Below are 57,671 nucleotides of genomic sequence, written 5' to 3' on the forward strand. Positions count from 1 at the left end.
TCAGTCATAGTGGCGTATCTCCTTTCAGAGTTACACCGTTGTTCTTACAGTCCCCCGCTTCTTGAGTGCCGCTTCTAGTTCAAGTGAATGCTCCGTATACGGGGCCGGGTTTGGCCGCCCGAAGCCCTATCGCGCTGGCCAATCGGCTGCATATTGGTCCGAGACCTCGTTGTGGTCGCGATAGAGCTGTTTGCGTTTGCGCGTCGGAAGTCGGTCGCCGAAGACAATGCCGTTGATGTGGTCAGTCTCGTGTTGGAAGCATCGCCCAAGGGTGCCCCCAGCAGTGATCTCAATCGAGTTCCCGAACTGATCGAGCCCGCGACAGGTAGAGAAATCGGGGCGCGCGAGGTCTGTAAAGGCGCCGGGAAGGGAAAGACAGCCTTCGCCGTACTCGACTAGCTGTCTATCTATCCCTTCAGGAAGGTCGACAACCGGATTGCAGACGACGCCCGTGCGCTGCGCCCCTACCTCGTCGGTGCAGTCGTAGATGAACACCGCGAGGTCGGCGCCGATCTGCTGAGCTGCGAGTCCTGCGCCGTGTGCGGCGGTGTTGGTAGCGAACATGTCCGCCAACAGTTCTTGGAGATCGCTGCCGAAATCCGTCACTGGCCGAGCCGGCGCATGAAGGACAGGGGTGCCCCAGCGAATGATCGGTCGCGTGGTACCCAGGCGGAGAAGTTCAGAGACAGGCATGACAGCCACATTCCACTCAACTTGTGCGGGATACCAACGTGAAAGCGGAACTGCCTGATCGACGATGCGGGGCTGCAACGTCCCAAAATGATGTGACGGGCGACACGTCGGCGCGCCGAATGATATGTGCGCTGAACTGGGGCTACCTGGGAATTTCAACGATGTGACTCACAACATCTCGCGTTATGTGTTTCTGTCGGCCACTAGCGGTAGTGTCTTGAGCACTGAGAGACAACAATGCGGAAGGTTTTCGAACCAACTACTGAGAGGTCAATCAGCACTGAGAAAAGGGGAGAGTCGCTTTCGCGCCCTTTCCGCCCGTGGATAGCGATCCACCCAGAACTGAGCCGACCCCATCCTGGGGAACGGTGAAGGGAAGGGAGGTGAATGACCTTGAACCCGGACTCAGAAAGAGACTCAGATGAGTCTCGAGCCGACAGTAGTCTGATCAGAGTTTTGACTCAGATCATTGTCTTGCTCAACGCAGTATCTATGTACTGCGAAGCTACAAACAGCAATGCCACCTTGATGCTCTGCACCAAGATGGCCGCTGGAATGCTTCAGATGATCGTTATCGTTTCTAGGCGACCGATCACCAGAAGGTGAAGACGCAGGCGGTTCCTCAGGTGTTGGCCCACCGTGGAGCCGCCTGTTTTCAGTTGTACAACGAACGAACCTGCTCAAAAGTGCCTAACAAGCCCGTCCGCAGACTCTAACCCCATCACGGCCGGTGACGGAAGCTCCGACACACAATCGGCCCTGCAAATCAGCAACAACCGCCGCCTCGAAGCATGCGGATTTCGCACAAAATGAGCTGGACCAGCACAAAGGCAATATCCCGAACCGCGCGGCTGCATTACATCTCACAATCTGCCACAGGCCACCGACAAAGAACATCAGCGCTGCCGCGACACCAAGTTGGTCGGTCTCCGTCGCTCCCGCACAATCACCCCGCGAGCCACCGGAGCGGGAGGTGCGAACGCCTGGCTGTTGCCGGCGGTGTGTTGGCGCCTGCCCGGCGGCCGACCACCTTCGGTGTCCTCCGAAATGAGCTCCGCTGCGCTCCGCACCAGCGAAAAGCGTTGATTTGTTTGTCCTTCTGGCCTTCCGATTCTCGTCGGCGGTGACCTGCGCGCAACCCCTGGCGGCGATGCCGGCCCGAGGGCTCCGAGAAATTTTCTCAACCCGCACTCGCACGCTCGCAGAGAAATTTTCCCGGCCCAGGGGTGGCACTCCGGCCCCCTCATGCCGACGCGATTCTCCTTTGCCAGCAGGGCAAAAAAATTGGCGGCCACCGAGCAGGGGGACGCCACCGGATCAGCGGAGGCCGAAAAGTTATGGGCGCACCAGCGAAGACCACGGCAGACAAGAGCGCAGCGCGACGCGAGCAGGCCGCCGCACTGCACGAGAGCATCACCGCGAAAGTCGCCCAGCTCACCGACACCGACGCATGGGCCGCCTACCTGACCGCCGCAGCAGCGTTCCACTCCTACAGCTTCAACAACGTCATGTTGATTTTCTCGCAGGCCCCCGACGCCAGCCAGGTCGCCGGATTCCGCAAGTGGCAAGAACTCGGACGACAGGTCCGCAAGGGCGAAAAGTCGATCAAGATTTTCGGCTACTCGACCAAGAAGATCACCGAAACCGACACCGAGACCGGCGAGGAAACCACCCGCCGCGCAGCACGGTTCCCGATCCTGTCCGTGTTCGACATCGCCCAAACCGACCCGATCGAAGGCCACCCCGCCCAAGCAGCAGAAACCATCGCCACCCGACTACAAGGCGACGACCCCGCCGCGATCTACACCCGCATCGCGCAGGTGATGACCGAACAGGGATGGACCGTCACCCGCGAGCACATCGCCGGAGAAACGAACGGCCGAACCAGCCTCGACGGATCACGCCGCATCATCGTCGAGGACACGATCAGCGACGCCCAAGCCGCGAAAACGATGATTCACGAAGCCGCCCACGCGCTCATGCACGCCAGCGGAGACATCGACCCCGCCGATCTGCACCGAGGCCGCGCCGAAGTCGAAGCCGAATCCGTCGCCTACGTCCTGGCCGGACTGCTCGGACTCGACACCACCGATTACAGCATCGGCTACATCGCCGGATGGGGAAACGGAGACCTCGAGGTCATCACCGACACCGCCCGCGCAGTCCTGGCGACTGTCCACACCCTCGCCGAGGCACTCGAACCCGACGCCGCCGACGCCGAGGACACCGCAGCCGCATAGACGGCAGCACCCCACAAACACAGGTGCGATACCGGGTGGAGGCAGCCCGCCCGGTGTCGCACCCGAAAGTCTACGAAAGGGCAACGACATGAGCACCACGACCGACGAGATGCGTGCCGACACGATGTACAGCAACACCATCGACACACTGCGTATCCCGCGATCACACCCTCAGGACTGGCGGCCGCCGAGATCCTCGAGACACTGACCGGGAAGATCACCGCCGCTACGAGCGCGTTGGGGACGCAAGCGGAAATCGGGTGGCTCACCCTCGCGCACGGAGTGACCGCCCGCGAAGCCGTCGCCCTGCTCGCCGTCGCGACCCGCCGCGCCTACGACGCCGGACAGATCGCACCCTCACGCGTGAATCGGGTTTACGGCCGAGTCGAGCGCGCCGCCGCACCACACGGAATCCGATTCCGGTGGTGAACGCCCGGAGGGCAGGAGTGACGGAAGTGGATCCGCAGATGTTCACCGGATGCGTTCTCGCGGGATGCTCGAACATCGTGGCCGAGGACGGAGAAATCTGCTCGCAGTGCCGCCGCATCTTCGGCGACATGATCAGGCCCGTATCCGAGCGCGAGCGCGCCGAGACCACCGAGCACCAACGGCCCGCCGCGACCGCAGCGCAGTTGTTGACCCGACGCAATCAACGGTGCTGGCTGTGCGAGCAACGCCGCACCTGTACCCGCGTCGGTGGTCAGTGGGAGTGCCGTGACTGCACGCTCCCGGCACCAGCGTGACACCCAGGACATTCGCCGCTACTAGCGGCGAGCCTGCACCTTCAAATCCGCGAAACCGGACGCACCGAGTGCAAGGCCCACCGTCACCCATAAAGCGGCAGAACCGAGTCCCGAACTGAAATAGGACAACACAGCCGCCACCAGAAAGATTGCGACAGTCGTAGCCCAGAGCAGCTTTCGTGCCTTCAAGCTCACGCGATCCCCCTAAAACAGTGTTCTCGACTCCGACCCTGCGAGCGTATCGCCGCAGTTACGTTGTCGCCTGCCCGGCGGCCGGCCACCTTCGGTGTCCCCCGAAATGAACTCCGCTTCGCTGCGTCCTGATGAAGAGCATCTTTTTGTTCTCCTTCTGGCCTTCCGATTCTCGTCGGCGGTGACCTGCGCGCAACCCCTGGCGGCGCAAGCGCCGGCCGATGGCTCCGAGAAATTTTCGTCACTCGCAAGCTCCCGCCGAAATTTTCTCGGCCCAGGGGTGGCACTCCGGCCCCCTCATGCCGACGCGATTCTCCTTTGCCAGCAGGCGAAAAAAATTGGCGGGGCACCCGGCCCGGTCACTTTCATCAGCGAGGGGAACGACATGCAGCGCATCCGTTTGAACACCGCCACCGAGGTACTTGCCTCCATCCCCACCATGCTCGGATTCATCCCGACCGCATCGGTCATCGTGATCATGCTCAAAGACGAAATCGTCGACGGCCGAACCACCAAACAGATTGCCCTTGTCGCGCGGACCGACGCCGCCGCAGGCGAGGGCGCCGAATTCGATCCGGCCCCGTACCTCGAAGCTGCCGCACGCGCCGACACCACCGCCACGATCTGCGTTGCCGTCGCCGAAGACGCCGCCGCAGTCATCGCGCTCGACCAGATCGCGATCCTGCGCCAGGGATTCCGTGACGCCGGAATCCACGACATGCTCGCCCTGCACGTCACCGCGCTCGAAGCCGGAGCGTTGTGGACCGACCTCGACACTTACGCGACCGGACTCACCGAAGACCCGAACGCCTCAACGCTGAGCATTCACAACGCCGTCGAACAAGGTCGCACCACCGCAGCCTCACGCGAGGACATCGCCGCCCGCTACGCCGTCACCGTCGAAGCGGACACCGCACCCGCACACGCAGCGCTGCACGCGCAGGGACCGGACTTCGTTCGCCACGCCGTCACCGAACTCGCGACACTCATCCGCACACGCGGTAACCCGGACGCCGAGCTGGCCGCCCGTGTCGGACTGTGCGCCACCATCAGCCCCACCGCACGCGATGCCCTGATGTTCACCGCCAACGGAAACGAGCACGCCGCCGCCCACGCGTTCGCGACAATCGCCCGCCAGGTACGCGGCAACGCTCGCATCCAGATTCTCACCGTCGCGGCGTACTGCTCATACATCAGCGGCGACGGACCCAGCACCGGCATCGCACTCGAGGCCGCCCAAGCCGCCGTCATCGACGGCAACGGCGAACATGACACCCCACTGCGCAACCTGCTCGACTTCGCACTCGAGCACGCAGTCTCGCCCGCCGCAGTCACCACACAACTGCACGCGATCAGCGCCGAGGCAGCGCGATCCTTCGGCGTCGACAGCCTCGACAGCTGAAAAACGGCAGCGGCCCCGACTTCGCGAAGAAGTCGGGGCCGCTCCCGTATGCGGTGGCAGTTGTTCGGGCATCGAGCCCGAACAACCGCTGCGCCAGCTCCCCAGCGCGCCACCCGTGCAATGCGGCGCGCCGAAGATCAATCGAACAAGTGATCCGTGGTTCCCGGCGGGGGAAAAGCGAAATCGATCCGATCGCGATCAACGACTTCGCCAGTCAAACCTTCGACAACCGCGGCAAGATCCGCATCGGTGATTACGCGTAGATGCTTCGTGCTCTGATACAGCTCCGACTCCACAGCAGAGCGGGGATCGGCGTTCGAGTTCTGATCGGTCACAACTGACATCCTTTTTCGTGGGTCCGTCTACATCAGACGGACAGCGCCATATCGACCATGATGATTGCGTCGTACACCCCGTGTACGACAATCGCCGGCCACAGCGAACGTGTGTACAGCGCTATCGCTGTGCACACGACACCCATGACCAAAGCGGTGACGAGGTTGCCCTGTCCGAATTCGAGATGGCTGAGTACGAACGCAGTCAAGGCGAGAGCAGCAACCACCGACACCGAGATCCAAGTGCTCGATGCGCGGCGTTGCTCGGCAAGCACGACCGAACGGAAAACAACTTCCTCCGCAAGCCCGGCGGTGAGAAACGCGGCGGTTAGTGCCGTGTAAACGCCGCCGCGAACGATGCTCGCTCTCCGAGCTTCATTGGCCGCAACTTCATCCGGAGATGTGACCGGCCACCGTGCATCGGTGTGGATGCCGTAGGCGAGGAAGAGATAAACGAAAATGCCGAGGAGCGTTGGGACAACGAGCACCCACACCACGATCCGAAATGCGACCGAGCGCGAGGAGTTCGGACGAGGAACAACGAACCCCAGCCACAAAACCGAACGGCGCAGGGTCGCCGATATCCATCGACCAATTCGAACGAACTCGGCACGATTGACACGTTTTTTGCCGTGTCTGTAGCTGCGGTCCAGCACAGCAAAAATGATCGTGAAGAGAACGAACGCCACGGCCGCCGTGATCGAACTGACATTGGGTACATCGACAGCGAATGCAATCGCGGCGATCGTGATCGCGAACACGGCAGTCGTGGAAAAGCGGAAGATCGTCGCTTTGCGTGGCAAATATCGCCGCCGTCGCGGCGACCAAGTGCGGGCGGTCGTGCTCTGGTTCGAGACCAGTGCCGGGTTACGCACTCTGTTCCGATGCCGATTCCTTCGCCGGAATGGAGTCCTTCACTTTGTTCGCAGGCTTGGTCGTCGTGTTCCTTCTCGTTGCCGACCGGCGAGCCGGCCCCTTCTTGGAAGGAGCGTCGACGCGCCACTGCTTGATCGAGCCTTCTGTGAACCCGACGCGCAACGCTTCGGTCAATGCTGCGTCGAGATTGCCGACGTTGGCGGCATCCTTGCGGGCGAACTCCTCACGCGTGTCGAGCAGCTCCTTGTGTGCAGTCGCCACCACACGGATGATCTTCATCTTCTCCTCGGCTTCCGCCTTGATAGCTGCGTCGAGTGCGTCGAAATCCGGTGTGTTCGGTGTCGTGTTCATGCGCTACATCGTAGGAGAAATCTCGCCCGTCCGTGCACCACTGAACGTGCGCTAAGCGCATCTCGCGGACACCCGGCCCGTTGTCCACGGGTGGGTGTCCGGGGCGGCGTTGTGTGCACACCAGACGCGGAGCGAAGGAATCTGGTGTGTGCCCAATGCCGAGGACCCCGGTGCCCACCTGTGGGCAACATCAACCACCCGAACTGCGTATCGACGCGCTCCGCGCGGCGCATCTTCTCTTCTGCGAGATTCGCCCACAGCTCGGGACTGCTCCGATCCTCATGTGGATGCCCGAGATTTCTCCCTCCGCTCCGCTATGTCTCAGGCACCCACAATCGGGACCAGCCCCCAAATGGGGACGAATTCGTGACCGGAGGAACTCGCAGGCTCGTCCTGGCGCTTTTGAGATTTCGGGGACGAGACTCAGGACGGAAGTGACCCCGAAATCTAGGCCCCGGCAGAGCAAGATAGTAACTTAGGTGCCCTAAGTTGAGTCAGGTCTTGCCGCTGCGCTCTGGACCTGAGACACTGGCGTGTAGCCCCACGTGGTGGGGGCGCTGCGCTGGGCCGAAGAGAGGCACGACGGACATGAGTGAAGACGAGGTCGGTCGACCCCGCCGGTTCCGTCGTGAACGCCGGGAGAATGTGCCGGGCGGTCGAGCTGGCCGGCACGTGGTGAAGGTGACTCCAGAGGAGGAGTCCGAATTGCTGCGCCGTGCGCAGGAAGCGCGCATCACCGTGGCGCGGCTGATGGTCGAGTCCGCCCTGTCCGACTCCGGTGAAACTGCTACTGATCGGCGCGATCTGGCTGCGGAGTTGTTCTCCGCGTTCCGGTTGTTGTCGGCAATTTCTATCAACATCAACCAGATGGCGAAAGCCACCAACGCAACCGGAGACATCCCCGCCGAACTGAACGGCGCACTGGTCAGCGTGCGGCGTTTGGCGGACCGGATTCACGGCACCCTCGACGAGATGTCCGCGCCGTGATCGTCAAGATTTCCCGCGGCGCCAAAGTCACCGGACTGATGTCGTACCTCGCCGGTCCGGGCAAGAGCAACGAGCACACCGACCCCCATCTGGTGGCCGGCGACTACGCGATCATGGCGTGGCACGACGACAATGAACTCAGCGGCGTCGACGCTCTCGCGATCGGCAAGCAGATCGACCAGCCCCGCAAAGTGTTCGGCACCGAAATCAAGATCCCGAACTACCTTCGTGATGAATCCGGCCAAGACGTTCGCGACAGTCACGGCAAGAAGGTCCGCGATCCGATCGACCCCTACCGCGACGGAAATGTCTGGCATTGCTCGCTCTCGCTCAAAGCCGACGAAGGCGAGCTGACAGACGAGCAGTGGAACAAGATCGCCACCGAGTTCATGGACGAAATGGGTTTCACCGACACCTCCGGCCGCAGCCCCGCCAGATGGGTCGCCGTCCGCCACGGAGTGTCCGCGAAAGGCAACGACCACATCCACATCGCCGCATCCGCCGTGCGCGAAGACGGCACCAAAGTCAACCTCTACCGCGACTGGAAACGAGCCAGCGTCGCGGCTGCTCGCATCGAACGCGAACACGGCCTCGCTGTCATCAAGTCCCGCCAGAGCAAGACCGGCGAACGCGGATACCACCGAGCCGAAAATGCGCGCGCAGTACGCAACGGGAAGACCGAACTCGACCGCGATCTCCTCGCACGACGTGTCCGCGCCTGCGCGACATCGTCGAAGTCCGAAGCGGAATTCGTACGCCGACTTCGCGGGCAAGGGCTGATCGTCCGGCCCCGTTTCGCCTCCGGGCGTGATGACGTCGTAGTCGGCTACAAGGTCGCCGTCAGGCCCGACCGCGAAGCAACCGGAACCGATTCAAAGCCGATCTTCTACGGCGGCGGTCATCTCGCCAAAGACTTGACCCTCCCCCGCCTCCGCAAAGAATGGGAAGACACCCCCACGGCGTCTTCGGAGGCCGTCGACGAATGGCGCAGCGCACAGCGCGAGCGTCCTGCTGCACGACCCGGGCGTGAAGCGAAAATGCTCGACCCGAAACTGCTGGACCGAGCTGCCCGAGACATCGCGGCCTGGAACAAATACCTTACTTCGATTCCCGCCACCGACCGAGCGCAATGGGCACGCGCAGCCGGACGAACCTCCGGTGTCTTCGCCGCGTGGTCCTCCCAAGTCGAGGCCACACCCGGACCCCTCGCCCATGCTGCAAAACAACTCGCGCGATCCTCACAAATCCCCGCACATCAGCACGCACCGAAAACGGCGGGCGTCGTCTCCGCCGGCGGTGCGGCCCTGATCTTGATGCAAACAAGCCCACAGCTCGGCAAGGCAGCGGCGTACGCGCTGCTGATGCGCCAACTGATCAAGACGGTGGAGGCGATCGCCGCCGCACATCGCGCTGCCGGCGATCTGACCCGGGCGCGTGACCTCGAGATGACCGCCCGCGGGGAACTCGAAGTGATTCACCGTCGGATGCCGCAGCCTCGTACCGCGGTCGAGCAGGTCGAATCCGAGGGCAGCGTCGCAGTGCTCGAACGGCCGGTTTCGGAAGAAAGGACAACGACGGAAGAGACGTCGTCGTCGGAATCAACCGCAGACAACGCAGCAACGATCGCAGCCGGTGACTTCCCTGTCTCTGCGCGGGAAGCAGTAAAACGAGGCCCTACACCAATCCCTCCTCGGCTCGATCCTCAACGAGAACAAACCCGAGCGGGAAAGAACCAGGACCACGGCCCCGAGCGCTAATGCTCCGGCAGAAAACCCGAAATCATCGTGAGTGCGGCGACTTCTTTGCTTACGGCCGCTGAATACCACGGTCCCATTTGGCTCGGCCAGGGCGAAAACTGCCTCACCGACTCAGACGCACTCGCTCGTTTCTCAGCGTGAGATGATTCGGCCATTCTGTACAGGGCGGTCATACCGTACTTGTACCTCGAACTCTTCGAGGACTTCATCGCCAGATGCTCGGCGGATGGAGACGAGTAGGCATGAGCCCTGAATCGCGACCCTCGATTCAGTACGTCCGCACCGGGCGATTGGGACAGTGGCGGTGCCGCTTACCAATTGGAGGCGAACGTGGTTCCCGGCCTGTTCCCGGGCCCAGCGAATTTCTCGGTTCTCTGAGATTGCCGTTTGTAGGTCACCGCGTTGGCCGATGGGAGACTGTCAGTGGGCTCCGGCGAGAAGGAGACGACGACGACGAAAGAAGCACTCACCTGTGACGATCACCGAGCTAGAGCTTGAGTCCCGGCTCAAGGCGGCAGCGAACGCGCTGCGCGGGCCAGTCGACCCCGCGGACTTCAAGACCTACGTTTTCCCGATGCTGTTCTGGAAGTGGATCTCCGACACCTGGGTCTACGAACACAATCAGGCGCTCGAGAAGCTCGGTGCCGACCTGGACGACGAGGTTGAGGCGGATTACCACCGGTTCGATATGCCAGCAGGCACCCTGTGGTCCGAGGCCACAGGGAAGGTCAAGAACCTCGGAGCAGAGATAGCCAAGGCGTTCCAGCGGATCGAGAAGGCCAATCCCCGCTCGCTCGCCGGCGTGTTCGGCGACGCCTCCTGGGGCAATAAGGAGCGGCTTCCGGAGTCGGCGCTCGTCGGGCTGATCAAGGCGTTCAACGAGCTGCCACTTGACCCGACGACTGTCTCCCATGACTTGCTCGGCGCTGGTTACGAATACCTGCTGAAAGACTTTGCCGACGAGTCAGGGAAGAAGGCAGGAGAGTTCTTCACACCACGATCAGTCGTCAACTTGCTCGTGGGCATCCTTCAGCCCGAGCCCGGCGAACTCGTCTATGACCCGACCTGTGGATCGGGCGGAATGCTCGTCGCAACGATCAATCAGCTGCGCGAATCGGGCAAAGATCACCGATCGCTGCGACTATACGGGCAGGAGATTAACCTGACCACCGCTTCGATCGCTCGAATGAACCTCTTCCTGCACGAGATCGAGGACTTCGACATCAAGCGCGGCGACACGCTCCGCGCCCCAGCATTCAAGGACACCAGGGGATCAGTCCGAACCTTCGACGTGGTCATCGCTAATCCGCCGTTCTCACTGTCGAACTGGGGTGCGGATCGGTGGCCGGCGGACCCACGTGCCTTCTGCGGTGTGCCACCTGCGAAGAGCGGCGACTACGCGTTCGTTCAGCACATGATCTCGTCGATGAACATCGGCACGGGCCGCGTCGGTGTCGTCATGCCCCACGGAGTCCTGTTCCGGGGCGGCGCTGAGGCGCGGATCCGCCAATGCCTCATCGAGCAGGACAACCTCGAGGCCGTTATCGGATTGCCGCCTAACCTCTTCTACTCCACGACGATTCCTGCCTGCTTGATGATTTTTCGCGATCAGAAGCCCGCTGATCGAAAGAACCACGTCCTCTTCGTTGATGGATCGGCAAGGTTTGACAAGGCTTCGAATCAGAACCACATGAGCGAGAGGGATGTCGAGATCCTCATTGACGCGTACCGGTCCGGTGTAGATCCTGACGGCGGCGGTGCGAACGTCCGCCTCGTACCGTTCGATGAGATCAAGGGCAACGGCTTCGATCTGAACATCGGTCGTTACATCAAGGTCGCGGCCGAGGAGATCGCCGATTTTGGCTCGGCGCTCGTTGCGTACGCGGACGCTCGGCAGCAGCGTATCGAGACCGAGCACACCATGTTCGAGCGCCTTGCGGCGGTCGGGATCGACCTGAGCATGTTCGAGGCAATCGATGAATGAGTGGAAACAGGTGCGGCTCGATGAGGTCGTGACGCTCGATGTGGAGACAGTTCCAGTCGTGGGAGCGTCTTCATATGACATCGTCGGGGTCCTGAACCGTGGTCGAGGCCTGCTGTTTCGGGAAGCGATCGTCGGCGTTGAGACCTCGTACAAGGCCCTGAACAGTATCCGGCCAAGTCAGATCGTCTACAGCCGTTTGAAGGCGTTCGAGGGAGCCATCACAGTTGCTCCGAATGATCTGGGCAAAGCGTACGCGTCACCTGAGTTCCCAACATTTACTTGTTCCGAGCGTGTGCTGCCCGAGTACTTCCGACTTCTCACCACAACGAGGCGGCTTTGGGAACAGTTGCGAGCCTTATCGACTGGTATGGGTGGTCGCCGTGAGCGTGTGAAGCCATCCGACTTCCTGACGATCGAGGTCGCTCTCCCACCCCTATCTACGCAGCGCCGCATCGTTGACGCCATGGCTGCGGTGGATTCACAGATTGAGGCTCTGAGACAAGAGCATGAGCGCGGACGTGCAGCACTGGGACCAATGATCGGCGGCCTCATTATCGCTAGCGGCGATTGGGATGCGTTGCCGCTGAGCTCAGTCGGAAAGTTCACGCGAGGCCGGCGCTTCACTAAAGCGGACTATGTGAGCTCGGGCCTTGGATGCATCCACTATGGGCAGCTCCATACAGACTTCGGCCTATTCACGTCCAGCCCACGGACTTATCTCCCGGAGACTTTCCGTAACCGCATGCGGCTGGCAAGCACGGGAGACGTCGTCATCGCAGGCACAAGCGAAAACACTGAAGATCTCGCGAACGCCACCGTCTGGTTGGGGGATAACGAGGTGGCAGTGCATGACGACGCCTACATCTTCAAGCACGATCTTGACCCGATTTTTGCTTCTTGCATCTTCGTCTCTCCGGAGTTCCAAGCGCAAAAGGTGCAGTACGCCGCCGGAACCAAAGTCTCACGGATCTCAGGAGAGAATCTTGCAAAGATTCTGGTTTCTATTCCGCCGAAAGACGTGCAAACCAGGATCGGCGGGGTAGTGAAGGCATTCGACGAGAAGCTTGAGAGTCTCCACTCCGAACTCGTCACCTCCAGGGCCTTCCGCTCCTCGTTTCTGGCATCACTTCTCAACCGGGAGATCGAGATCCCGCAGTCTTATGATCGATTTCTGCAGGAGGTCGTCTGATATGGCATGGACTGAGTCGTCCACGATCCAGCGCTCTCTGCTCGAATGGGCCGAAGAAGCTGGCTGGGATCGTCTGCCTGGCGACGAGTTGCCTCGAGACGAACATGACGTCGTCATCGACGACTGGGCGCGCGATGCTCTGCTTGCGCTGAATTCGGAACTCGCAGACGATCCTGAGTCGGTGGAACTCGTCCTTCACGAGATCAATCGAGCGGTTCTCGACGCCCACAACGGACTCGTCGCGGCGAATGAGCGGCTTACCGTGATGCTCCGTGGTGATCATGCGTTCACGACGATCACCGGTGAACACGTCCCGCGAAGACTGATCGACTTCGAAATTCTCGAGAACAACCGGTACACGGTGGCAGACGAAGTGAGGATCTCCGGCGCGGTAAAACCGCGGCGCTTGGATGTCGTCTACTACGTGAACGGCTTCCCGCTGGTAGTGGCCGAGACCAAGACGCCGGTCAAGCAGCAAGTCTCGTGGGTGAACGCCGCAAAGGACATCTACGACGTCTACGAAGAGGAATATCCAAACTTCTTCGCGACCAACGTCTTCAATGTTGCTACCGAGGGTCTCGAGTTCCGCACAGCCCCGATCCGCGCTATCCCGGATCCAGACTCGGAGATCTGGGCTCCGTGGGGCTCGACCGAAGATGATCCGAAGACGATCACCGGGCCTGCCCGCGTCGAACGCGCAGCACACCTGCTGCTCCGACCAGAAACTGTCCTCCCGATCCTCAAGGATCTCGTGATGTTCCGGCACGCGCGCGACGCCTCCGAGACCGACATCAAATTCCTCCCGCGCTACCCGCAGTTCGAAGCAGCGCTGGCCATCCACGCAAAGGTTCTTGCTGACGGTCCCGGTGGCCTGATCTGGCATCACCAAGGTTCAGGCAAGACAGAGCTGATGGCGTTCGCCGCGGCACGGCTCCTACGTGATGACGTCGTCATAGAACGTTTCGGTGGCGCGCCGACGGTCATCGTCATCGCCGACCGCAAGGATCTGGTTCGTCAGACGGCGGAGATGTTCGAGACCGCCGGGATGCCGCGCATGAGCGTTCCCAAGAACCGGCGCGAGCTGTTCGCACTGCTGCGCAGTGGTGAACCCGGTGTCATCATCACCACGGTCCACAAGTTCGCCGAGGCCGGGCACCTCAACGACCGGTCGAACATCGTGGTCCTCGTCGATGAGGCGCACCGTTCCCAGGATGGGAAGTTCGGCGACGCGTGGCGCGCGGCGGTGCCGAACGCGAAATTCTTCGGTGCGACGGGCACCGCGATCAAGAACAAAGACCGCTCAACCTTCAAGCTATTCGGCGACCCATCCGACCCGGACTTCGTGATGTCGCGGTATACGCCGGAGCAGTCCATCGCCGATGGGTTCACGAAGCCCGTCATCATCGAGGGCCGGTCGATCGGCTTCACCCTGGACAAGGAAGCGCTCGACGAGGCATTCGATGAGCTGGCGGAGGAGGAGAACCTCGACGAAGATGAGAAGGTTTACCTGTCCGGCAAGGCCTCGCACATCGAGACGATCCTGTCGAACCCCGATCGTGTCGCCGCAGTGTGCGCGGACATCGTCGACCACTTCCTCTCGTACGTCGCTCCGCTGGGACAGAAGGCGCAGGTCGTCGCGTTCAATCAGAAGCTGGTCATCGCCTACGCCCGGGCCATCGAGGCGGAACTGGAACGCCGCGGCGCAGCGATGCCTGACGGGCGGCTCCGTGAAGTTGGCGTGGTGATGCACGTGGCCGATAGCAAGGACACCCCGAAGGAATACCGCCAGTATCTCCTCACATCCGAGCAAGAGGAGGCGCTGAAGCGCCGCTTCAAGAAGGTCGACGATCCCATGTCGTTCGTCGTGGTCACGGCGAAGTGGATGACCGGTTTCAATGCACCCATCGAGGGCGTGCTCTACCTCGACAAGCCGGCCAAGGAGGCCAATCTTTTCCAGACGATCACACGCCCGAACCGGCCTTGGAAGAACCCGGTCACGGGTCAACGTAAGGACTACGGCCGCGTCGTCGACTACATCGGTCTCGCGAAGGCCATCGGTACGGCGATCGCCGGCCCCACGGCGGGCAGAGACGAAGACGACGACCTGAACGTGGTGGACGCATCGAAGCTCGCGGGTAAGTTCGTGACTGACCTGACGAAGCTCCTCCACCTGTTCGCGGGGGTCGACACCACCGATTCCTCGTTCGGCTCTCTCGCCGAGGCCCACGAGCGGATTCCTGACGGTGGCGCGCAGCGCACGGAGTTCGTGGAGGGATACATGGCGCTCCAGACCGTGTGGGAGTTCCTTGATCCGCACCCCATGCTGCTGCCGTTTAAGCAGCAGTACCTTTGGCTCGCGAAGGTGTACGAGTCGATCCGCCCGAAGGATGTCTCCAAGGCGTTCTTGTGGGCTCGCCTCGGGGCGAAGACGACCGAACTCATCCATGGCCACATGAACGAGGTCTCTGTGAAGTCGATGGGGTCCAGGACCGTGACCCTCGACGCGGCCGGTCTTGCACTGGTGAAGCGGATCGCCGAGCAGCTGCGTCTGCCAGCGACTGACCCGGCGGGTGAGGACAAGGTCGACGTTTATCAGCAGGTGCTCGACTCGATCGAGGCGCGGCTCAAGCGTCGACTCGTAGAGAACGAGAGCCCGGTGTACAAGTCGCTGGCCGAGCGGATCGAGCGGCTTCGGACCAGGGCGATCGAGAACGTCGAGGACTCTTTGACGTTCCTCGAGGAGGCCCTAAAGATTGCCCAGGACGTCGTAGCTGCCGACCGGGCAGCCAAAGTCGGCGACGACGAGGCGCTCGAACGAATCGCTGACCCGAAACGCGGCGTTCTGACTCAGATCGTCGAGGAGAACACGCCGCCCGGGCTACATCAGATCGTTCCCGAGATCGTGGACCGCATCGATGGGATCGTCCACGAGGTTGCCTACACCGGGTGGACCACGAGCGACTCGGGCGACAAGTCCGTCCGCCGGGAGCTGCGCGCAGTGCTGAAGAACTACGGCCTTCCTATCAAGGGCGACCTGTTCGACCGGATCTATCAGTACGTCAGAGAGAACTACTGATGGCCCATGGAAGGGGTGCAGTTGACCTATCTGTCTCATCGGATGATCAACGATCTTAGGGGGAACTATTGATCAAATTCACGGCTTCCTTCCCGTGCAGAAACTTGGACTCACAAAGGTGGGTTCAACATGTGCGCTCGAATGGCAGCGGCAAAGGCTTGAGACCACCTCATGGATGGCCCACGAGGAGTCTCACGTCGTGATGCCGCGGGCCATATCGGCGCAACCAGCAGTGCGCGTAAACCCTTGCCAATCACTACCCTTCGACAGAACGAGACAGAGTGACCGCATACGAAGACGTACTCGATTGGATTGCCACCCGACCCTGGTGGCAGCAACGCGCACTGGCTCGCATCGCGAGCGGTGAGGAGATCGGTGAGAACGAGTACGAGGAGATCGCTAGGAGTTTGTTCGAGAAGCCACCCGCTGCTCCGGAAGGGGGCTGGCTGGCATCTGTCACCGCCCCGCAGGGCGCCGATGAAGAGCCGGTGCGGATCGCCTCCGTCAAAGGTGTGGCAAACGTTAATCGACTCGCAGACAACCAGGAGCTCACGTTCGCACCTGAGGGACTGACTGTCGTGTACGGGAACAACGGCAGCGGGAAGTCCGGGTACGCCCGTATTCTGCAATCCATGGTGCGCGCCCGCCACCGGGCGGACATCCTCCCTGATGTCTTCGCTGAGTCTCCAGGTGCGCAGTCGGGCGAGGTGACATTCCTCATCGGGGAGACTGAACACACCTCATCACTCGGGGCCACCGCCGATCCCGCTCTCGGGCGCGTCGCCCTCTATGACGAGCACTGCGGAGACACGTACCTCAATTCGGAAGCTGAGATCTCCTACCGGCCTTCGGCGGTTCAGCTTCTTGACGACCTATCCACAATGACCGCAGGCGTGCGTCGTGTTATCGATGGGTGGAAGACTGAGAAGAGCACGCCTGGAAATCTCCCCGTCGTCGCCGATTCGGGCTCGGCTGCGGCGTTTCTCCGCGCTCTCACGGCCAAGACGAGCGACGAAGAGATCACTACGGCTACATCTTGCCCTCACGACATTGATCAGAAGCTGAACGATCAGGTCGAGGAAGTGGCTCGGCTTCGGACTGCTGATCCCGTGCAGGAGAAGCAAAAGCTGAACCGCACTGCCGATGCGTTCGCTCTGGTCTCCGAACACCTGTCCGGTCTCAACCGCTCGTTCGGTCCCGCGGTGCACCAAAAGCTAAGTGAACTGCGTAAGAGTGCGAAGGTGGCCCAGGAAGCGGCGGACGCTGCGTCTGTGACCACTTTCGGAGATGAGCCGCTCGCTGGCATCGGGTCGCCGGTGTGGAAAGTGCTGTGGCAAGCAGCGGAGAAGTATTCCCTCGTCGTGTACCCGGGGCATGACTTCCCTCACGCCGAGGACGGAGCAGTCTGCGTCTTGTGTCAGCAGTCCCTCGACGGCGCAGGAGCGGGGCGGCTCAAGCGTTTTCATGCGTTCGTCTCAGATACGACCGCCAAGGATGCCGAGACGGCCAAAAAAGACCTCGAAATGTTCCTCGCGGCTTTCACCCGTCAGCCGGTCGAGAGCCAGCCGATGGCGGTCGCGATCGCGACGATTGAGCAGTCAGAACCGGGCTTCGCCGCGCGCGTTCAGTCGCTGCTCGATGCTTTCCGCGCACGCCAAGCAGCAATGATCGCCAATGAACAGCCGGCTGACTTAAGTGTCACCGCGGAGATCACCGCGCATGCTGCCCGAGCGAACGGTCTCCGCGACCACGCCAGCTCGATCGATGCCGCAGATTTCGCCGGACGTCTCGCCCAAGCCCAGACCGAAGAGAGCCGCCTGCGCGACCACATTTCGATGCGCGATGGGAGGACCCAGATCGAGTCGGAGCGCGCCCGACTGCGCACGTTGACGGTACTTATTGACAAGTTCTCCGAGACCAACACGCGCTCCATCACCGACAAGGTGGGCGAGTTGACGAAAAAGTACGTGACCGAAGAAGCCCGAGACCGATTCACCCGCGAAACGGACCGACTCGGACTGGAGCGGGTCACTTTCAAGGCAACCAGGTCGCGCCAAGGGATGGGGCTGCTCCACAAGGCTGACTTTTTGAACGCACGGGCAGGCGCGCGCCTCGGCGACGTCCTCTCCGAAGGCGAGCAGACGGCACTCGGCTTCGCCGGATTCCTGACCGAAGTGCACTTCGATACGAGCAAGTCAGCGTTGGTGTTCGACGACCCTGTCTCCTCGCTCGACCATATGCGACGCGAGGCCGTCGCTAACCGAATCATCGATCTGGCAGGGGAGCGGCAGGTCATCGTCTTTACGCACGACATCGCTTTCACGATGGTCCTTCGCAAGACTGCGGAAGCGGCGGACGTCCCCTTTGCGACTCGCGGCATCGAACGTAAGCGCAAGATCGGCCCGGGATTCACCACCCTCAAGCACCCCTGGACGGCGCAGGATGCCGCGCAACGCGTGAACACTCTGCGGCAAGAGGTCGCTTCGCTGCGACGCGCCGAGGCCGGCATGTCCGACCAGGAGTACCAGCGAGCCACCGAGGAGATCGCGGGCCATATGTCCCAGACCTGGGAACGCATCATCAGCCAGGTGCTGGCCGAACCGCTTGTGGATTATCGAGCCCTAGAAGTTCGTGTCGGAAAGCTCAGGGTCATAGGTCGAGTCACTCCTGACGACGTTAAAACATACGACGATTCGTACACCAAGATCTCTGGGTGGGCTTCTCGGCACGATCCCCACCCGGAGTTGAACTACACGCCGCCATCCGTCGACACGCTCACCGAGGAGATCGAGGTGCTCGATACATGGCTGAAGAGCGTGAAGAAGTACCAATCGAGCTGACCCAGCGTCTACTCAGGCCGCTCATCTGGCTTTTGTGCCGATAACACAGCGATCGAAGAGACGTGTGATCGACGAACGGTCAGCTCAGGATTCCGCCCGAACCTCTGGTAGCTGTCGAGAATCTGACTGGGCCGATGGCATCGCCGCACCCCGGAACCGGAACGCTCCGGGCCACCACCATGTTCAGGAATCGGCAATGCGGGCCACGCTGCGGGGGCGTGCATTGCGGTCCCACAACTCACCTCTCGAAACGGTTACACCGTTCGATTCCTTTCGTAAATAGCAGCATGTGCGGTTATCGGCCGGAGTGTTGACGTTCCGGGCTGCGGCCCTTGGTCGGGCGTCCTTTCCTGGCGACCGGTGGTTTGCCTGTCCCGGTCTGCACCGCTCCTCGGGGATGCTTGGCCTGGTCGAGGTCGGCTGTCATCCGGGCCCCGATCGTTTCCTTGTCCACTCCTCCGGCGTTCATGTCGGCGGCGAGGGCATCGCGCCGTTCAGCTGAGTCGTACTCGGCTTCCGCGGCCACCCGATGAGTGTCTCCGTCTTCGGCGATTTCAGTTTCGGCTGGCGTGCCTTCGCTCTCTGTCGCCGTCTTGTCGAGGTGATCGGCCTCAGCCATCAACTCGGAGGCCTTCACGTTCTCGCGTTCGGAGAGGTCCTGTTCGGCGGTAGCGGCCCGCTTGGCATCTTCGGCTGCCTGGAGCATGTTCTCGATTTCTCGCGGATCGACTCCGGGGGCGCCCGCATCTATTCCGTACCGTGTCTGGACTTCCTTGCGGATGCGATCTGCGGCGTCGGCTGCGGGCTGCGAGTGGTCTTGCCAGCCGCGGGCCTGCTGCCAGCTGTCGGCGATCTGCGCGTGGGTAGCGTCCTCCCACCAGCGGTCCGTCATGACCGGACGTAGCTGTGCCTCGATCGCGCTGCGCTCGGCGACGAGCCGTTCGCGCAGTTCGCGGGCCGCCTGCACGCTTTTGGCTTCGGCGTCGCGGATCTGCCTCTCACGTGCGCGGCCCATCTGCTCTGCGAGACGGGACGCAGACTGCAAACCGACCCGGAACATGCGCGTGAGCTCTTGGTTGACCTCACCGATTTCGTCGTGCTCTGACATTAGTTGTTGCCTTCCTTGTGGGGTGATGCCTCTGTGGGCGTGGGTTCTGGGGAAAGTCGCATGTCGGGGAACATCGACGACGGTGCGGGTTCGATCGGCAAGGGCACGATCGCGAAGTCGCCGCCGGCATGACCGCTGCGGACCGAGCACGCTTTGAACGTGCCCTCTGGATCGAAAAGCTGTGCCATGTGGTGGTCGGCGTGATCGCGCCACCACACACTCATTCCGGTCGAGGGATCCAGGCGCAGCCGCTCCCATGCTCGCCACAGAGCTTCCAATCGGGAGATAGCTTCGGCATGTTTCCACCACTGCGTGCACCAGTTCCTTGACGTCCCCTCGATCACTTCACGTCGATAGACAGGGGCGATGCGTTCGCGCACGAACTCCTCCACCGATCCGAACACCAGTTCCGGTTCTGCCGGCTGCTCCGGCTCCGGTTCCGGATCGGCGAGTGAAATCTCGAGCTGCGCCAGCAACCGGGCCGCCGCCGCGGCTTCGAGTCGCGCGTACAGCTCCGGAGTGAGGATTTCCGCCCACTTCGCTTCGGCGATCGCGTCGGCTTCCTTCTGGATGCGTTTGAGAACTGCCTGGCCGACCATCGCCTCGAGGTTCTTGCTCAGAGGCGCTTCGACGCTCGGTTCATCTCCCCCGCTGAGGGGCGTGTACGCGGATGGGGGTGGATAGTCCGTATCTTCGGGCGGCAGATAGTCAGCCTCGCCCGGATCGAAATCGTCCTCCGGTGGTGGCTCGAACGGCGCGTTCACAGCGACACCGCCTCACGCGCAGCTCCCGCGTGGTCTGGCTTGAGCCATTCGGACAGGCCTTCTTCTGCTTCCGCCAACGTCGCCGGGGCTGCCGGGTCGTGGGCTTCGATTGACGCTCTGATCCGGTCGGCGTGCGGGCCGGCCATCCACGGCGCCGTCCGTACGATCACAGGCCGGTTACCGGAGGAACGTACGATCGCCCGGCCACGTGGCAGTGCTTCGAGTTCGGATTCGGTGAACGTACGAACTTTGGTGCGCTGCTTGGAAGTGGATCGGCCTTGCGAGGAGGCTGTGACCGACCCGGTGATCTCCCAATGGTCACCGATCGCGGTGGACATGTCCCGAAGGAACACCCCGTCATCGACGGCGACACCACCGCCGTAGACCTTGACGTTCGCCGCCGACCACAGTTTCTTCATCCCGCGTTCGCCCCACACCTCCACACCCTGTGACCAGGACTGCAAGATCGCCATGATGATGATTCCGCGTGAACCGTAGTGGCTGTAGAGGCTAGGCAGCTTGGACCAGCGCACGACGTTGGCCACCTCGTCGAGAGGAGCGACGAGAGGAACAGGCAGACGTCCCTTCGGCGAGGTGGTCGCGATTTCTTCGGCTGCGTCGATCACGGCGACGGTCAACGCCGTAACCAGTGGGCCGGCCGAACCGTTGCCCTCGCGGGAAAGGCTGTAGAGCGTGCCTCCGGAACGAACGAATTCACGAGGATCGAAATGCGGCCGCGGATCGGACAAACCGTCCGACGTCACCCAGGGATGAATCGTCCTGATCTTGAGCGAGCGGATCATCTTCTTGGCAGTACCGAACACACCGCCGCGTTGTTTGTCGGGTGCGTTGTACTGCCCGGCCAGGCCGTCCGCCTGCAATCCGTACCCATGTTGGCGAAGGATCTTCACCGCTTCCTGGTTCTGCACGTCCGTGACCCACGTATATGCCTGTGTGATCGGGCGGCGATCGAGTGCCGCAGCCAGGAAGAGTGCCGCCAACAGATCCTTTCCTTCCGGATCGAAGAATGCGTCCGTCTTCGCTTCGAGTCCGTCGTCACCGGAGGCGAAATGATCGGCCAGGTCGGCAGCCCTGACTTCGTCGGTCACCCACGTGAGCGGATTCCACCACCAGCTCGGTTCCTCATTGGCGACCCTCTGCGGATCGAACACCCAGACTTGCGAGCCCATTGCCGCTCGAACGTCGCGGGTCGCGTCGACGACATCGCGCTTGTTCGAGGTGGTCAGGACTGCGCCGGGAGCATCGAGAACTGCGGGGATGACGCGACTGGTCGACTTACCGGTGCGAGGACCCCAAATATCGACGTGCAGGTCCTCCCAGCTGCCGCGCAACATCGGGGCGGACCCGAACACCGGCTTGCTCGGCAGCAACAGGTACCCGAGCTGGATGCCGACAACGTCGTCGGGACGGAGCCGCACCTGCAAGGATTCGGCTTTTGCCCGGCATGCTTGTTCCGTCAACGAAGCGATGTCGCGACCGCGGCCCATGTACTTGGCCAGCTCGTCGACGCGGGTGCTGTCCCGCTTGCGCAGGATCAACAACCACATGCCCACTGCGACCAGCACGATCAACGCCAAGGCGAAGGCAATCGCCACTACGCTCGCGCCGGACTCCCACACGAGATCGCCCTTGATCAAGCCCGCGACCATCGCCATCGGATTGACCGGAACATCCTGCTCGGTGCCGAACTGCATCGCGACGGAGGCGCCGACGACGCCGGCAACCGCGATCCCGGCGCACACACCGAGCACCTCGAACGCCACGTCACCTTGACTGGGATCACGCACAGAACCCTTACTCATGACTGATCTCCGTTACTGTCGACGGCGGCACTGACGGGGGAAGTGAGTATTCGTCGAAACATGGTGGTTACTACCAACTTTCGGATTTACGTGTTGTCCGTCGGTATCTCGACGACGGTGGTCAATGTGACGGCGTAACCGGGCCGCGGCCTGCTTGTCAACGATGTTCCCGTTACTCGAGCGGGGATGACGGTGTGTGAATGGCCTTGTACTGCAACGAAACGGTGTTTCGTTTCGAGGTCGGCGACCAGGTCGTGCATCTTCTGTACCGCACTCTGCAATGCGGCCGACGGCTCACCGACTTCGGTGGCGGTGCTGTAAAGGAAGATATGCGTCATCTACAGGCCTCTGTTCGCGGCGATCAGTCCACGGTTCACTTCGCGTAGCGCTTCGAGTTCGACGCGGAGGGAATGTATTTCGGAATCCGGGGCGCACGGTTGCGGTTTCACGGCGTCCGCGCCTTCCCGCTGCCGCCACCATGCCCGCACGGTGGAGGTGTGGATCCCGGTATCGGCGGAGACACGCTCGATAGTCGCCCACAGAGACGGATACTGAGGGCGCAGCTTGTCGACCAAAATTACTGTGGCACCGCGCACCTCTGCTCCGTAGCGGTTGCCGCGGGTGCTGCGTTTGCCGCTCATGCCGCATTGTCCTTCGCTGTCTGTGCCGCGTATCCGGCATCGGTGGCGTCGACGAACCGACTGTCGGTGTCGTGCCACTGGTATTTCAGTTCCGTGGGGGTCAGGACGGTCTCGAAACGGTGCCCCGGAATGCGTTCGGTGCCCTGTTTGAGCAGGAAAAACCCTCGGCCAGGGGGTGGTCCAGGCTTTTCGAGTTGGGCGTCGTAGCCGGCTGGGGACGACAGCGCGGAGACCCATGCCTTGTCTGCGCGGGTGAACGGAATGATGGAGTCGAGTTTGTCCATCTCGTCCGAGGTCAGGGCTCCCACGATCAACGCTCCAGCGCGTTCGATGAAGCCCTTGGCCTTCATGATGTCGAAGTCCATTTCGAGCGATTCGAGGTCCTTGACGGTGTGGGTGATCATCACCAGCGCCGTTCCGACGGTGCGGGTCAGGCGGGTGAGGGCGTCGACGCGGCTGACCATTCCAGGGCCGGCGAGGACTCGCCAGAATTCGTCGAGCACCGCCAGGAAGAGCAACCGGTCGCGAAGTCCGCAATCGGCGAGGACGTGTGCGGCTTCGATGGCGCCGAATCCGTCCTCCCAGCATGCGGCCATCACCGCAGCTTCGAGCTTGGTGTCACCGTGGCTGAGCGCTGAAATGTCCACGCACACACCGGTCGGTCGATCCTCGCCGGTGAAGTCGATCGGGGTGGTCGTCTGCTGGGAGAACACCTCACCGAGATCGCCGTCGAGCAGCGCGGACAATGTCTCGAGGAGGGATTCGACCTTGGCGAGGTACTTGTCCTTGTCGCGGGTGTACGCCTTGCGCATCAACTCTTCCGGCGGGTTCTCGATCAACGTGAGCAGATCCGAGATCAGCGGCGGGTTGTCGTATCCGAAACGGGGGTCCTTTTCGAGTAGGCGCAGCGCCGCGGTGATGATGTTGCGTTCGGCCTGTGTCAGCGCTGTTCCGCGCTCGATTTCGCACAGCGACTGCATCACTCGCTTGCGGCGTTGGTGAACCTGTTTGATCACTTTCTTCTGCAAGTCGGGGAAGTCCGCGAGCAGCGGAATCACCGACCCGAGAGCTCCGATCGCGAGCGGGTTGAGGTACCCCTCGCCGTGTCCCAGGCGCACGATCTTGCCGCGATCGCCGCAGATGATTTCGATTTCCTTGGTGAAGTCGGGTTTGGTGTCGGCGAACACGAACGGGATGTGACCTTGGGCGATGCCGCCGCTGACGAGTTTGCGGCCCACCGTGGACTTGCCGTTACTTGGGAGGGCGAGCATGAACACGCTGGGGGTGTTCTGTCGGCGTGAACGGTAGGTGGCGGTGATCGGGTCGTAGTGGAACGAGATGCCGTCGGGATCTTTCCCGAGCGGGGTTCCGACCATTGGATAGGTGCTGCCTACCACCCACGGGGAGAGCCCACATGCCTGCACACTGGTGCCGCGGAACTCCGGCGGCTTGGGTACGACGCCCATCTTGCCGCCGCCGTGGCCGGCGAAACCACGGTCGGTGAGTTTGGGGGCGCGGCGCCATTTCGGTTCGGTTCGGGAAGGGTCGCGTGCGAGTTCGGCGGCTTTCGCTGCTGCCTTCTCGTCTGCGATGCGTTGTTTTTCCTCTGCCTGGCGGCGTTTGCGTGCCGCTGCCATCGGATCGCGTAGGGAAGCATTCTGCTTCTTGCGTCCGGGTTCGTACGTGCCGGTCAGGTCTGCGATCCGGCGGCGCAACATCAAACTCATCGTTTTCTCCTGTCGGTGGTGGTCGGCCGGTTCAGGCCTGCAAGGTTTTCGCCGTCGTTGCGTGGTCTTGGAGATAGACCCCGACTCCGACGCCCGAGAGAAATGCCGCTGCCTGGTATCGCCATGAGGGCCGTACTTTCGTCGAGCACCCGGCGACCAGGGATTCGATCGTGTCGGCCTGAATGTCGAGCTGGGCTTCGGTACTTGCCGACGCGGTGACGATCAGCGAGACCGCTGTCGCGCCGGCACCGTTGCCGACCTCGACGCGAGTACGGTCTGCTGCCTTGACCTTGAGGTCTGCGCGGACCGACCCGATACCGCGTTGGGCATTGCGTTCACCGACTGCGTAGACGTAGCCGCTCTCGACTGCGTTCACGGCGTCGGCCGGGGACATCGGCCGGTGAATCAGTGTCACGCGCTTGCGCGGGACGTCGCCGTGACCTTCGAGAAGTGCTTTGAGAATCCGTTCGTTGCGGGCACCGGACGGGGGTGCGTTCATCACCCAGGTCCGCGAGGCCGCGCCTTCGTGGAAGTAGGTGTTTTTGGTTTCCTCGGCCGTCATCGGGCCGGCATCGAGCCAGTCGACGTACATCTCTCCGCTGCGCAGTGACGATTCCACCTCGGCTTCGACAACCGGGCGGGGATCGTATGCGCGGCGCACGACTGCGGAGATTTCGTGATCGGACATCGGGACAGCGGTCACGCGGAATGTGCCGAGGTTCGCGCAGATCGACGGAAGACGTTCTGCTAGATCGGCAATCATCGCCATCGGATCCTTGCGTTTGGCTTCCGTGTTCGCGGTGAAGGTGAGCGCCATGTGGGTGTGCAACTGGATTCCGTGACGTACGCCGGTGCCCGATTCGCGGACCACCGCTTGTGCGAGTTCAGAGGTGCCGGGTTTGCACAGTCGCGTGATTTCCGCGTCTTGCCGCGCGCCTGTCTCTGGGAGGGTTTCGATGATGGTGGCGATCGCTTCGATGTCCGGCGTCTGTCCGCTGAGGTTGATGAACTCGCCCCAGTTGGCGACGTCGAGGTCGACCTGACCCTGTTCGACACCCTTGTATCCGGGCACAGAGCAGCGCAGCCTGATCGTGTACTGATGCAGTTTCGGTAGATGACTCATTCCGAATCGTCGGCCCAGTTTGTCGATTCCCCACCACATTTCGATCGGAGCGCCGATTCCCGGGACTCGGGTTCGGCCTCCGGGCGCGTTCGAGAGAGAACCAGCGCGCAGGATGTGCTGGCCGCGCCGACGCTGCTTGCTCCACCCGGTGAGTTCAGTGGCGAATTCGTACCCTGACTTGCCGCCGATGCGTGCAGCGAGCGGCGCCCAGGTCAGCACCACTACGCCGAGGATCACCGCTCCGGAGATGAAGAACCCGGCGAGCAGTGCAACGATGCCGGCCACGATGCCCGACGCGAAGACGTAGAACATTTTCTTCGACACACCGAACAGGTACGTCGAAGGGGCTTCGTGAAGACCGCCGTAGGTGTTGGGGCGGGCCGGTGCTTCGGTGCTCATAGCTGCTCCTTGAGGATGGAATCAATGAGGTCGAACGGTGCGGTGCGGTGTGCGCTCATCCGGACCGCCCACCTTGCGGCTCGTCCGGAACGTCCGCTCCCCCACTTGCTCCGGAGGCGCTGTCGCCGATCGTCGATGCGACGGCGCCCATAGCGCTGCCGATCCGGTCGGAGACTTCCTGCCCGACGGCGACGGCCGCGCCGACCGGACCAGCGGCCGCGGCCGCGCCGGAAGCTGCACCGCCGGATGCTGCTGCTCCAGATGCGCCACCGGATGCTGCTCCGGACGAACCGCTCGCGGTCGCTGCCCCGGAGGGACCGCTCGATGCAGCTTCCGTGCCGCCGCCCGAGGGCGCCGGTGAGCTCGACCCGGAGGAGGGCGTGCTGGAGCCGGTCGGTTCCGTACTCGGGCCGCCTTGAACGCTCGACGACGAGGAGGACCCGGAATCCTGTTCAGCCGAGGAGGACATCGACTGGATCATCGAAGCGCCCATACTCGCGCCGGTCGCGGCGAGCATGCCGCCCAGCACCGCGCCGCCGTTGCCGCCGGCCATCGAACCCATCGCCGGAACGATCAGTCTCGCCAACGCCGGCATCGTCAGGCACGAGAGTGTCAGCAGGATCATTCCGGCGAAGACACCTTGTGCGTCGGTAGCACCGGCGGCCGAGAGGAAAGCGATCCCGTACACGCTGGAAGCGACGAACGGGAACAGTGCGAACACCACCGCCCAATTCCGTAGCTTCGTCCAGGTCTGCATTCCGGCGCTGCCGATTCCTGATGCGGCGGCCGCGATCGGTGCCCATCCGAGGACGAGGCGCAGCATCGCGATCTGCATCATGATGAACACCGCTTGCACGGCGGTTCCGACGATGCCCAAGATTGCGAAGACGAAAATCAAGCCCGGACCCAGGAGAGGGCCGACTTCGGCGACGGCGAGGAGTTTGTTCGCTGCTTCGTCGATGTTCTCTCCGACCATGGCTTGAACCAGCCACACACCCGCTGCTCGGGAGAGTTCGTCACCGGCGAGGATGAGCGGAACCAGAGTCCAGGACGCGAACACTGTGCGGGTCAACATCATTGCCGTTTCTTCGGCATGTTGCTGTGCCAGACGCGATTTGGCCCAGGCGAGTTTGAGTGCGGAGATCCCGACCGAGATCATGAACGCCGCTATCTGGAATATTCGCAAGAATTGGTGCACTTGCCAGACTGTGTTCTCGGTGTCACTGTTTCCGACCGCGCCGGTGACCGAGTTGGTCATCCACCACGTCAGCATGAAGGTGATGCCCTTTTTCCAGCCGTCGAGGAACACTTCGGCGGCCTTGCCGACGCCCGATTTCCACATCCCGTCGGCGAACTCGCCGGCCGCGTCCTGTGGATTGGCAACAGCAGTGCCCAAGTCGCAGAACCGCTCGAGGAACCCACCGACGACCGGTACGGAATCACCGACGTCGCGGCAACCGGCATACATGTCGTCGTCAGCCGGCGGTTGTCCGGTTTCCGAAGTGCCCGGATCATCTGCCGGGGGCTGGGCATGCCCGAGCGCGACCGGCCCGAAGACCAGCACGGCCAGGAGCAGAGCCGCGATCGCAGACAGACGCTTCACCATTGGGTCCACCCCGTCAGCGAAGTGATCGTCTGCGGCGGAAGCTGGGTGGAAGGGCGACGGATCTTCCAATCACCGTCCTGCCAGACGACCTCGAAGCGAGTGGTGAACCAGGAGCCCGGAGTCTTGTCGCGGGCCGCGACCTCCACGACTGCGAACGAGTTGTCAGCGCTCCAACCGGAAATCTTGAATGCCGCTGGGATGTACTGAGGGGGAAGCTGGCTCCAGTCGATCCACTTCTTCGGCGCCCACGACGCCTTGTTCCCCCGTGTCGAGGGTTCGATCTGGTTGTCGAAGACCGCATCGAGTGATTCCTGGTCGATGACCGTCCGCATGCTGATCTGCCAGGCAGCGAGCGCAGCGCCCTGAGGGGTGCGAGCGAAACCCGTGGCCAATGGGCCATCTACTCGAGTGGGACCGTCGGAGGTCGAGAACGGCAGGATGAACGGACCGACTTGCTGCCACATCAACCCCTCCGGAGCGGGGACCGGGTCACCTTCCTTGAACGAGGGGCGATCTGCCGGCGACTGCGGCAACGCCTGACCACGCGGGTTGACGGGGTTGGCGATCACGCGGCCGAACAGATCCGCCGACGGAACGCCGAATGCAGTGCCGCTGTCGGGTTTTGCTGGTGCCGTCGCGGGCGGCTGGGTGGCAGTGGGGGCGCCGGCGCCGGCGGAATCGTCGTCGCGGGTGACGGCGATGAACACGGCGACGGCCACGACCACCGCGAGAAGCGCGCAGAACACGGCAGCGGCGATCCCGGTCGTGCGGCTGGTCGCCAACCACTCGCCGGTGCGGCGAAGGCGCGATCCTTCTGTGGTCTCGCGGGGTTCGGTGCGGTTACTCACGGGTGGCTCCTGAAAAGTCGGGGGAAGATCAGTCGGCGTAGGAGAAGGCGGTGTATCCGTCGAGCGAGGTCAACGGCACTGGATCGGTGGGCGCAGCTTCGGAGGTCTCGGGCTGCGGATCAGGGAGAGTGATCTTCCAATCGCCGTTTTGCCAGATCAGCGAGGTCGGCGACGCAGACAGTGCAGCGTCCGGCATCCGTGTGGCCAGCCACACCACGGCTTGGTCTGGGCTGTAGTCCTCGATGCGGAATCCGGCGAACTGGGCTGTCTGAGCAGGATCGGCTTCGGTGGTGATGGAGGTCATCACCCGCGCCACGGCGTACGCGTCACGGCCCCGGCCAGGGGCGGTCAGCAGTTGTGCGGTCTGCGCCCAGGTCTCGTCTGGTGCGAGTGCGAGACGGCTCTGGCCCTGAATGGCGGCCATCACCACCCCTTGGGGTGTTCGGCTGTATCCGAACGGGATCTTCGCCGAAACGCTCGTCGGTCCGTCGACTGCGGAGACAGGGACAGCGACACCGCGGTAGCTCTCCCACTGCACCTGCTGCGGCGCTGCGCTGGTGTCGACCGCCGCGGTGCCGGTTCCGGGGTCCTCCTGCGACGATCCGCACGCGGTGGCCACCGACAGCGCGAGAGCTGCGGCGACGAGGGCGCCGACGAGGCGGTAACGGTGAATTGCCATGATTTCCTTCTTTTTCGCAAAGTGAGTAGTGGAATCGAGACGGGCTAGATGAGGAGCCATCCCGCCCACGTGATTGCGGAGGCGGTGACGATGGCGCCGATGGCGATCGCGATCAACCGCCGGATTCCGGGGCCGGTGACTTCGCCGTCGTCGAAGCGGTGCGCGACTTCGACACCGGCGCGCATCGCGGCGACGATCAGACCGGCTGCGACGAACCAGAGGAACACGCCGAGCATCTGCCCGAGCGGGACCAGGACGTCTTCGCCGGGCATCTTGATGCCGCCGCCTGCGGCCAGTATCGAAGTACTCACTCCATGAACCAGGTGACGTACGAGGCGGCGGAGGACGTGATGATCGCGCCGACGGCGACACCGACCACCATCATCTTTTCGCCGCGTCCGGCGGTGCCGTCGGCGAACGACTGGGCGAACTTGACGCCGGCCATCATTCCCAGTCCGATCAGGAAAGCTGTCGCCGCCCACAGGCCGACGCCGAGCAGGACCTGAAACTTGTCGCCTGACGGCGGAGTGGTCATCTGAACGTCGATCACGTCCCCGCCCTGTCCAGGCGAGGGGAAGGGCGCGGGCTGCTGAGCGAGGATGTAGGTGTTGAGGGTGTGGAGTGCGTTCATGAGAAAGTGCCTTTCGAGTTATGTTGCGGAAGAACTGATTTCCTTCACCCGAGCTGCTGCTGCGACTCGGATCTGGTCGTGCAGAGCGATCACCGGGGCGACGGGGTATCTCGTCGGGTCACGCGCCGCTTTCTTGTCGGCCGGCAACGTCGAGGACGGAGACCACTCGGGAAGTTCGCGAGGAGGCATGACCCGCCAGGGCTCGAGCCACGGCACGTCCCAGCAGTGACCGGCCAGCGAGCGCGCCAGCGACTCGACGACGGCCAGACGGTTCCGGACCGGCTTGGACAGTGGGCGATCACTGTCGGCGACGGACACGACGCCGAGGATGTGTGTTCCTTCCGGCGTGCCACCGGCGGCGTGTTGCAGAAGCAGTGAATGAGCACGCTCTACGCCGTGCATCGTCGTGCGAAAAACGAGCACCACCAGCGGTGAGTCCGCGTCCGGTAGGTCACCGATGTATCCGGGCCAGCCGCGCTGGCAGTCCCCCGCGTACGCGAGGGAACGCGTCAGCGAGGAGACTCCGGCACCTCCGGTAGCTCCGAGAAGCCAGACAAGCGGCCGGGCGGGGGTCAGAGCCTCACGTTCGATTGGGCCTTCCCAGATCGGAGCGGATTCATCGGTCCCGGGCATCACAGCCCCCGCGATGCGTGGACCGCTCGGCATCGGAGCACCGCGGCGCGGAACATCGGCATATGCGCTGGTCATCGGACCATCACCGCGCTCACGCGCCACACACCGAGCTTGGTGGCGGTCATGTACGCAGCGAACGGAACCCGATCAATCTCCCGGCCGCCGGCATCGACGGCGGTCACCGTCACTGCCACGACTCGTGAGACCTTTGCGGGCTTGTCCTCGGGGTGATTGTCGGCGGTCACCGTCGCCGTGGCCGTGGCCACCGCGTTCTGCTCACGCCAGGACTCCCATTGGCGACCGGTGATCGGTGCCAAAGCAATGAAGGACGACGCGTTGTCGGTGTAGTACCGCTCGTCGAGCAACGGTGCTGCCCGGTTCGCGGCGTCGATCTGGTTGGTGTCCGCCCCGGGGGTGTACGAGAACAGAGCTTGCGCGGCCGCGACCATCACGGCTTCCGGATCGCTTTGATCGACCGAGGAAAACGGTTCCGGCAGAGTGGGATCGGCGGGAACAGTCAATGATTGGGTGGGGCCGCCCTCATCCATCGGGTGGTCGTGGTCATCGCTGCGCCCGCATCCGACAAGTGCGAGAACAGCGAAGGTCATGGCTGCGAATGCGGTCAACCTCATCGGTCTGCGGTCAGTCCGGTTTGTCATCGTGCCTCCTGCGGTTGCGGTTGTGATGCGCCGAAGCGGCGGACGTGCATTTGTTCTCCCGACATCCCTGACAGCGGAGCGATGGTGACGGTCTGGCCTTCGGTCGGAGCGTGAAGCAACATTTCTTCGCCGTTCTCGAGGCCGTAGTAGATGCCGACGTGGTGCGTGTTCGAGGCGGGGCCGAAGAAGATCAGGTCGCCGGGTTGTTTCTGGTCGATGGGGACTTCTGCGCCGCGTGAGTCGTAGAGCTGTCCGGGATCTGCGGTCGATCCGGTGAAGTGCGGCAGGCTGGTTCGTCCGCCGGATGCCTGGTAGACCGCGTACAGCGTCAGACCTGAGCAGTCGAATCCGCCGCCGGTGGGGCCGTTCGTGTCGCCACCGCCCCAGACGTACGGGGTACCGATCCAGCGCGAGGCAGCCAGGATGATGGCTCGTCCGAACTCGCTGGCCGGACCCTCGCCGCCGCCGCTACCGGGTGCGGGCTGCTGATCGTTGCAGGCAGCGCTGCCGCCGTCGGCGACGGCGATGGCTCCACCAGCTGCGATGGATGCGAGGTCGGCTTCGGACATGTTCGCCCCGGCGCCCTTGAACTTGGCCGCCAACGTGGTGGCGATCGGCTCGTCGTCGGCGTACGCGTCCGGGTACAGCGATCCCTGAACGTTCTGTGCTGCGACGGTAATCGGTAGCGATTCCCACCCGCTCTGCTTGGCCAACGCTTCGTAGAATTTGCGTGATGCAGTGGCAGAGTTCATCAGTTCTTCGAGCGTTCCCCACCACGGGTACTGCTGCTGAAACTGATTGACGGAGCCGTGATCTCGTCCGACAGCATCGTGTGGGAAGTCCAGGGATCGGCCCACGTCCTTCTGATCGGCTTCGAGGCGAGGATCGGTGCCGTCATTGGCGTACATGCGAAAGCCGGATTCCTGGCTTGCGGTTGCGAGCGCGACGACGACGCCGCGATCTGGAATGCCCATGACTTCACCGACCGCGACGATCTGCTTCGCGATCGCCAACTGTCGGCCGTCCAAACCTCCGAACCCGGAACCTTCATCACCCGCATCGCCCGAGCCCGGGGAAGTCGGTGCCGGCGCAGCGGGAGCCTCGCCGGGCTCGGCGGCCTTGTCGATCCATGGCTGCGGATCCACCGCGGTACCGGCGCCGTCGGGTAGACGACCCCCGTCCCACACCTCGAAATGAAGGTGCGGCCCAGTCGAGCCGCCGGCATTGCCGATCGCCCCGATCTGCTGACCGCCGCGGACCTGCTCTCCGGCGCGGACCATCACACCGTCGTCGAACATGTGCCCGTAAACCGAGCTGTATACGTGGCCCTCGATTTCGTGATCGACGATGATCCAGTTCCCGAAGCCGTCAGCGGGACCGGCTTCACGAACGCGGCCGTCGGTGAACGCGTAGATCGGGGTACCGACAGGACCCGCACGGTCGAGTCCCTTGTGTTCGGCGCCCCATCGCGGACCGAACGGAGAGGTGTCCGTTGTTTCGGACGACTTGGTGGGCTTGACCAGCGAACCAGCAGCGGCAACCTGCCCGCCCCCGTTTTCGACGGGAGCGCACTCTTCGTCCTCGGAAACGAGAACGACCACCACGGCCATGATCATCAGAAGGAACGCGACGGCTGCGGCACCGACAACGACGATGGCACCGCCGACGCCTCCGCTGCTGCTGTCATCTGACACGAGATGGTCCCTTCGGTTGGAGTGGGACGTCAGTGCGTCCCGGGGTTTGCTGGGCGGCGGCGCAGCAGAGGAGTTCCGTGCGCCGCCGACCGATCACTGCGCGGGCGGTGCGGCGGCAGGCGCCTGGGTGGGAGTCGGGATCTGGGCAGGCGCGAACGCGCCGCCCGGCCCGACGATTTCAGGAGAAACCGCCGAGGTCGTGGCGAACACCGAGCTGGTCAGCGGCGTCGACGACGAGGGGGCCGCAGAGGGCGTCCCGCTCGGACGAGTCGTCGGCGAGGCTGTTTTCGTGGTGCTCGCCCCGGCCGACGTGGATCCGGACGAGAGTTCTTTCGCGAGGGTGGAGAACCACTCGACGGTGAACTTCGCCGGGGTCTGCCCCTGTCCTCCCACGGGAATCGAGTCGTAGGTGCCGTGGTTGCGGGCCGTGTCCCAGTACTTGACCTGCGTTGCCATCTTCAGCAGGTCCTTGTTGTCGGAAATGCCGCGCTGGACTTCGTTGTAGATGTACTTCTGGATCTGAGTGCCGGTGGACGGTGGGAACAAACTCATTGCCGCGTCCCCGACTTTCGCTGCCAAGATGCCCAGTGCAGCAGGGGGATTGGCCATGCCGACGGTGGCGAGGGTGCCGATCGTGTCCAGTGTGAGGACTTTCTTCGCGACCGCGATGCCCGCTTGCAATCCCATGACACCGGTTTTGATGACTGCCCGGATGACATCGGCGTCCGCGTCCGGAGTGGCGGAGCGCGGATCGGAATTCGTGGACAGGCGCCCGAGGATGGTCTTTCCGGACGACTGCACGGTGAACCGGCCGTTGGAGAAGTTGATGTCGTCGTTGACGACGTCGGCGGCGGTACGAATTGTCGCCCCACCCAATGCGCCCGCGAGGTCGACCAGAGTTTTCTGCGGATCCTGCTGCTCGAGGTGCAGCTGCCCAGCGATATTGGTGACCGTGCGGGCCAGCGTCGCATCTTGTGGTGTCGCGCATGCGAGGTCGCCGTCGGTGCAGAACGAAGCGACACGGCCGGCAACAGAGCCGTACCCGGACGAGGCGGCGTAGTTCGGGGCTATGCCGCCGCCGTCAGCAGGGGTCGGGGTGGTCACCGTCAGATCCGACAAGGCAGAGGTGGCAACGCCCTTGGGTGGTGTCGGTGAACTCTGCCCGGACGAGCCGCCGGGGAAGGTACTGGCACCTTGCGGGCGATTCGGGGACGAGAACAATGCACCGGCGGCGAGCTTGTCCGCTGTGATCGGGCCTTTGCCGCTGCCGATATTGCGGATGACGGTGTCCGCTATCTGCGCGCCTTGCGAATATCCGGTCACGGCGATCATCGACGAGGGGCACCGATCGGCGTAGTCGGAGATCGCTTGGCTGGTCTTGTCGACCCCCTCGGTCATCGACTGTTCGTACGTCGCTCCCCGCCAACCGAAGTCGGCGGCGTACGGGACGAGCATCCGTGAGACCTCACCGGCAGCGGACTGGAGCAAGGGCACCATCACCGACATGCCGAGGAAGCCGCTGTCGGCGGTGGGGTCGGCATCCGGCGCGGACTGGTTGGTCCCCTGAACACCGAAGACTCCCAGAGCGGTGCAGGGCATCGGTGCGGAGTCGCCTGAGGTGGGTGCGGCGTTCGCCAGACTGGTTCCTGCCAGTGCGAGGACGACCGTGGCCGTCACCGCTGTGGTGATCCCTCTCGCATATCTCATGCGGATTTCCCTTCGGATGTGTTTGTTCACTGCGTCGGCGCGGCTGCACCGAGGTTTCGTACGTCGGCGGCGAGAGCGGTGAAGTCCTGCTCGACACCGCTGCCCATCGCCGAGGTCGCGATCGGTCCTCCTGCGGCCAACGACCGGTCGTGACCGATCAGGCGCACCGCTCCGATCCGGCCCGCCATATGGGCACTGAGGTGATCGGCCACCGGCGTCGAACCGGGACGGACCTCGACGACGGCCACGACGACCGATGCCAACGTGTGTGCGCCGAGGGTGCTCTCGATCCATTCCAGGACGGAGGGAAGACGGTTCACGGAGTCGCCGCGACTGGACACCACCAGGACGATCACGACCGACGCATCGGCCAGGAGCGGAGCGAGATGCTGTGCACGCAAAGGGTTTCCGGCGTCGTAGATCGGAAAATGACCGGACGCGGTCAGGAGTGAGTGAACGGAAGCGAGTGCCGCAGCGTCGCCGCTCAGTTCCCCGAGCGTGCGGCGACCCCACAGCACCCCGTGCTCGGAGACCCATTGGCCGGGGTTCAGCTCGCGCCCGCAGCCACGCTCGGACAGGTCACCGCCGGCGGGGGTCGTATCCACGGCGGCAGCAGTGACGAGTTCGGTGTGCAATGCACTCGCCAGGCCGACCGCTGTCGTGGTGGCTCCGACTCCACCGGCAACCCCGGCGATCAGCACAGCAGAAGGCGGTGCCAGCGGAATCAGTGCATCTTCTGGCTCGGGCACTTCATCGACCGGGGCTTCTGCCTCGGACCCGGGCACGAGCGGCGGTGCGGTGTCGTCGACCGGTGCCGACGGCTTCTCGTCGGATTCGTTGTCTTCTGTCGGCTCGCCCTCGAGCCAGCCCCCTGCCCACGTCACGGCGTGCCTACGCTCTCGTTGATGGCCGCGATCAGCGTCTTTCCGTCACGCACGGTCGTGCTGATGGTTTGCGCGTATCGCACGATCGCGCCGTCCGCGGCTTTTTGGACCATCTCTACGGCGAAGACACCCGGCTGACCGGACGGGCGGATCAGAACGCAATGCTCGGTGCCGACCGGGACGCCGTCGTCGATGCCGGCTTGCAAGGTCGCCAGTTGGGTGGCCGCAGCTTCCGGAGTGGCGAAGCCTCGCGCTTTGTCCGCATTGCGATCGACGTAGAAGGCGTGCTGAAATCCGAGGATCGCATCAGGGCCAGATCCGGTACCGCCAGGGCCATTCCCGCTGATGACGTCACCCTTGACGCTGCTCGGGCACCAGGACGAGGCGGCCTGCGCCCCGGCGACAGACGTCCCCGCCGCTGGCGGGGCCGTAGTGGTTCCAGGTACTTCGAGGGAGGCTGGAGCGTCCGGTTCGTCGGAACCGGAGGCCAGCGCGATTGCGGTACCGCCGACGAGGACAGCCAGCACGGCCGCAGCGGCTCCCCCGACAGCGGCTTTCGTGCGGCGGCTCCGGCCACGCGCCCGGTCGGATCCAGGGAGAGGTTCGGGGATACCGATCCGCTCCCCCGCATCCGGGGTGGTCGGTGTCTGTTCCGGATCGGTGGCCGGCAGCTCCCATTCCGATGCCCAATCCGGTTGTGTATTCAGATCACTGACAGCGAGAGTGACGACCGGGAGCGTGCGGACAACACCGACGGACCCGGCGATCGGATCGGTCGCCGGTCCGGTCTCGTCCTCATCTACGAGTTCGAATGTGGGAGTGAGGTGTTGGGTGGGTCGGCTCACCGCAGCGACAACGGTCTCCTCTGCCGAGGGAGCGTTGCCGGTGGAAACCGGTTCGCTCTCAACAGTTTCGGCATGGTCGAGTAGGGGGTCGGGTTCTGATTCCTCATCGGGGTTTTCGGACTCGGGCTCGGAATGTACGTCGGTGTCTGGGGTTTGCTCTCCCGTGTCCACTTCGTCGGCGAACTCGGTCGGGTCCAACGGTGGAAACCAGTTCTGACCTGACATGTCGATATTTCCTCTCGTGCAAAGAAAAAGAACTTCGACTAACACCGCCGGGGCCGAAGCCCCGACCCCGGCGGCGGTAGTGATTACGCGGGGGTCGCTCCAGCGGCAGCAGCGCCGAGGGCCTGGCCGATCAGATCGGCGGTAGGTCCGAAGGCGTAATTCGCTTCGACGGCCGCGTTGTCGAGTGCGGCGATGACCTGATCGCCACCGGGCTGAGCGAGGACACCTTCACGTGCGGCAGTGAGCTGCGCGTTGACGTTCTCGGTGATCTGCGGAACGGACGCCACAGCATCGGTGACGACCTGCGCGATCTGCGGGGCTTGCGCCGCCAGCGCGTCACTGGTCTGGGAGGTGATCGCAGGTGCGTCCGGCTCGGGGAGATTCGGCACGTCGATGTGGCGAGGCTCGGCATCGGTGTCACCGGCACCGATTGCTCCCGCCGTCAGACCGCCCACCACAGCGCCGCCCACGGCACTGGGAATCCCGAGAAGCAATCCACCTGCACCGGCACCGATCGCGGTGCCGACGACGCCTGTCGTCGCTTCCGGCAGTGGCGCCGGGAGCGGAACCAGACCGCCCATACCGGCCCCGATCAAACCGCCCACTGTGCCGCCACCCAATGCGCCCACTGTGAACCCTGCGGTTCCGGCAGCCAAGGCACCTGCTGCGGCTCCGCCGAAGGTTGCAGCCGAGACACGCTGTGAACGATCGACGTCGACGCCGACACTGGACCAGAATGTCGCGAACTGTGAAACACCGACAGATGCAGTGTTATTGGTGCGTTCGAGATACTCGTCGGACAACCAATTGGGCTTCGGCCCGACGTAATCACCCAGCTGCAACATTTCGGGCGGTGCTTCGATCGGAGCGATGATCTCGACTTCGGTCGGCAGATGGAGTGTCCCCACGTCGATCGGGTCACCGTAATACTCCGGCGCTACATAGTTCCCGCTGCTATCCCCTGCATTGTTCGGGGACGACTGCCGCGTCGACGGCGAGGGCTTCCACTGAATGTTGTCGTACTCAGCCGGAGGCGGAGTCCAGTACGAGCGATCGGACGTCGGCGCAGGAACCTCAGGGGCAGTAGTAATACCCGGCTGCTCCGACGCAGGCGGAGGCGTCGTAATGCCCGGCTGCGACGGAGCGGTAATGCCCGGCTGGGTCGGCGCTGCGATCGCAACTCCGGCATTGACGAAGGCGGCTCCGACCATCGCCGCCAACGTCACGGCTGCGACCGCACCCGTTGACGGTGACCGATGACGACCACCGGACCGTGGTTTCTTGAACTGCTTCATGACATCCCTTCAATCGTGTTGTTTTGCAAACACTTAGGTGGATTCGTGGACGGGCCGGCCGCGAGAGTTGTGATCTCGGGGCCATTAATCCCGGTAGGACGTACCGGGAAGCTGATGCGCGGCAGAGATCACGCCGCGGCCGCGAAGCGTTTGAAGAAGCTGGACGCGGTCGGGAGTTGGGTGTGTCCGAGTGGGCACCGGCGGAAGAAGCCGGGAATCGGAACGCTCATACAAACGCTGCCCGGACTGCGCCCCATGCAGTGGACGACGTTGGCGAATAGAGGAAGGCAGCGTGCACGAAAAGGTGCACCCACCCGCTTCCCGGGCAGGAGAAGCGGGGTGGGTGCGTTACGGTCCACGTCGCCGGACAGCGCATGGTGGGGCGCTGGGCGAATGGCCGAGTTTGGTTTCGTAGCAAGGCATTCGGAAGCTCTGCGGTCACCCAGAGCTAAACCAGGAGACTCGGGAGTCGCTGGGGTTAACCCAGGGCGGTAGCTGATTTGCGCAGGACTGATACCCACGGCGGCCTCCAGGCGCTGGTTGCGGTTTCAACCAGATCGCCTAGGCTTGGTGCCCTGCGGTCTGGACGCCCATGTGCGTGCTGCACCGTGGGCTGAAAGGGACCCCGGAGGCGGAGAGCGACGCCAATCACAAATCCGTCTCTGGGGCTTTTTGCATGACAAGGACCGGCCCGATTCGTATCTGGCCGGTATTCGTCGTTCAGTCGAGTGTCACGAGCAGGTCGAATGCCGCTCTGTGTGAGAAAAATAGTCAAGATGCCTGCCCCTGCCCGGGAGAAAGTGGGCACGCCTGAATAAGGCTGTGCCACTTGCGTGGTGCTGCATCTGGAACCGACCTCGACAAGATCCAGGAAACCCCCGGGTGGGAGCGCACTCGAAGCGTATTGCAAACCGGCTGGTTTGTGCAACTTATACACGCGCCTTCACCTCGATCCTCGCTACGCTCACTGACGCTCCGCGCTAGCATTGCTGTCAACAATAACACGCAACGATGACGCGGGCTAGTGGCGGGTACCACTCCAGGGAGGCGCAAGAATGAGCGAGCGAGCAGGCGATCTGACCCCAGGAGTTGATGAAGTGCCACGGAGTGGAGTGCGCGGCTTTCGGGCCGACAGGCTCCGTGAGTTGCGTGTCAAAGCGGGGCTGACGCCAGACGATTTGTCTGTGCGAATAGGGTCCAGCCGTCAGTCCGTTTCCCATTGGGAGACGGGGCGTTCCACGCCAGCTCCCCCGGTGCTCAAGCAGATTGCACAGGAGCTCGACGTGTCGATCAGTGTGTTGGTTCCGATTCCGGACAACAGATTGCGCATGGGTGACCTTCGGGTGCGTGCCGGCCTAACTCAAATCCAAGCTGCCGAACGTCTTGGAATCTCGCCCACCTCTCTTGCCGAGATCGAAAAGGGCATGAAACCGGTTAATGACCAGCGTGTCTCCGCGATTGCGGAGCTTTACAACGTCGAGACGGCGCAGGTGGTCGAAGTTTGGGAACGTGGCCGTGAGACACGCGAGACACGCGCAAGATCTAAGTAATAAATCACGCAACAAAATCACGCTCCCGCGGCATTATTTCGGTGATCTAACATTCAGTGCGGCGTGTCACGCGAACGAAACCGCCAACTTGGCGCAAGATGGCGGTGAACCTGGCGCACGTTCAGGCGCAGGATCGAAAGGAGAGGCATATGCCTAACCCAAGTAAAGGCAATCGCACTCGCGTGTCGACACGCCTTCCTGTGGACGTGGCCCAGGCGCTCGAAGAGCTTCGGGCCAAGACGGGTGTCAGTTCGGAGAGCCAACTCGTAGCCGATGTCTTGGCACTGGTAACTGGTCACTCTGAACTCGTGGTCGAGCTTGACCAGGGAATCCTGTTCGATCTTGGACTCGATCAGAAGCTGCACCGTGAGGAGGTTCTGCCGCTGACTGCGTAGCGAAACCCCTTCTCCGGCAGGAGAATACGTGACAATTTCACACGCTTTGCAGTAGCACGAACCCCCTAGAAATCGAAAATCCCCCGGCGGGCAGGCCGAGGGTTTCGAAGTGGGTGAGAGGTTGAGCTGGTAACTCGCGCTCTCGGTGGTACTGCGCTTCCCCGAAGGGACAGTCTTGGAGGACTGGTCTCAGGGTACATCGCGCCCTGTTGCAGATTCAATAACTGATTTTTCGCGTGTCTTGGTGATGAAGCACGCGCCCACATCCGAACAACGCCCGTACTGCGGGAGCAGCCCCACGCGTCGCCGGTACGGCACAGCCCGCGCACCCCGCACAGTCCGCGGGCACGTACGCGGGCATCAGTGCCAATCGCTCACACCGATGTTCATCAAGGCCCTTGGCGGGCCGAAAGAAGCGTGCCGGCGGTACTGCCAGATGCGGCTCGACCTCGGCGACGGCGCATACAACGGCATCCCCATCTGGCAGGGCGCTCAGCACTGGGTGGAAATCGCTGTCCGCGAGGCATATACGGCCGAATACAAAAACATTCGCCCCGCCCTGGTCAAAACGACAGGCGGCGGAATCAGCCTCAAGACTCTCCTAGCTGTCGCCACAGTCATGGCGTCAGTCGCTGAGTTCGACACTGGCCGTGAATCACGTTTGTCTCTCGATAAGACCATCGAACGCACGGGCAAGGGTGAGAGAACCGTGCAGCGTGCCCGTCATGCCCTGAAACTGCTTCGAGTGGCCACCGAGGTCTTCCGTGGACGGCTTCGTAGGAAGAAGGGTGAACGACAGGGTTCATACCGGGTGGGCGACAAGGGCCGAGGATGGGCCTCAGTCTGGGCACTTCACCCGCGCAAGCCTGTGGATAAAACCCGTGTCTACGTGGACGGATCTATAAAGATGGCACCCCATCCCCGTAGGGGTCATCTTTTATCTCTTCCCTCTCGTAGAGAGGTTCTTAATACAAAACGATCTGTGAATAAACGAGCCGCTCCGCGGCGCAAGGAGTCCAAAGCTGAGGTCGAGAAGGTCGAAGCCATCCGGAAGGGCCTGTTGCTTGCATCCAAGTGGCTCAGCAATTCGCGAACGCCGGTCTGGGCGCGGCGGCACACCCCCCGAGGGTGGGCATCGGCACTGACCGAACTAGCCGCGCACGGTTGGACGGCAGCGGATCTGAACGACACGATCGACGCCTGGGCGAACGCCCAGAACATGGTTCCGACCCCGAAACACCCCATCGCATTCATCCGTTGGCTCATGAAGCAGCAGGATCTGGCCTTCGCGCCGCATGTTCTCGCTCAGATCGCCGCTGACCAGGAGAAAGCTGAACGTGAACGCCAGTCTGCGGCGTTCGAGATGGAGCGAGAACGCTACGCATGGGCCGCGCCCGAGGACTCCCCCGGCCGCCAAGCAGCGCGTTTCGTTGCTCGCCGAGCAGCCGACACGGCTCGCCGCCGCAAAGTGGATACCTCAGCTCGTGAGAACGCCGCGCAGCCTGTGTGGATCACGCATTTGCGCGACCTCGGACCACAGTGAGCAGCCGCGATCAGCTTTCAGTGAGCGGAGAAATCTGCACGATCGCCAACCGCTCGGTCAAAGGTCCTGGGTACGGGCTGATCCGCAAAGTCGACGGACGCCAATCATCATTTTCAGTACGAAGACGTGCCACGACGTGGACCGGATCGGTCGAACCCAGATTGAACTTGTCCTGGGCCGAAGACAACAGATGTCGATCGTCAGCGTGGATGACCTGGTTCGCGCCAGGTATGTCGCGCCACTTCACCCACGGCGCTGGTTCGGGCAACCACAACGCCAACACGGCGGTCTGTGTGCAGAACACGGCCGTGTAGATGCCCGAATCCTTCACACTCTCCTGCAACCCCAACTCAGCGAGTGTCGGCCGGCGCGGCGGCGTCGTATCGGTCACGTCGTGCCAGAGCAACCGCAACCCGCGCTCGCCTTCCTCCACACACCCCCGCACCCACATATGCCAACGCATCACGCGGCCGTCGGCGTGCAGGACACTCATATCGGCGTCGAAGGTCTGATCGTCGACCGGATTGAGGCCGGCCGCGAGCATGGCCTCCGAATCGTCGAATTTGATCGCCTTCGCGTAATACTCCGCAGGCGTGCGCTCCGGAACGTGATCCTCGGGCTTAACTCCCGACATCAGCGCAGCTTCGAGGGTTTGCGCGATGACGAAGCGATCGAGCAGCCAGGAGAACCCGGAAACGATTCGCGGCGGTGTCGGCGTGACGTCGGGGTCGCCGATCCACAGCTGAACAGCGTGAACCTTGCCTGTCGGGCCGAGAACAGGCAGGCATTCGATCCGGTAGCTCCGCTTGTCTCGGGCGCTGTCGAGGGCCGGCAGGACGATCTTGGTTCCGCTGCTTCGAACCTGGTCGATGATCGGGTCGAGCCGAACGTCCACGCTCGGTGAGAGCCGTTTGGTGGTTGCCCAGTTCTTGACGTTGCCACCGACGCTGACGACGGTTGGACTCTTGCCAAGCGTTTCGATCAAATGCCACTCGTTCACAGACACCTCGCTTACCGCTGCCCCCCGCCCCCGCGGGAGCTGCCCCACCCGGGAAGACCCGGACAATTACGGCAACTCGGCAGACTACCGGCCAGTAGCGTACTCGGCGTTACAGACGTTGCAAGGAGAGCTCAAGCCCGACCGGCTTGAGCGTCAGCGCTTCTCGGACGTCCAACTTGTATTCCGGATCCGACTGAAAGCTGTAGCGCTGCAATATCGTTGCCAGCGACAGGACCGCTTCGTGCAAAGCGAACTGCCGACCGATGCAGGACCTTGGTCCTGTTCCGAAAGGTCGGTAGGCGTGAGCTGGGCGTTTCTTCACATTCTCAGGTTTGAAGCGGTCCGGATCGAAGGATTCTGGATCCTCACCCCACACCGGGTCGCGGTGCAGCTGCGGGAGGAGCACGAATACCCACGATCCCTTCGGCATCGCGTAGCGACCACCCAGAGTCGTGTCGGTTCGGACCTTGCGGAAGTATCCCGGAGCGCTCGGCCACAAGCGCAGCGTCTCGTCGACGACTCGGCGTAGGTACCGCATTTTGGCGACGTCTTCGAAGGCCGGTGTTTCACCACCAGTGATGTCTGCGACCTCCGCACGAGCAGCGTCAGCGATCTCGGGATGCCGAGCCAGGAAGTACAGCGCGAAGGCGATAGTGCCGGCGGTTGTCTCGTTGCCAGCGACCAAAAACGTCAGGACCTGGTTCCGAATGTTCACCGGGTCCAGCTTCTCCCCCGTCTCTTCGTCGGTGTTGTTGAGCATCAGGTCGAGCAAATCGTCCTGATGCTCCCCCGGCTTGGCCTGACGCTCGGCAATCACATCGTCGACGACCGTCCGAACAAACGCGATGTCCTTCTCGTATTGCAGGTCAGCGCCGTTTCCGCGCAATTTACGCAGGAACGGAATGTCGTTGGAGGTGCGGTTCACGTGCTCGAGAACCCTCGACATAGCACCGACGAACGGGTGCTCATCGCCATCGAACGACGCGAAGTCATAGCCGAAGCCAGCCAGTCCGATCACGTCCAAGGCGAGCTTGTTCGCATCAGTGGTGGCATCGATCTTTCCGCCGGCGGCCGCGGCCGCATCCCACGAGGACGTGAGTCCGTCCAATGCTCTCAGCATCGACGGGTGGTACTTGCGCAACGCTGCCTGGCTGAACCCGGCGTTGAGGATGTTGTGAGCTTTCTGCCAGTTGGGTTCGGAGTTGAAAGCGGTGAAAAGGCCGTCTTCCGCGACTGCACGCAGCTTGCGGATCGGCAGACCCACCGATTTCGCCCACAAAGCCTCGTTGTTGACCTCTGCGACCAGCTCCACACCCGAGACCACGGTCAGTCGGTGATTGATGATTTTGCGCTCGAAGATCGGCCCCAGCCTCGAAGCCATGACCATTTCCTTCTGGACCGGCTTCACCGAGTCGACGCTGAGCAAGTCCCCCAATCCAGGCAGCCTCCAGGCCGGCGAGGGGATCGACTCAAACTCGAGGGCAGGCTTCACCGCGACCTCATCGGTCGGTGTCTCACTGCTCGGGTACGGGCACTTGTCGGAAGACATGGTGGACAGTCTTGCATCAGTTTCCGAGCGGAGGCCGCCACGGCGCAAAATGCGCGATGAACGCAAAGGTCGACTGGAGACTGGTTTCTCGAACTTTGCACTCTCAAAGTTCGTCCCCAAGAGAAGCTGAATTGCCCTTGTCCTCTGCGCGAAGTCTGTAGCTTTCCTGACAATCCGCACTGCCCCGATCAATCTGAAAAACTCCTTTGAACAGGCATTTTGCAGACGTATATACGGAGTTCCGTATATACGGGTATGTGCTTGCCCGTGGCGATCGAAACTTGCTTCGACCCGCGTATTCGCCCCGGCAGTTGGGCCGCAAAGGGCCAGGCGCGATCTAGGGTTCCGAGATACCTTTCAATGATTTTGCGCGGACATACGCAAATACGGAAATCCGTAAATGCGATTATGCGGAAAGTCGTGTACGCTGAAATCCGCAGCTCCGCAGCTCCGCATCTACGGAATTGCGGATACACGCATCTCCGTATATCAGCGTTTCCGCAGCAATGTGTCGCACCGCCAGTCTTCGATTTCGACAACTTGAACGCAGCGCCCCGTGAAACGGTTCGGGGTTCTGCTGCAACCACTCGGAAGGAGTGCAAATGCTTGTATTTACGGTTACGAACCTCAAAGGAGGTTCAACCAAGACCACTACGGCGGCCTACCTGTTGCACGCATTGCACGAGGCCGGCCTGAACGTACTGGGCGTGGATGCGGACGGGGAGAACGAATCGCTGCTGAGCTGGCAAACGCTGGGGGATTGGCCCTTCCCCGTAATCGGTATGCCGGTGAACAATCTGCACAAGCAGCTACCCGGCATCGCCAACAACAAATACGACGCCGTCGTGATCGACACGCCACCCATGAAGGAACAGCGGGGAATCGTGCTCTCATCGATGCGGATTGCAACTCATGTCATCTGCCCGCTCGCGCCCACCACCATGGAATTCGCCAGACTGCCCGCGGTGCGCGAACTACTCGAAGAGGCAAATGATCTGCGAGGCGATGGGACAGCAGATCCGATCTTCGCGGTGCTCCTCACTCGCACCATCCCGAACGCCAGTTCCACTGATGTGTTCCGCGAAATGATCACGGAGGCCGGCGATCACGTACTCAGGGCGACAGTCGGCCGGCGCGAACAGTTCGCTCAGGCATTCGGCCTCCCGATCGACAACGCAGCAAACACCGCCTACGGCGATGCAGTAGAAGAGCTTTTGGAAATCGGAAACGAGGATGCGGCATGAGCAACGCCAAGGATCGGATACGCGCAAGCGCCGAGAGGGCACAAAGTGCAGCGAAGAGGGTTCCAGAACCAACGCCTGACGTGATCCCTGAACGGGAACAGTCCGTTGCGATGGAAAGCCCTCAGACTGCAACGAAGAAACGCGAGCAAAACGTCGTTCCACCCTTGCAGCGAAGTGTGCGCAAGAACGTGGACTTGTCACCGGACCAGAACGACAGGCTCGGAGATTGGCAACGCGCAGCAGCCAGAGACTTGGGAGTTGCTCGAGTGACTGCCCAGGAGATTCTTGTCGTCTTGGTTGAACGTCTGTTGGCCGACGAAACCCTCAGTAACCGGGTGAAACGTGACGTTCTCGCTCGACGTTGACTCTATTTCTTATTTACGTATATCCGTAGATGCGGATATACGTGAAAGCTGAAAGGAGCCCCACCGGGAGGCAACCCGGCGAGGCCCCAGACCGGGAACCCTTGGAAGGAAAAAACCCGATCATGAACGACTTTAGCCTCCGGGCTGCCCGCATCCAGCTAGGCGCATTGCTTGCCGCACTCGCACTCGCGATCGTCATCGCACTCGGCATCACTACCGGCGCATTCGTACTTTCCTTCGCTGTGCAACGCGACCTCGCAAGGCAAGCACTGATCCCCGAAAACCTGACCTGGATCTTCCCTGCGATCGTCGACAGTGCAATTCTCGGCTCCACTATCGCCATCGTCATCATCAGCAAACTCAAAATGAACAGACGCGACAGAGGCTTCTACATCGCCCTCGCAGTCAGCGTCGTCGTAATCAGCATCCTGGGCAACGCCTTCCACGCTTACAACGCAGCAGTCGACGCCAGAGAGTTCACCGAAAGTGGGGGAGACCTCGGGTTCATTCCACTCGCACCTACCATTGCAGCTGCCCTTGCGATCATCCCGCCGGCCTTGGTCCTCGCGTTCACTCACGGCATCACAGTCCTCGTGAAGGCAGTCGGGATCGCCTACGCCGCATACCGAGAGCTCGTCGATTCCCATGCCCAGAATCCCCAACCTGTTGCACCAGCGGAAAGCGCTGCACCAACGGAAAGCGCAGCACCAGCCGTCGACGTCGCCACGGAAGCCGAGCCGAGCGCCGCAAAGACCCAGGTCGACGCCCACCACAGCTTCCATGCTGTCCTTGCATCCACATCGAACCGAAACGCAGTCGCGGGCACCGGGGCACTCGCAACCTTGGCGCTGTTGACGGTCCAAGGACCCATCCAGGCGGCCTGCGCAGGCACGGCCACAGCCGCGGCATGGTGGCTACTAAGCCGTCTCGCACGACCGACAACGACCGTCGCCCCGATCCACGACGATGCAAACACGGGCGTCGGCATTGCAGCCGATTTCGAGACAACCGACAGCAGCGACGAAAAGCCTAGCGCCGACATTGCACCCGCTTTCGAGACGATCAGCAGCGGCGAAGCAACAACAACCGAAACGAAAACCACACCGACACAAAACCTCCGAGCCTTGAAGAAATTCATCGCAAACTCGGAGCTGCCCGAAACCGTGAAAGAAGCCGCACAGCTCAAACTCGAGCACCAGAACCTCACCTGGGAAGCGATCGCCGCACTATGCGACCCACCTGTCGCCCTATCGACCGCATGGCGCCGCTACCGCCAGTTCGATAACGCGGCCCGCGCAGCAGGATTCGACAGCCCCCCACTGCCCGACCTCCGAACCGCCGAGAACACCGTCGAACACACCACCGACCGCGAACTCGCAGCAGCACACTGACACCGGCGAGGCCCCGCGCCTCAGCAGCCCCACCCTCAAAAACAACAGAGGTCCTGGCAGTGCAGCAACACCACCAGGACCAAGCCACAGAAAGCACCTGTGACCATGAGCAATACTATTCGGCCCCACATCGGCCGCCCCACCGGCAGCACCGCACGCACCACACAAGCCCGAGCAGTGCGAACACGAGAAGCAATCGTCTCAGTAGCCGCACAACACTTCGACACCGACGGATACGGCGCCAGCAGCATCAACACCATCCTTGCTACCGGCGCATTCACCAAGGGCGCCATCTACTTCCACTTCCCGTCCAAGGAAGCCATCGCAGGGAGCCTCATCGCTGACTGGAACCGCACCGTCAACGAATCCATCAGCGAAGCAATAGCCACCGGCCCGAGCACCACAGCAGGGGAGAAGCTGACAGTGATCTTCACGTCCCTCGCACATCAAATCGCCGAGAACACCAACCTGCGCGCCGGAATGAAACTCACCCTCGAACCCACCATCGACAACGGCGCAGCCTTCGCGCACTGGGTCGACGCCATCAGCGACATCATCGAAACCTCCATCACCGACGGAGAACTCACCGACACCCCCACCACACACCGACTCGCATGGAACCTATGCGCCGGCACCATCGGAGCAGTCAACGCATCAGCAACCCTGCGAGAAGACATCGACCTCGCAACCCGCATCGAAGACGCGGTAACAGCACAGCTGCGCAATGCACTCACGCCCGCCTGATCCAACTACGGGCACCGAAATCGCTTAAGGCGCAACTAGACCGACAACATCTGCACCATTGACCTAGTGGCCGGATCCCACTTTCGAGCTCAGTTCTCGACCCGAGGGGTCCGGTCGCTAGCTTCCCGCTCGATCCGCGCAAGCGCAATATTGGTATACAGCGACGAACGCTTCAAACCCGTGTTCTTACATAGTGTTTCGATCTTGAACTGGCCCGTTTCATAAATTTGCAGTAGGTACGCACGCTCCTCGGGCGAAAGCTTGTGCGGCCTACCTTTCATCTTCCCAGCAGCCGTCGCGGCGGCAACAGCATCACGCGTGCGCGAACGAATCAGATCCGACTCGAACTCCGCCATCAACGCAAGAATGCCAATGAACATCTTCCCCATCGGATCAGCCGGGTCATACACCTGACCATCAATCGACAGCGACACACCCTTCTCCGCGATCCGCTCCACCGTCTCATGCAAATCCTTCGCCGAGCGAGACAGCCGATCGAGCTTCGTCACACAAAACACGTCGCCGGCCCGAGCCGCGTTGATCGCATTATCCAAACCCGGCCGACGAGCCTGCCGGCCACTGACACCATGATCGACATAGACCATGTCACGATCCACACCGGCCTTCACCAGAAGATCCACCTGAACCGCCGTGTCCTGCCGGACCGTACTGCACCGCGCATACCCGATTTTCACGCCACTCCCACTGCCGAACACGAATTGTCCACTAGAGCCTATGCCATAACGGACAGATTCAACGGACACCCAAATTGGACGTTTCGGTACGAAATTTCGCCACGTCAGTCGCGCCCAGGCGCCCGTTTTTCACCGTCCGGTATGACGATGGTCAAAACGCACACCCAAACACGCAGGGAAGGGCTCAGCGGACTTTCGAGTTACGGATCACGACGAAGTTCACCGAACTCCGACGCATCGAGCTCGGCGCCGGGCGTGGTGAGAATCTGTGCGGGGGGCACCGTTGCTCACCTTGATGCAAAGTCGAGCGGCGACGATCAAGATCAACTGAAATGTGCTGATCGCGCGGATCTGCTGCACAGATATGTGAAATCGTTGACCTGTGCAGCAGATCCAAGATCCACTCGAAAGCTGTGGCTCTGCGTGTACTTCGTCAGTCGAGGACGGCAATCGCTTCGATCTCTACGAGAACATCGGGCTCGAAAAGTATTTCCACCCCGATCAGTGACGCGGGCGGCATCGGCACTGGCAGGCCTATCTCCTCTGCTACTGCTTCTACCCCTGCCATGAAGTCCACGATCTTGTCCGGATGCCAGTCAGTGACGTAGACAGTCAACCGCACGACATCACGGAACCCCGCGCCGGCGCCGGCCAATCCGTGTGCGACATTGCGGAGTGCCTGGGACACCTGGCCTGCCAGGTCTGGGGGAATCGACGAATCGTCTCGGGTGTGTGCCACCTGGCCGGCCACGTGGACCTGGCGGGTTCCCGTCGCGACGGCCACATGGTGGTACGGGGTGTTAGGCAGCATACCTGTGGGGCTGAACATCTTTACGGACATGGAAATCTCTCCTGATTTCGAAAATCGAGTAAGTATCCCGTTTATACTTGGTGTCAGAAGGTAACTTCAACGAAACCAGGTTCCATGACGAATACCACGACAGACCACGACTTGTTGGTCATCGCAGCGCATCGAGAACTTCTTGGTCAGGTTCTCGACAAGTGGTCGCTGAGTGTGCTGAACGAGTTGTGCGAGGCGCCGTGCCGTTTCAATGAGCTCCGCCGAGCGATTCCGGCAGTGTCACAGAAGTCGCTGACGAACACCTTGCGCCGCCTCGAGCGGAACGGGATCATCGACCGTCGCATGCTCGACATGCGACCGGTCGCGGTGCAGTACCGGATCACACCGTTGGGCAAAACTGCGCGCGAGCCGATCGATGCCTTACTGGCGTGGGCGTCGACGAACCTGCCTCATATCGAACTGGCTCGCCGGAACTTCGACGCTACCTTCGAAGCCTGATCGTCAACTGTTCTACGGATTGTCGTTCATTTTTCGATGGTCAAACGCACACCCAAAGCCGCAGGAAGCCGAACAGCGCCCAAATCGCAATTTTCGACCCCGCCGCTTCGCCATGACCGAAACAGCCACCACCACACGTTTTGTCGTTGTACCCCGCGCCGCGGAACACGGTGGCTACGAGAAACAACAAGTGCTTCACCCACTTCGTTCAAGACAGCGAAGCAAGACAGCGGAGGCTGCTACTGCCCGCGCGGACCGATGGTCCAGTCGGACTCAGAAGGGGTCGCAACCAACATGCACATCCGATTCGGATAAGAGTCACCACCAGAAAGGCCTGCGCCGGGATGGCGGATTCCAGGGATCGTCGCAACACGATGAATGTCCAAACTACTGGAGTGCGCTATGTGTAGGAGTCGATCAGTAAATGGTGCCCATTGCGGTTCCGACTTCATCGAGGGTCTGTTGGGCGATTTCGTTCGCGCGCTGGTTCCCGATGCGCAGGACGTCGGCGACATGGTGGGGGTCTTGGGCGAGGTCGTTTCTGCGTTGCCGGTGAGAGGCGAGGAAGTCGTTTACGAGCGTGGTGGTGAGCTTTTTGAGAGCGCCGGCGTCGGCGTCGCCGAGCTGGTCGGCAAGATCGTGTTCGTCTCGGCCTGAACACAATGCTGCCGTGGTCAACAAGGCGGATACCCCGGGGCGATTGATGACAACCGAATCATCTCTGTCACGGCCGGGCCCTCTCGGGGGTCGGGGAGCAGATTGACGAAATCCGGCGCTAAGGGGCAATCGCCGAGCGACCTTGCGCTGTAGGTGATTTCATGTCGTCGTGACTGATGAGGGCGGCTATGGCCGGTTCGGTGCGTTGTCTCGGCAGGAGCTGGAGCGTTACTGCTACTTGGATGACGAGGACCGGCGGCTGATCGCTGCGCGGCGGCGCGACTACAACCGTCTGGGGTTCGCGGTGCAGGTGGTGACGGTGCGTCACCTGGGAATGTTCCTGGCTGATCCGCTGGATGTCCCGCCCGCGTTGATCGAGTATCTGGCCGAGCAGTTGGAGATCTCCGATCCGTCGATGGTGAAGCGGTACACCGATCGGGAGAAGACCAAGCTCGAACACGCCTGGGAAATCCAGCAGGTGTACGGACTCAAGCCGTTCGGCGAGATGGAGTCGGAGCTCACGTCGTGGATCGTCGACCAGGCGTGGATGACCGGCGACGGACCGAAGGCGATCTTCGGCGACGCAGTGACATGGCTGCGGAAGCGTCAGGCGCTGCTGCCGGGGATCACCACGTTGGAGCGGCTGATCGGCGACGGCCGCAACGCGGCGGACGCCCGGTTGTGGCGCCAGCTCGGCGAGCAGCTGACCTCGGAGTCCGCGTCTGCCTTGTTGCGGCTGCTGGAGGTTCCTGCGGAGGGCGGGCAGAAGGTCAGCGAGCTGGAGCGGCTGCGCAAGGGCGTGTTCAAGGCGTCGTCGAAGGGGATGCTCGCGGCGCTGCGCAGGGTTGTCGACCTGCAAGCGGTCGGGGTGGACAGCATCGACGTGAGGGCGATCCCGCCGCGTCGGTTGACGGGGTTGGCGACCTACGGGTTGGCGAGCAAGGCCGCCGCGCTGCGGCGGCTGCCCACGCGTGAGCAGCGCTTGGCGGTGCTGGCCGCGACGGTCGTTGTGTTGAGCGCGCGGGCGGTCGACGACGTGTTGGAGACCTTCGACATGTTGATGACGACGAAGCTTCTGTCCAAGGCCGAGCGGGAGTCTCGCGAGGAGAAGCTGCGTCGCTATCCGAGGGTGTCACGCAACGCAGGCAAGCTCGCGGCAGCGGTGAAGGTGCTGCTGGAGATGGTCGAGGTCAACCAGGACGTCGGGCTGGGCGTGGTGTTGGACATGATCGAGAAGACCGTCACCCGGGCCGAGTTGCGGCACGCGGTCCAGGCGGTCGACGAGCTGGTGCCCGCCGACGACGCGGAGCTGGATGGGCAGCGGTTGATCGAGTTGGCCGGCAAGTTCGCCACGGTCCGCCCGTTCCTGTCGATGCTGATGGACACGATCGAGTTCGGCGCGACCAGTGACGGCGCCGCCGTCCTGGCGGCAATGAAGACCCTCGCCGAGCTGCTGACATCCAGGTCGTCGGGCAAGATCCCGGCAAACCTGCTGGACGCCCGCAAGGTCGACCACGACTTGATCGTCGGCGCGTGGAAGCGCTTGATCTACACGCCGGGCCGACCGGAGGGCACCGTCGACCGGAACTCCTACACGATCTGCGTGTTGGAACAGTTCCACCGACACCTCAAGCACCGCAGCATCTTCGCGGTGCGTTCGTCGCGGTGGCGCGACCCGCGGGCGCACCTGCTGGCAGGCGAAGCCTGGGAGGCTGCGCGTGACGCCGGCATGAACGCGCTGGGCCTGCCCGCCGCGCCGACGCAGCTGCTGACCGATCACGCGACGGCGTTGGAGACCGCTTATCGGGAGTTGGCCGCACGGCTGGGCGAGGACACCCCAGCCAGCATCGACGCCGACGGCAAACTGCACGTCGCCGCGCTGGACGCCAAGGCCGAGCCCGCGTCGCTGGTCGACCTGCGCCGCCGGGTGGAGGCGATGATCCCGCGTGTGGACCTGCCGGAACTGGTCACGGAGGTGATGAGCTGGCATCCCGGTTTCACCGAGGCGTTCACCCACACCTCGGGCAACGAGGCCCGCGTCGCCGACCTCGGCTTGTCGGTGGCGGCCGTGCTCTGTTCCTATGCGATGAACGTCGGGTTCAAACCGGTGACAACGCCTGGTGTCGACGCCCTGACCAGGGATCGGCTGCTGCACGTCGACCAGTGCTACGTGCGGGCCGAGACCATCGAGGCGGCCAACGCCGTGCTGGTCGACGCCCAGGCCGACATCCCCCTGGCCCAAGCGTGGGGCGGCGGGCTGGTCGCCTCGGTGGACGGGATGCGGTTCGTGGTGCCCGTGCGCACCCATAACGCCCGCCCGAACCCGAAGTACTTCGGCCGGAAACTGGGCATCACCTGGTTGAACATGCTCAACGACCAGTCCGCCGGGCTGGCAGGCAAGGTGCTGCGCGGAACACCTCGCGATTCGCTGCACACCATCGACGTGATCGTGTCCCAGCACGGCGGGCGGATTCCGGAGGTCATCATCACCGACACCGGGTCGTATTCCGACATCGTGTTCGGACTGCTGCATCTGATCGGCCGCCAGTACCGGCCGCAGCTGGCGAACCTGCCCGATCAGCGGTTGTGGCGCATCGACGCCCGAGCCGACTACGGGCCGCTGGACAAGGCGGCGCGCGGGGTGATCGACACCGCCAAGATCGCCGCGCACTGGGAGGACATGTGCCGGATCGCGGTGTCGATCCACTCCGGTGAGGTGTCGGCGCACGAGGTCACCAGGATGATCTCCCGCGACGGGCAGCCGACCGCGTTGGGCCAGGCCATCGCCCATTTCGGGCGGATCTTCAAGACCCTGCACATCCTGCGCCTGGCCGACGACGAACCTTACCGGCGCGAGGGCAAGGCCCAGTCCAATCTCGTCGAGGGTCGTCACGACCTGGCGCGCACGATCTATCACGGCCGCAAGGGCGAGATGACCCGCGCCTACTACGAGGGCATGGAAGACCAGCTCTCGGCGCTGGGATTGGTGCTCAATTGCGTCGTCGTGTGGAACACCGTCTACGAGAACCGCGCCCTCGCCGCGCTGCGAGCCGGCGGATACCCGGTGCTCGACACCGATGTCGAGCGATTGTCGGCGTTCGTGCGCGCCCACATCGGCATCGACGGGCACTACAGCTTCCACCTGCCCGACCCCAGCGGAGTTCACCGACCGCTGCGCGACCCGGACGCCGACGACGACGAGTAGCGCGAGTCGAAGGGTGGCGGATGACCGCTCAGGACCTGACGACGCATGTCGGCGGAAGTCTCTCCTGAGCCGCGAAACAGGCCACGGCCTGCACCTCTACCTCCGACCTGACCCAACAAACTACCGCTAGATTACGGTCACGGAGAGCGTCAGTTTGTCGCTGTGCGGCACGCCCGTCCGGTCGAGGAAGTCACACATGTCATCGATCATCGGCTGCATGAGCAGCTGCCCCAGCTGACGAACCATCAGCCCGATGACCTGTGAGGACTCGGATCGCCGTGTCGAGGTCTTGCCCGAATAGCGGAGTTTGGAGATCTCTCTGCGACTCAGGTCGGTCAGCCGCTCGAGTAACTCGCTCTTTCCCTGCGGATCGAGCACAGCGCGCCGGATGTAGTTCACCACCGTCGGATGCGTCGCGAGCATGTGCCGCACCGCCTCGTCTCGAGCGGCGGCGACCTGCGCTGGGGCGCCCTCGTCCGGCACAGAGGCGATCGCCAGAGCGTAATAGTCGACGACCAGTTGCTCGACGGCGACGCGTAGCCCGTCCTTGGTCTTGAAGTGGTGCTGCACCAATCCCACGGCGACCCCGGCGGCGGCGGCGACGGCGCGCATCGAGACGCGATCCTCGCCGCGCTCGGCGTAGAGGTCGAGCGCGGCGTTGCGAATGCGGGCCTTCGCGGTGAGGTCCTCGTCACTGGCGCGGGGGTCGGTCACAGAAATTGCCTCCTATCAGAGAAAAAAGCATACACCCTTGACATTAGACAGTACATGCGCATTAATGGCTATACATCAGTATAGTCAAAAAGGGGTTGATGATGTCGCAGTCGAGTTCGCTGCAGGGCGTGCAGGTGGTGTCGCTCGCGATCAATCTGCCGGGCCCGCTCGCCGCCGCGCGGCTACGGGCGCTGGGCGCCACCGTCACCAAGATCGAACCGCCGGCCGGCGACCCGCTGCGGGCCGTGGCGCCGACGTGGTACGACGAGCTCACTGTGGGCCAGCGGGTCGTGACCCTCGACCTCAAGGACCCCGCTGATCGGGCGGTGGCGGCGCGCGAGCTGTCGCGTGCCGACCTGATGCTCACCGCCATGCGCCCCTCGGCGCTGGTCAAGCTCGGCCTGGACGAGTTGACCGCGGCGAATCCGCACCTGTCGCATATCGAGATCGTCGGGCACGACGGGATCGCGGCGGAGCAGCCCGGCCATGACCTGACGTACCAGGCCCTGCACGGCACTCTCCAGCCGCCGACGATGCCGACCGTCCCGGTGGCCGACCTGCTCGGCGCCGAGCGCGCCGTGTCCGCGGCCCTGCTCGCCCTGCGCGTGGCCGCGGAGTCCGGCGTGGGACACCGCGAGCGGGTCGTCCTCGAACAGGCGGCCGCCGACGCCGGCGCCGCAGTTCGGCACGGTCTGATGGGAGCGGGCGCGCCGCTCGGCGGGGCGCATCCCGGTTACCGGATCTACTCCAGCTCCGACGGCCACGTCGCGCTGGCCGCGCTCGAGCCGCACTTCTGGGAGCGCGCCCGCGCCGGTCTCGGTGTCGAGGGCACCCAGGAGGAGCTCGAGCAGACGTTTCTTTCCAAGCCGACGCGCGAATGGGAGGAGGTCGCGAAGCGCCTCGACATTCCCCTGATCGGAATCCGCGATTCGGCACCCCGTAATTCAGCACAAGGAGCTTTGTCATGAGTGTTCGCGAGGCCGTTATCGTCGGCGCGGTCCGGACCCCGGTCGGCCGTCGCGGAGGGATCCTCAGCGCATGGCATCCGGTGGACCTGCTCGGGCAGACGCTGCGGGAGCTTGTGGCCCGCGCCGGCGTCGACCCCGCCGCGATCGAGGACGTCATCACCGGCTGCGTCATCCAGCACGATGTCCAGTCGGGCAATCTCGGCCGCCACGCGGTGCTCGCCGCCGGGCTGCCCGAGTCGGTCCCCGCGGTGACGATCGACCGCCAGTGCGGTTCAGGGCAGCAGGCGGTCAGCTTCGCCGCCCAGGCGGTGATGGCGGGTTCCCACGACCTGGTGATCGCCTGCGGCGTCGAGTCGATGTCACGGGTGCCGATGCCTCCGGCGTTCCTGCCCGGCGCGCCGCTCGGCCCGCAGTACAGCCCGCGCGAACTCGACCGCTACGACGGTGGGCTGATGGCGCAGGGCCCGTCGTCGGAGCTGATGAACGAGAGGTTCGACCTGAGCCGAGCGGCGTTGGACGCGTTCAGCGCTCGCAGCCACGAGCGGGCGCACGCCGCGACGCGGGCCGGGAAGTTCCGCGACCAGATGGTGCCGATCACCGCCGACCCCGACGACCCGACCGGTCCGGTCATCGACTCGGACGAGGGCATCCGCGAGCACATCGACCCCGCCAAGATGGCGAGCCTGAAAGCCGTGTTCGGCGCCGACGGGCGGACCACGGCGGCCAACTCCTCGCAGATCAGCGACGGCGCGGCCGCGCTGCTGATCGCCGACCGCGAGTACGCCGAGCGCAACGGCCTCATCCCACGCGCCCGGTTCCGCGCGCTGTCGGTCGCCGCCGCCGACCCGATCATCCAGTTCACCGCGATCCTCGACGCCGCCCACAAGGCGCTCGGCCGAAGCGGGTTGGCCGTCGAGGAGATCGACCTGTTCGAGGTCAACGAGGCCTTCGCCGGTGTGCCGCTGATCTTCCAACGGGAATTCGGCGTCCCGGACGACAAGCTGAACGTCAACGGCGGCTCCGTCGCCCTCGGCCACCCGCTGGGCTCGACCGGAGCCCGGATGCTCACCGACCTGCTCTGCGAACTCGAACGCTCCGGCAAGAGGTTCGGCTTGCAGACCGTCTGCGAGGCCACCGGCACCGCGAACGCCACCATCATCGAACGCATCTGAGGACGTCATGAGCCACGAGATCGTGAGGGGCCTGCCCTCCACCCACGGCGACCACTATCAACTCAACACCACCACCATCATCCGGCACGCCGCGCGCACCTATCCCGAGCAGGAGATCGTGTACCGCACCGCGGACGGCGGCTGGGACCGGTACACCTACGCCGATGCCTACGCGCGAATCCAACGAAGTGCCAATGCACTTCGCTCGATCGGCGTCGGGCCGGGCGATGTGGTCGGGATCCTCGACTGGAACAGCAAGCGGCACTACGAGCTGTACTGGGCGATTCCCGGCCTCGCTGCCGTGATGTTGCAGATGAACCTGCGTTTGGCGCCAGAGGATCTCGCTTACGTCACCGGACACAGTGATGCATCGGTGGTCCTCATCGACGAGTCGCTGCTTCCGGTTGCCGAGGCGCTGGCACCGCATACGCCGAACGTGAAGACGTGGGTGGTGATGACCGATAAGCCGCTGGCCGACATCACCACCACGCTCCCGCACGCGGTGCACTGGGAGGACCTGCTCGCGGACGCCGGCCCGGAGATCGACTGGCCGGTCATCGACGAAACCTCCTCCTACAGCGCGTGTTACACCACCGGCACCACCGGCAGGCCCAAGGGCATCTACTACTCGCATCGCGGCATCTACCTGCACACCCTCGCCGAGGTCGCCGGACTCGGGATGAGCAGCGACGATGCCGTCATGCTCATCACGCCGATGTTCCACGGCCAGGGCTGGGGCCTACCCCAGGCGGCCGCCTACAGTGCCGCAAAAATCGTGCTGCCCGGTCGCTACATCGCCGAGGACACATCCGTCCTCGTGGACGCGATGATCGCGGAGCAAGTCACCGTCGCAAACGGTGCGCCGGCGATCTTCCAGCCCATGATGAACTACATCAAGACGCTTGCGGTCGCACCGGACTTCTCCCGCGCGCGGCTGCTGTCCGGTGCCACCGAGCCGCCGCTGTCGCTGATGCGCGACTTCCACGACATCACTGGAGCCGACGTCATCCACGCCTACGGCGCCACCGAGACCACCCCTCTGGTCGCGGTGAACCGGGGACTGAAGCCCTCGCTGCGCGGTGTGATCTCGGACGAGGAGAAGTGGGATCTCAAGCGTAAGCAGGGTTTGCCGGTCAACGGCATCGACATCCGGATCGTCGACGCGGAAGGCAACGATCTCCCGCACGACGGCACGAGTCAGGGTGAAGTGCTGCTGCGCGGAC

At 63.0% G+C, this 57,671-nt stretch carries 52 protein-coding genes (1 of these 52 running past the window's edge); 23 read left to right on the plus strand and 29 right to left on the minus strand.

Annotated features, from left to right (window positions below; all coding sequences use genetic code 11):
* Positions 1–126 precede the first annotated feature (126 nt).
* Complete coding sequence (def, locus tag ACKAMS_RS28580; RefSeq protein WP_408989908.1) at positions 127–693, minus strand: peptide deformylase; 567 nt, start codon at positions 691–693, stop codon at positions 127–129.
* A 1,337-nt stretch (positions 694–2,030) separates the two neighbouring features.
* On the opposite strand from def, the gene ACKAMS_RS28585 reads away from it, so the two are divergent.
* The 3 genes from ACKAMS_RS28585 to ACKAMS_RS28595 all read left to right on the plus strand — a co-directional run bounded on the left by ACKAMS_RS28585 (position 2,031) and on the right by ACKAMS_RS28595 (position 3,676).
* Complete coding sequence (locus tag ACKAMS_RS28585) at positions 2,031–2,933, plus strand: ArdC-like ssDNA-binding domain-containing protein (protein WP_408989909.1); 903 nt, start codon at positions 2,031–2,033, stop codon at positions 2,931–2,933.
* Between the two features lie 237 nt (positions 2,934–3,170).
* Entirely contained in the window at positions 3,171–3,362 is a 192-nt protein-coding gene (locus ACKAMS_RS28590) for a hypothetical protein (RefSeq protein ID WP_408989910.1), read from the plus strand.
* Positions 3,363–3,379: 17 nt separating this feature from the next.
* The gene (locus tag ACKAMS_RS28595; RefSeq protein ID WP_408989911.1) at positions 3,380–3,676 is read left to right on the plus strand and encodes a hypothetical protein; all 297 of its coding nucleotides are present in this window, start codon (positions 3,380–3,382) and stop codon (positions 3,674–3,676) included.
* Between the two features lie 21 nt (positions 3,677–3,697).
* Here the strand turns inward: ACKAMS_RS28595 and ACKAMS_RS28600 are convergent, their stop codons facing one another.
* Positions 3,698–3,871 (minus strand): hypothetical protein, encoded by a 174-nt coding sequence (locus ACKAMS_RS28600; protein WP_019750023.1) that lies wholly within the window; start codon positions 3,869–3,871, stop codon positions 3,698–3,700.
* 382 nt (positions 3,872–4,253) lie between these two features.
* On the opposite strand from ACKAMS_RS28600, the gene ACKAMS_RS28605 reads away from it, so the two are divergent.
* The gene (locus ACKAMS_RS28605) at positions 4,254–5,270 is read left to right on the plus strand and encodes a DUF4192 family protein (RefSeq protein WP_408989912.1); all 1,017 of its coding nucleotides are present in this window, start codon (positions 4,254–4,256) and stop codon (positions 5,268–5,270) included.
* A 137-nt stretch (positions 5,271–5,407) separates the two neighbouring features.
* On the opposite strand, the gene ACKAMS_RS28610 is transcribed toward ACKAMS_RS28605, so the two are convergent.
* The 3 genes from ACKAMS_RS28610 to ACKAMS_RS28620 form a co-directional block, all read right to left on the minus strand.
* Positions 5,408–5,605 (minus strand): hypothetical protein, encoded by a 198-nt coding sequence (locus tag ACKAMS_RS28610; RefSeq protein WP_408989913.1) that lies wholly within the window; start codon positions 5,603–5,605, stop codon positions 5,408–5,410.
* Between the two features lie 32 nt (positions 5,606–5,637).
* On the minus strand, positions 5,638–6,408 hold the full coding sequence (locus tag ACKAMS_RS28615; RefSeq protein WP_408989914.1) for a CPBP family intramembrane glutamic endopeptidase: 771 nt from the start codon (positions 6,406–6,408) through the stop codon (positions 5,638–5,640).
* A gap of 64 nt (positions 6,409–6,472) precedes the next feature.
* Positions 6,473–6,832: a hypothetical protein gene (locus tag ACKAMS_RS28620; RefSeq protein ID WP_408989915.1), complete on the minus strand. Its 360-nt coding sequence runs from the start codon at positions 6,830–6,832 to the stop codon at positions 6,473–6,475.
* 588 nt (positions 6,833–7,420) lie between these two features.
* On the opposite strand from ACKAMS_RS28620, the gene ACKAMS_RS28625 reads away from it, so the two are divergent.
* The 6 genes from ACKAMS_RS28625 (at position 7,421) to ACKAMS_RS28650 (ending at position 18,665) form a co-directional block, all read left to right on the plus strand.
* Positions 7,421–7,819, plus strand: coding sequence for a plasmid mobilization protein (locus ACKAMS_RS28625; RefSeq protein ID WP_240952880.1), 399 nt, complete (start codon positions 7,421–7,423; stop codon positions 7,817–7,819).
* The gene (locus tag ACKAMS_RS28630; RefSeq protein WP_166813074.1) at positions 7,816–9,576 is read left to right on the plus strand and encodes a relaxase/mobilization nuclease domain-containing protein; all 1,761 of its coding nucleotides are present in this window, start codon (positions 7,816–7,818) and stop codon (positions 9,574–9,576) included. Before ACKAMS_RS28625 ends, ACKAMS_RS28630 begins: the two co-directional genes overlap by 4 nt.
* 472 nt (positions 9,577–10,048) lie before the next feature.
* Entirely contained in the window at positions 10,049–11,560 is a 1,512-nt protein-coding gene (locus tag ACKAMS_RS28635; RefSeq protein ID WP_206029855.1) for a class I SAM-dependent DNA methyltransferase, read from the plus strand.
* Positions 11,553–12,749 carry a restriction endonuclease subunit S gene (locus tag ACKAMS_RS28640; RefSeq protein WP_166813070.1) on the plus strand — a complete coding sequence of 399 codons (1,197 nt, stop codon included), beginning with the start codon at positions 11,553–11,555 and terminating at the stop codon, positions 12,747–12,749. The genes ACKAMS_RS28635 and ACKAMS_RS28640 overlap by 8 nt, the downstream gene beginning before the upstream one ends.
* Position 12,750: 1 nt before the next feature.
* Positions 12,751–15,825: a type I restriction endonuclease subunit R gene (locus ACKAMS_RS28645; RefSeq protein ID WP_166813068.1), complete on the plus strand. Its 3,075-nt coding sequence runs from the start codon at positions 12,751–12,753 to the stop codon at positions 15,823–15,825.
* A gap of 281 nt (positions 15,826–16,106) precedes the next feature.
* Positions 16,107–18,665: an AAA family ATPase gene (locus tag ACKAMS_RS28650; RefSeq protein ID WP_166813065.1), complete on the plus strand. Its 2,559-nt coding sequence runs from the start codon at positions 16,107–16,109 to the stop codon at positions 18,663–18,665.
* Positions 18,666–18,960: 295 nt separating this feature from the next.
* Here the strand turns inward: ACKAMS_RS28650 and ACKAMS_RS28655 are convergent, their stop codons facing one another.
* The 19 genes from ACKAMS_RS28655 to ACKAMS_RS28745 form a co-directional block, all read right to left on the minus strand.
* Positions 18,961–19,773 carry a hypothetical protein gene (locus ACKAMS_RS28655; RefSeq protein ID WP_166813063.1) on the minus strand — a complete coding sequence of 271 codons (813 nt, stop codon included), beginning with the start codon at positions 19,771–19,773 and terminating at the stop codon, positions 18,961–18,963.
* Positions 19,773–20,537: a DUF4913 domain-containing protein gene (locus ACKAMS_RS28660; RefSeq protein WP_166813061.1), complete on the minus strand. Its 765-nt coding sequence runs from the start codon at positions 20,535–20,537 to the stop codon at positions 19,773–19,775. Before ACKAMS_RS28660 ends, ACKAMS_RS28655 begins: the two co-directional genes overlap by 1 nt.
* Entirely contained in the window at positions 20,534–22,360 is a 1,827-nt protein-coding gene (locus ACKAMS_RS28665; protein WP_166813059.1) for a type IV secretory system conjugative DNA transfer family protein, read from the minus strand. The genes ACKAMS_RS28660 and ACKAMS_RS28665 overlap by 4 nt, the downstream gene beginning before the upstream one ends.
* A gap of 86 nt (positions 22,361–22,446) precedes the next feature.
* Positions 22,447–22,698 (minus strand): hypothetical protein, encoded by a 252-nt coding sequence (locus tag ACKAMS_RS28670; protein ID WP_020971509.1) that lies wholly within the window; start codon positions 22,696–22,698, stop codon positions 22,447–22,449.
* A complete protein-coding gene (locus ACKAMS_RS28675) occupies positions 22,699–23,001 on the minus strand; it encodes a hypothetical protein (RefSeq protein WP_042953658.1) in 303 nt (100 codons plus the stop codon).
* The gene (locus tag ACKAMS_RS28680) at positions 22,998–24,728 is read right to left on the minus strand and encodes a hypothetical protein (RefSeq protein WP_019750039.1); all 1,731 of its coding nucleotides are present in this window, start codon (positions 24,726–24,728) and stop codon (positions 22,998–23,000) included. The genes ACKAMS_RS28675 and ACKAMS_RS28680 overlap by 4 nt, the downstream gene beginning before the upstream one ends.
* 31 nt (positions 24,729–24,759) lie before the next feature.
* Positions 24,760–26,250, minus strand: a complete 1,491-nt coding sequence (locus ACKAMS_RS28685; RefSeq protein WP_166813057.1) for an SCO6880 family protein — start codon at positions 26,248–26,250, stop codon at positions 24,760–24,762.
* A 55-nt stretch (positions 26,251–26,305) separates the two neighbouring features.
* A complete protein-coding gene (locus ACKAMS_RS28690) occupies positions 26,306–27,856 on the minus strand; it encodes a hypothetical protein (RefSeq protein WP_166813055.1) in 1,551 nt (516 codons plus the stop codon).
* Complete coding sequence (locus ACKAMS_RS28695; protein ID WP_166813053.1) at positions 27,850–28,704, minus strand: hypothetical protein; 855 nt, start codon at positions 28,702–28,704, stop codon at positions 27,850–27,852. The genes ACKAMS_RS28690 and ACKAMS_RS28695 overlap by 7 nt, the downstream gene beginning before the upstream one ends.
* A 28-nt stretch (positions 28,705–28,732) precedes the next feature.
* The gene (locus ACKAMS_RS28700) at positions 28,733–29,383 is read right to left on the minus strand and encodes a hypothetical protein (RefSeq protein ID WP_166813051.1); all 651 of its coding nucleotides are present in this window, start codon (positions 29,381–29,383) and stop codon (positions 28,733–28,735) included.
* Positions 29,384–29,427: 44 nt separating this feature from the next.
* The gene (locus tag ACKAMS_RS28705) at positions 29,428–29,694 is read right to left on the minus strand and encodes a hypothetical protein (protein ID WP_064075286.1); all 267 of its coding nucleotides are present in this window, start codon (positions 29,692–29,694) and stop codon (positions 29,428–29,430) included.
* Complete coding sequence (locus ACKAMS_RS28710) at positions 29,691–30,014, minus strand: hypothetical protein (RefSeq protein WP_042925324.1); 324 nt, start codon at positions 30,012–30,014, stop codon at positions 29,691–29,693. Before ACKAMS_RS28710 ends, ACKAMS_RS28705 begins: the two co-directional genes overlap by 4 nt.
* Before the next feature lie 18 nt (positions 30,015–30,032).
* Entirely contained in the window at positions 30,033–30,722 is a 690-nt protein-coding gene (locus ACKAMS_RS28715) for a hypothetical protein (RefSeq protein WP_166813049.1), read from the minus strand.
* Complete coding sequence (locus ACKAMS_RS28720; RefSeq protein ID WP_240952879.1) at positions 30,719–31,306, minus strand: hypothetical protein; 588 nt, start codon at positions 31,304–31,306, stop codon at positions 30,719–30,721. The genes ACKAMS_RS28715 and ACKAMS_RS28720 overlap by 4 nt, the downstream gene beginning before the upstream one ends.
* Positions 31,303–33,000, minus strand: coding sequence for a peptidoglycan DD-metalloendopeptidase family protein (locus ACKAMS_RS28725; protein ID WP_298775540.1), 1,698 nt, complete (start codon positions 32,998–33,000; stop codon positions 31,303–31,305). Before ACKAMS_RS28725 ends, ACKAMS_RS28720 begins: the two co-directional genes overlap by 4 nt.
* Positions 33,001–33,093: 93 nt before the next feature.
* The gene (locus tag ACKAMS_RS28730) at positions 33,094–34,707 is read right to left on the minus strand and encodes a cutinase family protein (protein WP_166813047.1); all 1,614 of its coding nucleotides are present in this window, start codon (positions 34,705–34,707) and stop codon (positions 33,094–33,096) included.
* A 26-nt stretch (positions 34,708–34,733) separates the two neighbouring features.
* A complete protein-coding gene (locus ACKAMS_RS28735) occupies positions 34,734–35,591 on the minus strand; it encodes a hypothetical protein (RefSeq protein WP_166813045.1) in 858 nt (285 codons plus the stop codon).
* Positions 35,588–36,661, minus strand: coding sequence for a hypothetical protein (locus tag ACKAMS_RS28740; protein ID WP_166813043.1), 1,074 nt, complete (start codon positions 36,659–36,661; stop codon positions 35,588–35,590). The genes ACKAMS_RS28735 and ACKAMS_RS28740 overlap by 4 nt, the downstream gene beginning before the upstream one ends.
* 83 nt (positions 36,662–36,744) lie before the next feature.
* A complete protein-coding gene (locus ACKAMS_RS28745; protein WP_166813041.1) occupies positions 36,745–37,956 on the minus strand; it encodes an insoluble domain protein in 1,212 nt (403 codons plus the stop codon).
* A gap of 1,055 nt (positions 37,957–39,011) precedes the next feature.
* Between ACKAMS_RS28745 and ACKAMS_RS28750 the strand changes: the two genes are divergently transcribed.
* The 3 genes from ACKAMS_RS28750 (at position 39,012) to ACKAMS_RS28760 (ending at position 41,444) form a co-directional block, all read left to right on the plus strand.
* A complete protein-coding gene (locus ACKAMS_RS28750) occupies positions 39,012–39,506 on the plus strand; it encodes a helix-turn-helix transcriptional regulator (protein ID WP_074447145.1) in 495 nt (164 codons plus the stop codon).
* A 149-nt stretch (positions 39,507–39,655) separates the two neighbouring features.
* Positions 39,656–39,901 carry a hypothetical protein gene (locus ACKAMS_RS28755; RefSeq protein ID WP_206029854.1) on the plus strand — a complete coding sequence of 82 codons (246 nt, stop codon included), beginning with the start codon at positions 39,656–39,658 and terminating at the stop codon, positions 39,899–39,901.
* Positions 39,902–40,148: 247 nt separating this feature from the next.
* Entirely contained in the window at positions 40,149–41,444 is a 1,296-nt protein-coding gene (locus tag ACKAMS_RS28760) for a replication protein (RefSeq protein WP_166813094.1), read from the plus strand.
* A 10-nt stretch (positions 41,445–41,454) separates the two neighbouring features.
* On the opposite strand, the gene ACKAMS_RS28765 is transcribed toward ACKAMS_RS28760, so the two are convergent.
* The gene (locus tag ACKAMS_RS28765; RefSeq protein WP_166813039.1) at positions 41,455–42,444 is read right to left on the minus strand and encodes a GAF domain-containing protein; all 990 of its coding nucleotides are present in this window, start codon (positions 42,442–42,444) and stop codon (positions 41,455–41,457) included.
* A 109-nt stretch (positions 42,445–42,553) separates the two neighbouring features.
* Positions 42,554–43,993 carry a cytochrome P450 gene (locus ACKAMS_RS28770; protein ID WP_206029853.1) on the minus strand — a complete coding sequence of 480 codons (1,440 nt, stop codon included), beginning with the start codon at positions 43,991–43,993 and terminating at the stop codon, positions 42,554–42,556.
* A gap of 602 nt (positions 43,994–44,595) precedes the next feature.
* On the opposite strand from ACKAMS_RS28770, the gene ACKAMS_RS28775 reads away from it, so the two are divergent.
* The 4 genes from ACKAMS_RS28775 (at position 44,596) to ACKAMS_RS28790 (ending at position 47,737) form a co-directional block, all read left to right on the plus strand.
* On the plus strand, positions 44,596–45,237 hold the full coding sequence (locus ACKAMS_RS28775; RefSeq protein ID WP_058228272.1) for a ParA family protein: 642 nt from the start codon (positions 44,596–44,598) through the stop codon (positions 45,235–45,237).
* Positions 45,234–45,602 carry a hypothetical protein gene (locus ACKAMS_RS28780; protein ID WP_235808513.1) on the plus strand — a complete coding sequence of 123 codons (369 nt, stop codon included), beginning with the start codon at positions 45,234–45,236 and terminating at the stop codon, positions 45,600–45,602. Before ACKAMS_RS28775 ends, ACKAMS_RS28780 begins: the two co-directional genes overlap by 4 nt.
* A gap of 122 nt (positions 45,603–45,724) precedes the next feature.
* Entirely contained in the window at positions 45,725–46,993 is a 1,269-nt protein-coding gene (locus tag ACKAMS_RS28785; protein ID WP_063892175.1) for a DUF2637 domain-containing protein, read from the plus strand.
* A 105-nt stretch (positions 46,994–47,098) separates the two neighbouring features.
* The gene (locus ACKAMS_RS28790; RefSeq protein ID WP_408989916.1) at positions 47,099–47,737 is read left to right on the plus strand and encodes a TetR family transcriptional regulator; all 639 of its coding nucleotides are present in this window, start codon (positions 47,099–47,101) and stop codon (positions 47,735–47,737) included.
* 89 nt (positions 47,738–47,826) lie between these two features.
* On the opposite strand, the gene ACKAMS_RS28795 is transcribed toward ACKAMS_RS28790, so the two are convergent.
* Positions 47,827–48,453: a recombinase family protein gene (locus ACKAMS_RS28795; RefSeq protein ID WP_408989917.1), complete on the minus strand. Its 627-nt coding sequence runs from the start codon at positions 48,451–48,453 to the stop codon at positions 47,827–47,829.
* 412 nt (positions 48,454–48,865) lie between these two features.
* Entirely contained in the window at positions 48,866–49,273 is a 408-nt protein-coding gene (locus ACKAMS_RS28800) for a RidA family protein (protein ID WP_408989918.1), read from the minus strand.
* A gap of 84 nt (positions 49,274–49,357) precedes the next feature.
* On the opposite strand from ACKAMS_RS28800, the gene ACKAMS_RS28805 reads away from it, so the two are divergent.
* The 3 genes from ACKAMS_RS28805 to ACKAMS_RS28815 all read left to right on the plus strand — a co-directional run bounded on the left by ACKAMS_RS28805 (position 49,358) and on the right by ACKAMS_RS28815 (position 53,594).
* The gene (locus ACKAMS_RS28805) at positions 49,358–49,732 is read left to right on the plus strand and encodes a winged helix-turn-helix transcriptional regulator (protein ID WP_408989919.1); all 375 of its coding nucleotides are present in this window, start codon (positions 49,358–49,360) and stop codon (positions 49,730–49,732) included.
* A gap of 462 nt (positions 49,733–50,194) precedes the next feature.
* Complete coding sequence (locus ACKAMS_RS28810) at positions 50,195–50,389, plus strand: hypothetical protein (protein WP_408989920.1); 195 nt, start codon at positions 50,195–50,197, stop codon at positions 50,387–50,389.
* Positions 50,390–50,558: 169 nt separating this feature from the next.
* Positions 50,559–53,594 (plus strand): Tn3 family transposase, encoded by a 3,036-nt coding sequence (locus ACKAMS_RS28815; protein WP_011331220.1) that lies wholly within the window; start codon positions 50,559–50,561, stop codon positions 53,592–53,594.
* Between the two features lie 126 nt (positions 53,595–53,720).
* Here the strand turns inward: ACKAMS_RS28815 and ACKAMS_RS28820 are convergent, their stop codons facing one another.
* Positions 53,721–54,308 (minus strand): TetR/AcrR family transcriptional regulator, encoded by a 588-nt coding sequence (locus tag ACKAMS_RS28820; protein WP_011331219.1) that lies wholly within the window; start codon positions 54,306–54,308, stop codon positions 53,721–53,723.
* Positions 54,309–54,409: 101 nt separating this feature from the next.
* Here ACKAMS_RS28820 and ACKAMS_RS28825 point away from each other — a divergent pair, with 101 nt between their 5' ends.
* The 3 genes in view from ACKAMS_RS28825 to ACKAMS_RS28835 are tightly spaced (at most 7 nt apart) and all read left to right on the plus strand, a layout consistent with a single transcriptional unit that may run on beyond the window.
* Entirely contained in the window at positions 54,410–55,276 is an 867-nt protein-coding gene (locus ACKAMS_RS28825) for a CoA transferase (RefSeq protein ID WP_011331218.1), read from the plus strand.
* Positions 55,273–56,448 carry a thiolase family protein gene (locus tag ACKAMS_RS28830; RefSeq protein ID WP_011331217.1) on the plus strand — a complete coding sequence of 392 codons (1,176 nt, stop codon included), beginning with the start codon at positions 55,273–55,275 and terminating at the stop codon, positions 56,446–56,448. The genes ACKAMS_RS28825 and ACKAMS_RS28830 overlap by 4 nt, the downstream gene beginning before the upstream one ends.
* Before the next feature lie 7 nt (positions 56,449–56,455).
* Positions 56,456–57,671: the 5' portion of a long-chain-fatty-acid--CoA ligase gene (locus tag ACKAMS_RS28835; RefSeq protein ID WP_011331216.1), read on the plus strand. 452 nt of this gene lie beyond the right edge of the window; only the first 1,216 of its 1,668 coding nucleotides appear in the window; it begins with the start codon at positions 56,456–56,458; its stop codon lies off the right edge, out of view.

The sequence above is a fragment of the Rhodococcus sp. 5A-K4 genome, assembly GCF_046097995.1.
Classification (GTDB): domain Bacteria; phylum Actinomycetota; class Actinomycetes; order Mycobacteriales; family Mycobacteriaceae; genus Rhodococcus_F; species Rhodococcus_F erythropolis.

Excerpts from the sequence above, each read along its gene's own strand:
- def (WP_408989908.1), bottom strand. The coding sequence starts at position 693 with ATGCCTGTCTCTGAACTTCTCCGCCTGGGTACCACGCGACCGATCATT.
- ACKAMS_RS28585 (WP_408989909.1), top strand. The coding sequence starts at position 2,031 with ATGGGCGCACCAGCGAAGACCACGGCAGACAAGAGCGCAGCGCGACGC.
- ACKAMS_RS28605 (WP_408989912.1), top strand. The coding sequence starts at position 4,254 with ATGCAGCGCATCCGTTTGAACACCGCCACCGAGGTACTTGCCTCCATC.
- ACKAMS_RS28620 (WP_408989915.1), bottom strand. The coding sequence starts at position 6,832 with ATGAACACGACACCGAACACACCGGATTTCGACGCACTCGACGCAGCT.
- ACKAMS_RS28625 (WP_240952880.1), top strand. The coding sequence starts at position 7,421 with ATGAGTGAAGACGAGGTCGGTCGACCCCGCCGGTTCCGTCGTGAACGC.
- ACKAMS_RS28640 (WP_166813070.1), top strand. The coding sequence starts at position 11,553 with ATGAATGAGTGGAAACAGGTGCGGCTCGATGAGGTCGTGACGCTCGAT.
- ACKAMS_RS28645 (WP_166813068.1), top strand. The coding sequence starts at position 12,751 with ATGGCATGGACTGAGTCGTCCACGATCCAGCGCTCTCTGCTCGAATGG.
- ACKAMS_RS28655 (WP_166813063.1), bottom strand. The coding sequence starts at position 19,773 with ATGTCAGAGCACGACGAAATCGGTGAGGTCAACCAAGAGCTCACGCGC.
- ACKAMS_RS28665 (WP_166813059.1), bottom strand. The coding sequence starts at position 22,360 with ATGAGTAAGGGTTCTGTGCGTGATCCCAGTCAAGGTGACGTGGCGTTC.
- ACKAMS_RS28670 (WP_020971509.1), bottom strand. The coding sequence starts at position 22,698 with ATGACGCATATCTTCCTTTACAGCACCGCCACCGAAGTCGGTGAGCCG.
- ACKAMS_RS28675 (WP_042953658.1), bottom strand. The coding sequence starts at position 23,001 with ATGAGCGGCAAACGCAGCACCCGCGGCAACCGCTACGGAGCAGAGGTG.
- ACKAMS_RS28680 (WP_019750039.1), bottom strand. The coding sequence starts at position 24,728 with ATGAGTTTGATGTTGCGCCGCCGGATCGCAGACCTGACCGGCACGTAC.
- ACKAMS_RS28685 (WP_166813057.1), bottom strand. The coding sequence starts at position 26,250 with ATGAGCACCGAAGCACCGGCCCGCCCCAACACCTACGGCGGTCTTCAC.
- ACKAMS_RS28690 (WP_166813055.1), bottom strand. The coding sequence starts at position 27,856 with ATGGTGAAGCGTCTGTCTGCGATCGCGGCTCTGCTCCTGGCCGTGCTG.
- ACKAMS_RS28700 (WP_166813051.1), bottom strand. The coding sequence starts at position 29,383 with ATGGCAATTCACCGTTACCGCCTCGTCGGCGCCCTCGTCGCCGCAGCT.
- ACKAMS_RS28710 (WP_042925324.1), bottom strand. The coding sequence starts at position 30,014 with ATGAACGCACTCCACACCCTCAACACCTACATCCTCGCTCAGCAGCCC.
- ACKAMS_RS28715 (WP_166813049.1), bottom strand. The coding sequence starts at position 30,722 with ATGACCAGCGCATATGCCGATGTTCCGCGCCGCGGTGCTCCGATGCCG.
- ACKAMS_RS28720 (WP_240952879.1), bottom strand. The coding sequence starts at position 31,306 with ATGACAAACCGGACTGACCGCAGACCGATGAGGTTGACCGCATTCGCA.
- ACKAMS_RS28730 (WP_166813047.1), bottom strand. The coding sequence starts at position 34,707 with ATGAGATATGCGAGAGGGATCACCACAGCGGTGACGGCCACGGTCGTC.
- ACKAMS_RS28740 (WP_166813043.1), bottom strand. The coding sequence starts at position 36,661 with ATGTCAGGTCAGAACTGGTTTCCACCGTTGGACCCGACCGAGTTCGCC.
- ACKAMS_RS28745 (WP_166813041.1), bottom strand. The coding sequence starts at position 37,956 with ATGAAGCAGTTCAAGAAACCACGGTCCGGTGGTCGTCATCGGTCACCG.
- ACKAMS_RS28750 (WP_074447145.1), top strand. The coding sequence starts at position 39,012 with ATGAGCGAGCGAGCAGGCGATCTGACCCCAGGAGTTGATGAAGTGCCA.
- ACKAMS_RS28755 (WP_206029854.1), top strand. The coding sequence starts at position 39,656 with ATGCCTAACCCAAGTAAAGGCAATCGCACTCGCGTGTCGACACGCCTT.
- ACKAMS_RS28760 (WP_166813094.1), top strand. The coding sequence starts at position 40,149 with ATGAAGCACGCGCCCACATCCGAACAACGCCCGTACTGCGGGAGCAGC.
- ACKAMS_RS28770 (WP_206029853.1), bottom strand. The coding sequence starts at position 43,993 with ATGTCTTCCGACAAGTGCCCGTACCCGAGCAGTGAGACACCGACCGAT.
- ACKAMS_RS28775 (WP_058228272.1), top strand. The coding sequence starts at position 44,596 with ATGCTTGTATTTACGGTTACGAACCTCAAAGGAGGTTCAACCAAGACC.
- ACKAMS_RS28780 (WP_235808513.1), top strand. The coding sequence starts at position 45,234 with ATGAGCAACGCCAAGGATCGGATACGCGCAAGCGCCGAGAGGGCACAA.
- ACKAMS_RS28785 (WP_063892175.1), top strand. The coding sequence starts at position 45,725 with ATGAACGACTTTAGCCTCCGGGCTGCCCGCATCCAGCTAGGCGCATTG.
- ACKAMS_RS28790 (WP_408989916.1), top strand. The coding sequence starts at position 47,099 with ATGAGCAATACTATTCGGCCCCACATCGGCCGCCCCACCGGCAGCACC.
- ACKAMS_RS28800 (WP_408989918.1), bottom strand. The coding sequence starts at position 49,273 with ATGTCCGTAAAGATGTTCAGCCCCACAGGTATGCTGCCTAACACCCCG.
- ACKAMS_RS28805 (WP_408989919.1), top strand. The coding sequence starts at position 49,358 with ATGACGAATACCACGACAGACCACGACTTGTTGGTCATCGCAGCGCAT.
- ACKAMS_RS28825 (WP_011331218.1), top strand. The coding sequence starts at position 54,410 with ATGTCGCAGTCGAGTTCGCTGCAGGGCGTGCAGGTGGTGTCGCTCGCG.
- ACKAMS_RS28830 (WP_011331217.1), top strand. The coding sequence starts at position 55,273 with ATGAGTGTTCGCGAGGCCGTTATCGTCGGCGCGGTCCGGACCCCGGTC.